At 67.6% G+C, this 57,671-nt stretch carries 46 protein-coding genes and 1 riboswitch (1 of these 47 running past the window's edge); of the genes, 21 read left to right on the top strand and 25 right to left on the bottom strand.

Annotation, left to right across the window (positions count from 1 at the left end; translation table 11 throughout):
* On the top strand, positions 1 to 1,145 hold the 3' portion of the coding sequence (locus C9412_RS10765) for a sodium-translocating pyrophosphatase (RefSeq protein ID WP_107231616.1). 898 nt of this gene lie to the left of the window's left edge; the window shows 1,145 of its 2,043 coding nt (coding positions 899-2,043); its start codon lies beyond the left edge, outside the window; its stop codon occupies positions 1,143 to 1,145.
* Positions 1,146 to 1,222: 77 nt separating this feature from the next.
* Here C9412_RS10765 and C9412_RS10760 read toward each other — a convergent pair whose 3' ends face one another.
* From C9412_RS10760 to C9412_RS10740, 5 genes are read right to left on the bottom strand one after another with little or no spacing between them, the layout of a single operon-like run.
* Positions 1,223 to 1,942 carry an energy transducer TonB gene (locus tag C9412_RS10760; protein WP_107231615.1) on the bottom strand — a complete coding sequence of 240 codons (720 nt, stop codon included), beginning with the start codon at positions 1,940 to 1,942 and terminating at the stop codon, positions 1,223 to 1,225.
* Positions 1,939 to 2,364 carry a TonB system transport protein ExbD gene (gene exbD, locus C9412_RS10755; protein ID WP_107231614.1) on the bottom strand — a complete coding sequence of 142 codons (426 nt, stop codon included), beginning with the start codon at positions 2,362 to 2,364 and terminating at the stop codon, positions 1,939 to 1,941. The genes C9412_RS10760 and exbD overlap by 4 nt, the downstream gene beginning before the upstream one ends.
* 9 nt (positions 2,365 to 2,373) lie before the next feature.
* Positions 2,374 to 3,102, bottom strand: a complete 729-nt coding sequence (gene exbB, locus C9412_RS10750) for a tonB-system energizer ExbB (RefSeq protein ID WP_107231823.1) — start codon at positions 3,100 to 3,102, stop codon at positions 2,374 to 2,376.
* Complete coding sequence (locus tag C9412_RS10745) at positions 3,089 to 3,556, bottom strand: YbaN family protein (RefSeq protein ID WP_107231613.1); 468 nt, start codon at positions 3,554 to 3,556, stop codon at positions 3,089 to 3,091. Before C9412_RS10745 ends, exbB begins: the two co-directional genes overlap by 14 nt.
* Before the next feature lie 31 nt (positions 3,557 to 3,587).
* On the bottom strand, positions 3,588 to 4,175 hold the full coding sequence (locus C9412_RS10740; RefSeq protein ID WP_107231612.1) for a biliverdin-producing heme oxygenase: 588 nt from the start codon (positions 4,173 to 4,175) through the stop codon (positions 3,588 to 3,590).
* A gap of 108 nt (positions 4,176 to 4,283) precedes the next feature.
* On the opposite strand from C9412_RS10740, the gene C9412_RS10735 reads away from it, so the two are divergent.
* Positions 4,284 to 4,541 (top strand): DUF2789 domain-containing protein, encoded by a 258-nt coding sequence (locus C9412_RS10735; RefSeq protein WP_107231611.1) that lies wholly within the window; start codon positions 4,284 to 4,286, stop codon positions 4,539 to 4,541.
* A 116-nt stretch (positions 4,542 to 4,657) separates the two neighbouring features.
* Here the strand turns inward: C9412_RS10735 and C9412_RS10730 are convergent, their stop codons facing one another.
* The 5 genes from C9412_RS10730 to C9412_RS10710 all read right to left on the bottom strand — a co-directional run bounded on the left by C9412_RS10730 (position 4,658) and on the right by C9412_RS10710 (position 10,415).
* The gene (locus C9412_RS10730) at positions 4,658 to 7,576 is read right to left on the bottom strand and encodes a TonB-dependent receptor (RefSeq protein WP_107231610.1); all 2,919 of its coding nucleotides are present in this window, start codon (positions 7,574 to 7,576) and stop codon (positions 4,658 to 4,660) included.
* 245 nt (positions 7,577 to 7,821) lie between these two features.
* Positions 7,822 to 8,751 (bottom strand): FecR domain-containing protein, encoded by a 930-nt coding sequence (locus C9412_RS10725; protein ID WP_107231609.1) that lies wholly within the window; start codon positions 8,749 to 8,751, stop codon positions 7,822 to 7,824.
* 104 nt (positions 8,752 to 8,855) lie between these two features.
* Positions 8,856 to 9,356 (bottom strand): RNA polymerase sigma factor, encoded by a 501-nt coding sequence (locus C9412_RS10720; RefSeq protein WP_107231608.1) that lies wholly within the window; start codon positions 9,354 to 9,356, stop codon positions 8,856 to 8,858.
* Positions 9,357 to 9,441: 85 nt separating this feature from the next.
* Positions 9,442 to 9,924 carry a hypothetical protein gene (locus C9412_RS10715; protein WP_107231607.1) on the bottom strand — a complete coding sequence of 161 codons (483 nt, stop codon included), beginning with the start codon at positions 9,922 to 9,924 and terminating at the stop codon, positions 9,442 to 9,444.
* Positions 9,924 to 10,415 (bottom strand): hypothetical protein, encoded by a 492-nt coding sequence (locus C9412_RS10710; RefSeq protein ID WP_107231606.1) that lies wholly within the window; start codon positions 10,413 to 10,415, stop codon positions 9,924 to 9,926. Before C9412_RS10710 ends, C9412_RS10715 begins: the two co-directional genes overlap by 1 nt.
* A gap of 183 nt (positions 10,416 to 10,598) precedes the next feature.
* Here C9412_RS10710 and ppa point away from each other — a divergent pair, with 183 nt between their 5' ends.
* Both ppa and C9412_RS10700 read left to right on the top strand, forming a co-directional pair.
* The gene (ppa, locus tag C9412_RS10705) at positions 10,599 to 11,135 is read left to right on the top strand and encodes an inorganic diphosphatase (protein ID WP_057497596.1); all 537 of its coding nucleotides are present in this window, start codon (positions 10,599 to 10,601) and stop codon (positions 11,133 to 11,135) included.
* A gap of 151 nt (positions 11,136 to 11,286) precedes the next feature.
* A complete protein-coding gene (locus tag C9412_RS10700) occupies positions 11,287 to 12,408 on the top strand; it encodes an HDOD domain-containing protein (protein WP_107231605.1) in 1,122 nt (373 codons plus the stop codon).
* Positions 12,409 to 12,553: 145 nt separating this feature from the next.
* Here the strand turns inward: C9412_RS10700 and C9412_RS10695 are convergent, their stop codons facing one another.
* The 5 genes from C9412_RS10695 to thiC form a co-directional block, all read right to left on the bottom strand.
* Positions 12,554 to 15,400, bottom strand: coding sequence for a TonB-dependent receptor (locus C9412_RS10695; RefSeq protein ID WP_107231604.1), 2,847 nt, complete (start codon positions 15,398 to 15,400; stop codon positions 12,554 to 12,556).
* 49 nt (positions 15,401 to 15,449) lie between these two features.
* Positions 15,450 to 16,349 (bottom strand): helix-turn-helix transcriptional regulator, encoded by a 900-nt coding sequence (locus C9412_RS10690; RefSeq protein WP_107231603.1) that lies wholly within the window; start codon positions 16,347 to 16,349, stop codon positions 15,450 to 15,452.
* Between the two features lie 115 nt (positions 16,350 to 16,464).
* Positions 16,465 to 18,780, bottom strand: coding sequence for a winged helix-turn-helix domain-containing protein (locus tag C9412_RS10685; RefSeq protein ID WP_107231602.1), 2,316 nt, complete (start codon positions 18,778 to 18,780; stop codon positions 16,465 to 16,467).
* A 259-nt stretch (positions 18,781 to 19,039) separates the two neighbouring features.
* Positions 19,040 to 19,711 (bottom strand): ion channel, encoded by a 672-nt coding sequence (locus tag C9412_RS10680; RefSeq protein WP_107231601.1) that lies wholly within the window; start codon positions 19,709 to 19,711, stop codon positions 19,040 to 19,042.
* A gap of 95 nt (positions 19,712 to 19,806) precedes the next feature.
* Positions 19,807 to 21,651: a phosphomethylpyrimidine synthase ThiC gene (thiC, locus tag C9412_RS10675; protein ID WP_107231600.1), complete on the bottom strand. Its 1,845-nt coding sequence runs from the start codon at positions 21,649 to 21,651 to the stop codon at positions 19,807 to 19,809.
* 82 nt (positions 21,652 to 21,733) lie between these two features.
* A riboswitch (TPP riboswitch) is annotated at positions 21,734 to 21,834 on the bottom strand.
* Positions 21,835 to 22,087: 253 nt separating this feature from the next.
* Here thiC and C9412_RS10670 point away from each other — a divergent pair.
* Positions 22,088 to 23,665 carry a BCCT family transporter gene (locus tag C9412_RS10670; RefSeq protein ID WP_107231599.1) on the top strand — a complete coding sequence of 526 codons (1,578 nt, stop codon included), beginning with the start codon at positions 22,088 to 22,090 and terminating at the stop codon, positions 23,663 to 23,665.
* A gap of 558 nt (positions 23,666 to 24,223) precedes the next feature.
* Here C9412_RS10670 and ggt read toward each other — a convergent pair.
* Positions 24,224 to 25,942: a gamma-glutamyltransferase gene (gene ggt / locus C9412_RS10665; RefSeq protein ID WP_107231598.1), complete on the bottom strand. Its 1,719-nt coding sequence runs from the start codon at positions 25,940 to 25,942 to the stop codon at positions 24,224 to 24,226.
* 688 nt (positions 25,943 to 26,630) lie between these two features.
* On the opposite strand from ggt, the gene ilvC reads away from it, so the two are divergent.
* The 9 genes from ilvC to leuB all read left to right on the top strand — a co-directional run bounded on the left by ilvC (position 26,631) and on the right by leuB (position 36,284).
* Entirely contained in the window at positions 26,631 to 27,605 is a 975-nt protein-coding gene (ilvC, locus tag C9412_RS10660) for a ketol-acid reductoisomerase (RefSeq protein ID WP_107231597.1), read from the top strand.
* Positions 27,606 to 27,643: 38 nt separating this feature from the next.
* Entirely contained in the window at positions 27,644 to 29,380 is a 1,737-nt protein-coding gene (gene ilvG, locus C9412_RS10655; RefSeq protein WP_107231596.1) for an acetolactate synthase 2 catalytic subunit, read from the top strand.
* Positions 29,364 to 29,615, top strand: coding sequence for an ACT domain-containing protein (locus C9412_RS10650; protein WP_005410947.1), 252 nt, complete (start codon positions 29,364 to 29,366; stop codon positions 29,613 to 29,615). The genes ilvG and C9412_RS10650 overlap by 17 nt, the downstream gene beginning before the upstream one ends.
* 96 nt (positions 29,616 to 29,711) lie before the next feature.
* Complete coding sequence (locus C9412_RS10645; RefSeq protein WP_107231595.1) at positions 29,712 to 30,803, top strand: threonine dehydratase; 1,092 nt, start codon at positions 29,712 to 29,714, stop codon at positions 30,801 to 30,803.
* The gene (locus C9412_RS10640; protein WP_107231594.1) at positions 30,800 to 32,386 is read left to right on the top strand and encodes a 2-isopropylmalate synthase; all 1,587 of its coding nucleotides are present in this window, start codon (positions 30,800 to 30,802) and stop codon (positions 32,384 to 32,386) included. Before C9412_RS10645 ends, C9412_RS10640 begins: the two co-directional genes overlap by 4 nt.
* 10 nt (positions 32,387 to 32,396) lie before the next feature.
* Complete coding sequence (locus tag C9412_RS10635) at positions 32,397 to 33,176, top strand: class I SAM-dependent methyltransferase (protein WP_107231593.1); 780 nt, start codon at positions 32,397 to 32,399, stop codon at positions 33,174 to 33,176.
* Positions 33,177 to 33,236: 60 nt separating this feature from the next.
* Positions 33,237 to 34,655 (top strand): 3-isopropylmalate dehydratase large subunit, encoded by a 1,419-nt coding sequence (leuC, locus tag C9412_RS10630; protein WP_107231592.1) that lies wholly within the window; start codon positions 33,237 to 33,239, stop codon positions 34,653 to 34,655.
* Complete coding sequence (gene leuD / locus C9412_RS10625; RefSeq protein WP_107231591.1) at positions 34,655 to 35,233, top strand: 3-isopropylmalate dehydratase small subunit; 579 nt, start codon at positions 34,655 to 34,657, stop codon at positions 35,231 to 35,233. Before leuC ends, leuD begins: the two co-directional genes overlap by 1 nt.
* Complete coding sequence (leuB, locus tag C9412_RS10620) at positions 35,223 to 36,284, top strand: 3-isopropylmalate dehydrogenase (protein WP_107231590.1); 1,062 nt, start codon at positions 35,223 to 35,225, stop codon at positions 36,282 to 36,284. The genes leuD and leuB overlap by 11 nt, the downstream gene beginning before the upstream one ends.
* Before the next feature lie 159 nt (positions 36,285 to 36,443).
* Here the strand turns inward: leuB and C9412_RS10615 are convergent, their stop codons facing one another.
* Positions 36,444 to 37,217 (bottom strand): SDR family oxidoreductase, encoded by a 774-nt coding sequence (locus tag C9412_RS10615; RefSeq protein ID WP_107231589.1) that lies wholly within the window; start codon positions 37,215 to 37,217, stop codon positions 36,444 to 36,446.
* 118 nt (positions 37,218 to 37,335) lie between these two features.
* Between C9412_RS10615 and C9412_RS10610 the strand changes: the two genes are divergently transcribed.
* On the top strand, positions 37,336 to 38,241 hold the full coding sequence (locus C9412_RS10610) for a LysR family transcriptional regulator (protein ID WP_107231588.1): 906 nt from the start codon (positions 37,336 to 37,338) through the stop codon (positions 38,239 to 38,241).
* 70 nt (positions 38,242 to 38,311) lie between these two features.
* Positions 38,312 to 38,644, top strand: coding sequence for a hypothetical protein (locus C9412_RS20545; RefSeq protein WP_146160139.1), 333 nt, complete (start codon positions 38,312 to 38,314; stop codon positions 38,642 to 38,644).
* Between the two features lie 304 nt (positions 38,645 to 38,948).
* Here the strand turns inward: C9412_RS20545 and C9412_RS10600 are convergent, their stop codons facing one another.
* Both C9412_RS10600 and C9412_RS10595 read right to left on the bottom strand, forming a co-directional pair.
* Positions 38,949 to 42,110 (bottom strand): efflux RND transporter permease subunit, encoded by a 3,162-nt coding sequence (locus tag C9412_RS10600; protein ID WP_107231586.1) that lies wholly within the window; start codon positions 42,108 to 42,110, stop codon positions 38,949 to 38,951.
* A 4-nt stretch (positions 42,111 to 42,114) separates the two neighbouring features.
* On the bottom strand, positions 42,115 to 43,245 hold the full coding sequence (locus tag C9412_RS10595; RefSeq protein ID WP_107231585.1) for an efflux RND transporter periplasmic adaptor subunit: 1,131 nt from the start codon (positions 43,243 to 43,245) through the stop codon (positions 42,115 to 42,117).
* A 115-nt stretch (positions 43,246 to 43,360) separates the two neighbouring features.
* On the opposite strand from C9412_RS10595, the gene C9412_RS10590 reads away from it, so the two are divergent.
* From C9412_RS10590 to C9412_RS10580, 3 genes are all read left to right on the top strand, one after another.
* Positions 43,361 to 44,038: a TetR/AcrR family transcriptional regulator gene (locus C9412_RS10590; protein ID WP_107231584.1), complete on the top strand. Its 678-nt coding sequence runs from the start codon at positions 43,361 to 43,363 to the stop codon at positions 44,036 to 44,038.
* A 140-nt stretch (positions 44,039 to 44,178) separates the two neighbouring features.
* Positions 44,179 to 44,826, top strand: a complete 648-nt coding sequence (locus C9412_RS10585; RefSeq protein WP_107231583.1) for a protein-L-isoaspartate O-methyltransferase — start codon at positions 44,179 to 44,181, stop codon at positions 44,824 to 44,826.
* Between the two features lie 16 nt (positions 44,827 to 44,842).
* Positions 44,843 to 46,201 carry a TolC family outer membrane protein gene (locus C9412_RS10580; protein ID WP_107231582.1) on the top strand — a complete coding sequence of 453 codons (1,359 nt, stop codon included), beginning with the start codon at positions 44,843 to 44,845 and terminating at the stop codon, positions 46,199 to 46,201.
* Positions 46,202 to 46,297: 96 nt separating this feature from the next.
* Here C9412_RS10580 and C9412_RS10575 read toward each other — a convergent pair whose 3' ends face one another.
* Entirely contained in the window at positions 46,298 to 47,539 is a 1,242-nt protein-coding gene (locus C9412_RS10575) for an amino acid transporter (protein WP_107231581.1), read from the bottom strand.
* Between the two features lie 218 nt (positions 47,540 to 47,757).
* The gene (gene waaA, locus C9412_RS10570) at positions 47,758 to 49,056 is read right to left on the bottom strand and encodes a lipid IV(A) 3-deoxy-D-manno-octulosonic acid transferase (protein ID WP_107231580.1); all 1,299 of its coding nucleotides are present in this window, start codon (positions 49,054 to 49,056) and stop codon (positions 47,758 to 47,760) included.
* A gap of 60 nt (positions 49,057 to 49,116) precedes the next feature.
* Between waaA and C9412_RS10565 the strand changes: the two genes are divergently transcribed.
* Positions 49,117 to 50,034 (top strand): LpxL/LpxP family Kdo(2)-lipid IV(A) lauroyl/palmitoleoyl acyltransferase, encoded by a 918-nt coding sequence (locus tag C9412_RS10565; RefSeq protein WP_107231579.1) that lies wholly within the window; start codon positions 49,117 to 49,119, stop codon positions 50,032 to 50,034.
* Positions 50,035 to 50,171: 137 nt separating this feature from the next.
* Here the strand turns inward: C9412_RS10565 and C9412_RS10560 are convergent, their stop codons facing one another.
* From C9412_RS10560 to C9412_RS10545, 4 genes are all read right to left on the bottom strand, one after another.
* The gene (locus C9412_RS10560) at positions 50,172 to 50,621 is read right to left on the bottom strand and encodes a transposase (protein WP_107231578.1); all 450 of its coding nucleotides are present in this window, start codon (positions 50,619 to 50,621) and stop codon (positions 50,172 to 50,174) included.
* A gap of 175 nt (positions 50,622 to 50,796) precedes the next feature.
* A complete protein-coding gene (locus tag C9412_RS10555) occupies positions 50,797 to 52,128 on the bottom strand; it encodes an O-antigen ligase family protein (RefSeq protein ID WP_107231577.1) in 1,332 nt (443 codons plus the stop codon).
* Positions 52,109 to 53,224: a glycosyltransferase gene (locus C9412_RS10550; RefSeq protein ID WP_107231576.1), complete on the bottom strand. Its 1,116-nt coding sequence runs from the start codon at positions 53,222 to 53,224 to the stop codon at positions 52,109 to 52,111. The genes C9412_RS10555 and C9412_RS10550 overlap by 20 nt, the downstream gene beginning before the upstream one ends.
* Before the next feature lie 15 nt (positions 53,225 to 53,239).
* Entirely contained in the window at positions 53,240 to 53,437 is a 198-nt protein-coding gene (locus tag C9412_RS10545; RefSeq protein WP_057497568.1) for a zinc-finger domain-containing protein, read from the bottom strand.
* A 388-nt stretch (positions 53,438 to 53,825) separates the two neighbouring features.
* On the opposite strand from C9412_RS10545, the gene C9412_RS10540 reads away from it, so the two are divergent.
* Positions 53,826 to 57,170: a GH92 family glycosyl hydrolase gene (locus C9412_RS10540; protein WP_107231575.1), complete on the top strand. Its 3,345-nt coding sequence runs from the start codon at positions 53,826 to 53,828 to the stop codon at positions 57,168 to 57,170.
* Positions 57,171 to 57,671 lie beyond the last annotated feature (501 nt).

Raw genomic sequence — 57,671 nt, 5'->3', positions numbered from 1 at the left:
TGATCGTCTCCGGCGTGCTGGCCGCGATCGCGTTCTACCCGATCACCACCGGACTGATGAGCGACAACGTGCACGGGCCGATGGCGCTGTACGGCTGCGCGCTGATCGGCCTGGTGCTGACCGGCCTGATCGTGTGGATCACCGAGTACTACACCGGCACCCAGTACAAGCCGGTGCAGCACGTGGCGCAGGCCTCGACCACCGGCCACGGCACCAACATCATCGCCGGCCTCGGCATCTCGATGAAGTCCACCGCGCTGCCGGTGGTGGCGGTGTGCGCGGCGATCTGGGGTGCATTCGCGCTGGGTGGCCTGTACGGCATCGCCATCGCCGCCACCGCGATGCTGTCGATGGCCGGCATGATCGTCGCCCTGGATGCGTATGGGCCGATCACCGACAACGCCGGTGGCATCGCCGAGATGGCCGAGCTGCCCTCGGAGATCCGCGATATCACCGACCCGCTCGATGCGGTGGGCAACACCACCAAGGCGGTCACCAAGGGCTATGCCATCGGCTCGGCGGCGCTGGCCGCGCTGGTGCTGTTCGCCGACTACACCCACAACCTGCAGGCCGCGCACCCGGGCCAGGAGTTCCGCTTCGACCTCAGCGACCATACGGTGATCATCGGCCTGCTGATCGGCGGCCTGATTCCCTACCTGTTCGGTGCGATGGCGATGGAAGCGGTCGGCCGCGCCGCCGGTGCGGTGGTGGAGGAAGTGCGCCGCCAGTTCCGCGAGATCCCCGGCATCATGCAGGGCACAGGCAAGCCGCAGTACGACAAGGCGGTGGACATGCTGACGCGCTCGGCGATCCGCGAAATGATCGTGCCCTCGCTGCTGCCGGTGGCGGTGCCGGTGGTGGTCGGCCTGCTGCTGGGGCCACGCGCACTCGGCGGCCTGCTGATCGGCACCATCGTCACCGGCTTGTTCGTGGCCATTTCGATGACCACCGGCGGCGGTGCCTGGGACAACGCCAAGAAGTACATCGAAGATGGCCACTTCGGCGGCAAGGGCAGCGAGGCGCACAAGGCCGCGGTGACCGGCGATACCGTGGGTGATCCGTACAAGGACACCGCCGGCCCGGCGATCAACCCGCTGATCAAGATCATCAACATCGTGGCGCTGCTGCTGGTGCCGCTGCTGTAATCCACGCCACGCGTGGATGGCGGCTCCGATGGGGTCTGATCCCTTTCCTGCGGAAAGGGATCAGACCCCTCCGTCAATCACCGGCCGCGCAGGAAAAACGACACCGGCACCATCACTTCCACCGGGTCGCCGGCCACTTCGGCCGGCGGCGCCGGCACCGGGTTGGCGCGCTGCACGGTGTCCAGCGTCTCCTGGTCAAGCAGCGCGAAGCCGCTGCTGCGGCCCAGCGTCAAAGCGGAGACCGCGCCATCCCGCGCCACCGCGAAGCGCACGTAGACCACACCCTGCTGGCGCAGTCGCTCGGCCTGGCGCGGATAGCGCCGGTGCTTCTGCAGATGCCCCAGCAGGCGGCCTTCCCAGGTCGCCTCGGCGCGGCTGCGCTCGCCGGCGGTGGTCTGCGGCGCGGTATAGCGCGTAGCCGCATCGGCGGCGACCTGCGGCGGTGCGCTGGTCTGCGCGACATTGGCCTCGGCGGTGTCCGGCGAAGGCGCCGGCTCAGGCGTACGCGGCGGCGCCAGCTCACCCTGTGGCTGCACCGGCACCCTGGGTTGTTCGCGTGGTGCCGGCGTGGGTGCCTGCCGCTGCTGTTGCTGCTGCAGCGGCCCGGTCGCCACCTCGCGCGGCGGTACCGGCGGCGCCTGTGCCATCGGTGCCAACTCCAGCATCAATGCAGCGGGCGGCGCGGCCGCAGCCGGCGCAGGCGCGCGTGCCGCCCACCAGCATGCCGCACCAATCAACAGCGCATGCACCAGCAGCACGATCGCCAGGCTGGTCGCCCAGCGCCGCAGTCCGCTCATCGTGTGCCCTGCTCCAGGCCGACCAGCGCCACCTTCAGGTAGCCGGCAGCGCGCAGCGCATCCAACGTGGCCATCAGCTCACCGTAAGGCACGCGGGTATCGGCGCGCAGGAACAGGCGCTGTGCGGTGTCGCCATGGGTAGCGGCCTGCAACGCCGCCGCCAGCCCGTCGCCCGCTACCGCCTGCTCGCCCACGCGCAGCGACAGATCGGCCTGCACGGTCACATACACCGGCGCCTGCTCCGGCGGCGAGGCGCTGGCACTGCTGGCCGGCAGCTGCACCGGCACCGACACGGTGGCCAGCGGCGCGGCCACCATGAAGATGATCAACAGCACCAGCATCACGTCGATGAAGGGCGTGACATTGATCTCGTGCGCTTCTTCGGGAGCATCGTCGCGGTCGGAGGCGGTCCTGATCGCCATCGTCGCGCCTCAGTGCACCGCGCGCAGCGGTGCCGCTGCGTTACGCGGAACGGCACGATCAAGATCGCGCGAGACCAGCTGCTGTACCGCGGCCGACAGGTCGCCGAGCAGGCCACGCAGACCGGCCAGCACGCGGCTGAAGTGGTTGTAGACCAGCACCGCCGGAATCGCTGCGACCAGGCCCAGCGCGGTCGCCAGCAGGGCTTCGGCAATGCCCGGCGCGACCACCGCAAGGTTGGTGGTGTTGCTGTGGGCAATGCCGATGAAGCTGTTCATGATGCCCCACACCGTGCCGAACAGGCCGACGAACGGGGCCACCGCACCGATGCTGGCGAGCACGCCGATGCCGCGCCGCTGTATGCGTGCGGTTTCCAGTTCGATGCGATCCAGCCGCGACGCCACGCGTTCCTTGATGCCCTCGCAACTGTCCAGCCCCTGCGACAGTCGCAGTTCGCTACGCGCAGCCTCCAGCATCGCCAGCGCGCTGCCCTGCTGCAGGCTTTCCGCTTCGCTCTGTACCGGCAACTGTGCGGACTGCAGCAACAGCGCGCGCGCCGCACGCAACTGCCGCGCCTGCCGGGCCAGTTCCCAGCCCTTGGCCAGCAGCACGGTCCAGGTGGCCAGCGATGCCAGCGCGAGGGCGATCATCACCGCCTTCACCACCACGTCGGCGGCCAGGTACATGCCCCACGGGGTCAGTGCGGGGGCGGCCACGGGGGCCAGGTCAGCAGGCAGCATCATCTCGGGTTCCATCAGCATCAGGGGATGCGCCACGGCGACGGGCCGCGCGCGCATCGTTGAGATCGTCCACTTCCACCAGCGGCGTGGCTTCAACGCGCGGTGCAGGGCGACTGAGCACATAGCCGGCGCTGACCGCGAAGAACAGGCCCACGCCCAGCAGCAGGCGCCACGACGGATGCGCGCCCCAGCAGAACAAAGCGAAGCCCACCGCCATGCCGGCGCTGGCGAACGCCTTGCCCTTGCGCGACACCGCGCCCTGTTCGCGCCACAGCCGCAGCGACGGGCCGTAGCGCGGATGCGCGAGCAGGCGCTGCTCGAACTTCGGCGAACTGCGCGCGAAGCAGCCCACGGCCAGGATCAGGAAGATCGTGGTGGGCATCACCGGCAGCAGTGCGCCGATCACGCCGAGGCCGACCATCACCCAGCCCAGTGCGAACCAGAGCCAGCGCATCAGCGGCACGCCTGCACGCGACGGGCGTGCATCAGTCGAACTCGACTTCAACGTGACCGTGCACACTGCGGAAGGCGGCATCGGCGGCCTCGATCACCTGCTGCTCCTGCCCGGCGTCCAGCGGCACGGCATCCAGCGCGGCGGTGAACTCACGCCAGTGGCGTGCGGCCCCATCCGGATGGGCAGCCAGGTGGCGGGCACCGAAATCGCGATCCAGGCCGAGCTTGTTGGCCATCTTGTACAGCACGGTGCCGCCAAGATTGGAGCCTTCGGCCACGTACAACCAACCCAGGGCGGCCGGCAACGGCAGGTCGGTGGGCAGGGCGGTGATATCCGCGCCCGGCACGGTCTGCTCCAGGTCCTGCAGGTCGCGCGCGACCTGGGTCAGGCGACGGCGCTCGGCCAGGTCCGGCAGCAGGGCATCCAGTGCCGGGTTGGCATACAGCGCGTCGATGCTGCGGTGGAAGCGGTACTGCACGCGCAGGAAACGGGCGAAGTTGCTGCGGTCGGCGAAGATATCGCCGGCCATGATGCGCTTGTCCAGCGCACCGTGGCTGTCGCGGGTGGCGGCCTTGAGCCGCAGGCTGCGGCTGTCTTCGGGAGCGATATGTGCGTTCATGGGGGAATGCCAGGAGGGTCGTCCTGCTGTAGACGTTCCGCGTGGGGCTTTCCCCAAGGCCGTGTGCGCCGATAATGGGCACACCCCTTCTTCCGCCAGGAACCGATGATGATCACCACCGAACCGCGCATGACCAACCTGTTCCTGCAGCTGGGCCTGGATGCCAGTGCCGAGGGCATCGCCCGTTTCATCGGCGAACACCAGCTGGCCACCGATGTGGAGGTGGTCGAGGCCCCCTACTGGAACGATGCCCAGCGCCAGTTCCTGTCTGAATCGCTGCAGGCCGATGCGGCGTGGAGCACCGTGGTCGATGAACTGAACGAGGCGCTGCACGAGGCTGCGGTGAAGGCCGCGACCGGGTTGTGACCTGATGGGGTCAGAGCCCTTTCCGGTGGAAAGGGATCCGACCCCGCAGGCATATCGCCCGTCAGACCCGATGGGGTCAGAGCCCTTTCCTGAGGAAAGGGATCCGACCCCGTTGGTCAGTACTTCCAGGTCAACGCCAGGCGCGCGGTGCGGCCCGGTGCCGGCATCACGCCCAGGGCGAGCGGGTCCAGGTAGTAGCGGTCGGTCAGGTTGTCCACGCCCGCTTCCACCGACCACTGGTCGTTGAAGTTCCAGCTGGCGAACAGGTCAACCAGCGTGTTCGGACGGTACAGCTGCTGGATCGCCGACAGGCCGACGTTCCACTCCTTGTCCAGCTTGCTGATCGGGCCGGCGTTGTGGATCACCCGGGTCCCGAAGGTCAGGCGCTCGTCGAACAGACGCGAGCCCAGGGTCAGGTTGACCATGTAACGCGGCGGGTTCTGCGTGTTGGTGTACGAGCCCTCGAAGCCACCATCCACGCAGTCCGGCGTGCCGGCCAGCTCCGCGTTCTTGCGCTGCACGCCATAGGCGCGACGCTCGGCGGCGATGTCCGGCGCGCAGGTCTTGGCCTTGAAGTAGTAGTGCGCGGACAGATCGGCGAACACCTTGCCGCTGTCATAGCTGGACTGGAACTCCATGCCCGAGACCTTGAACTGGTCGACGTTGCGGATCAGGCCGGCCGACAGCGTGCGGTAGTCGCGGGTGATCAGGTCGTCGATGCGGGTATCGAAATACGCCAGCTTCAACGCCAGGCGATCGCCGGCAGTGAACAGGTCATAACGGATGGTGCTGGCACCGATTTCCCAGCTGCGCGCACGCTCCGGCTTCAGCTCGCCGACCGGCTTGGCGGCGGTGAACAGGCCCAGCGTGGTCTCGAACAGGCTCGGCAGCTTGGTGCCTTCGGCGTACTTCACGTAGACCATGGTGTCTTCGCTGAAGCGGTAGGCGACGCTCGCGGTCGGCGAGAAGGCGTTGTCGCGGCGCCGGATCGGCTGCGACCAGGTCCAGCTGACCGGCACTTCCAGGTCCTGCGGTTTGCCGGCGTCGTAGAAGTTCCAACCGGTGATGTCACCGACCGTGCCCTTCTTGTACGGCGACGCCAGCAGCGATTCCTGGGTGAAGTTGCCGTTGGCGTCCGGGTACCAGTTCAGCAGCGCGATGCGCTTGGCACGCCACGACGGCAGCGCCGGGTTGCCGTTGAGCAGTTCGGTGTAGCGGTACTGGCCCTGCACCTCGTAGGCATCCGGCGTCGCCAGGCGGTTGCGGTCATGCACATCCACCCGGTTCCAGCGGCCACCGGCCAGCAGCTCCCAGTGCTCGTCGGGCTGCCACTTCAACGACGCCACCGCGCTGTATTCCTTGCGCTCGGCGTTGCGCAGGAAACGGTTGTTGACCAGATCATCGTGCATGATCGGGCCGGAACTGCCGGGTGCGATGTCCTCGTCGCTGTAGGACAGGCCGTAGTCCAGCGTGAACGCACCGGCACGGGTATCGAACCGCGAGGTGTTGCTGGCATCCACGCCGAAGCGCTTCTGCCGCAGCGGGTTGCGGTAGGCGTCCTTGTAGCCGGGGTCGCCACTGAAGGCGGGGGCGTCGTACCACTCGGTGCGGCGGTCGAAGTACCACGGGGTGATGCCGGTGAGGCTGTTGTACATCACGCTGTCGGCATCGGTGTACCAGGCATTGACGCGCAGATCGACCCACTCACTGTCCGGATTGAAGCGGTAGCGCAGGCTGTAGCTGTCCATGTCGACATGGCCGGGATCCCACTGCGGGATGCGGTCGCGGTCGACGCGGATGATCTGCGAGGCCATGATCTCGCCGGCCGTGCCTTCATAGCGGCGATAGCCCGCTTCCAGGGTCTGCGCGTCATCGATGCGCCAGGTGCCCTTGAGCAGCGTCGACTTCGAGCGCGAGGAGGTGTTGAACACTTCGGTGCGCGGCGGATTCAGTGGCGCCAGCGTGCGCCGCGTCTGCGGGAAGTCGTCGTAGCCGTGCTTGCCCGAGAAATAGTTGCCGTTATCGCGGTAGGCGTAGGCAGCCACCAGATCGAAACGGTCCCAATGCCCGGCGCCGGCCACGTTGAAGAACTGGCTGCCGGTGGCGCTGCGATCGCTGCGCGGCGCGGCACTGTAGGCCGGCAGGTTGTTGGCACTGGCGTTGGCCAGGCCACCGCGCACGCGCACGCCGAAATCGCGGCCTTCGCGCAGCACGTCACCCACCTTGAGCGTTTCCATCTCCACGACACCCCCGATGCCGCCGGAGGCGTTGGCCTGCAGGCTCGGGCCCTTGGTGATGGTCAGGCTGGAGATCAGGTCCGGATCGAGGTAGCTGCGCTGGGATTGGCCGGCATAGCCGCGATAGGTATCCATGCTGGACTGGCCGCCGTCGATGATCACCGGTACGCGGCTTTGGCCCTGGATGCCACGGATGTTGACGTCGAAGCCGTTGCCCACGCGCGGATCGCCGGCGGTGACACCGGCCACGCCCTTGATGATGTCGCCGTTGGAGGTGCCGCGGAAACGCTCCAGCTGCGTGCGGTTGAGCGTGGTGGTGGAACCGACGCTGCGGTAGCTGTCGAGCAGGCGTGCCTCGTCGCTGCCACCCTCGCTGTCGACGCGGTCGCCGGCCACGCTCAGCGTGTCGGTGACGATCACGCCACTGTCGGCCTGCGCCGGGGCGGCCGCTTCCAGGGTGACCGCGTCTGCGCTGACCCGGCGCACCGCCAGGCCACTCCCCTGCAGCAGCTGCTGCAGCGCCGCGCTGGCCGACAGGCTGCCACTGACTGCCCGCGAGGTCACGCCTGCGGCCAGGGTGGCCGGATATACGACCTGCACGCCGGACTGGCGCATGTAGCTGCGCAGCGCCTCATCCAGCGGCTGCGCCGGAATCTCGAAACGCTGCACGGCAGCGTGCTCGCCGGTAGCGCTCTGCGCCCACACCAACGGCGCGGCGCTGGCGAGGCCGGCGGCCAGCAGGGCAATGCACAGGCGGGACGGGCGCAGCGCGCGGCCCGGACGGGAAGAATCGAACATGGGGGAACCTGTCAGGTAATCGGTGCCGCGGGCGCGGCGTCATCCGCAACACAGGCGGACACGGCGACGTACGTGGCGGCGGCGGGTACGTTCGCGGGGTAAGACGGGTGGACCGGCCAGAACCCCAAGAGGAATTTCCGATCGCGGTGGGTGCCGACCGTTGGTCGGCCGCATGTAGCGGTGGGTGCCGACCGTTGGTCGGCACAATGGGATCACCGCGATGATCATCCACGCATGGCGTGGATCTAGCGGACGATGGCGACACCGAACGGCAAGCGGGTGACCTGCAACCCTGCGGTTGCCGCCAGCGCATCCAGCGCCTGCTCCGGCCGATCGATGCGCAGCGCGGCACTCACCGCCGGCAGCCGCGACAGATCGCCGCGCACGAAGGTCGGGCCGGCACGGTAGCGGCCGACCTGTTGCACAGCGTCGGCGACACTGGCCTGCTCCAGCAGCAGCTCGCCCTGCCGCCACGCACCCACGCTGTCAGCCGCCACGTCGGCCAGGCGCGTCACTGCGCTGTGCTCGCCATAGGCCGCACGCTGGCCCGCCTTCAGATAGGTCCAGCCGCCATCGGCCGGGCTGGCCACGCGCACCCTGCCCTGCCCGACCTGGGTTTCCACCCGATCATCGCCACGGGCCACGCTGAAGGCGGTGGAAATGTCTTCAACCACGCCGTTGCCGGCCTGCACGCTGAATCGCCGCTGCGCATCCGGACTGACCTCGAACCAGACACGACCGCGCAGCAGCTCCACCTGCCGCGCACCTGCATCGAAGCGCACGGCGATCGCGCTGTCGGCATCGAGTACCGCGCGGCTGCCGTCGGGCAGCTGCACGCTCTGTACGACGTGCGTGCTGCGATGGTCGGCCTGCAGGCGCAACCAGGCTTCCGGCCAGGCCACCAGCATCGCCAGCGCGGCCGCCGCCGCCATCGCCCAGCGCAGGCGTTGCGGCCGACGCCGCACGGGGGCCGCCCGCGGGCGCGGGCCGACACTGCGCCACAGCGCGCGTTCGTGCTCGAACGCATGGCGATGGCCCGGCTGCGCCAGCCACAGCTCGAACGCCTGCATGCGCGCATCGGACAGGTCACCCGAGGCCAGCCACGCAATCCACTCCCGGGCCTGTTCGGCCAGGACATCATCATTGGCGGCGGGCAGCGTGTTCGGCGGGCTCATCGGCTGGCGGACAGGCGCATTCAAGCGCGGGCGGGAGAACTAGACCGCATCCACGGTCCAGTGATCAAGACGTTTCAGCGAGGCCCAGCCCCAAGCCGGGGCGATCATCGACCGCTGCGTGCCCACGCCAGTCGTTGCAGCGCGGTGCGTACATGGTTTTCGATCGTGGTCACCGACACACCCAGGCGGCGTGCGATCTCGGCCTGGGTCAGGCCCTGCAGGCGGTTGAGCCGGAAGATCGTGCGGGTGGGTTCGGGCAGATGGCTGGCGGCATCCAGCACACGCTGCAGCTCGTCCTGGGCCATGGCCTGCTCCTCGGTCGAGATCACCTCGTCCGGCCCCCACAGGTAGTGGTCGGCCAGCAGGCGATTGCGCCGGGTCGATTCGCGGCCGTGGTCGGTGGCCAGGTTGGCGGCCAGCCGGTACAGATAGGCGCGGGGGTTGTCGATGGCCTGGCTGTCGTCGACCCCGCGGGCCTTGAACCAGACCGCCTGGATCACGTCTTCGGCGCCGTTGTCGCCACCGAGGATACGCTGCACGCGGCGCAGCAGCGCCGGCCGCTCGCGGATCAGCAGTTCGGTGAGGGTGACGGCATTGGAGGACATGCGCGGAGCCGGGGACGGACGGGAGGCGCCGCGCATGCTACTCCGTTAATGCGAATCAGTCACGTTTGCATTGACGCCACGGGCACTACAGGCAATCGACCAGCGCGTCGTATGTGTTCTGCCCGGTGCCCGGCAACGGCGCATGCAGGGCGTCGTCCGCCGAACCCGCTTCCCACACCTCCAGCAGCTGGCTCAGCGCGGTTCCGGGCGCCACCGGCAGCACGCAGGCATAGCTGCCCAGATCGACGTCGATCCGGCCGATGTTGCGCACCCAGGTATCGCTGCCGGCGAAGGTCCAGACGCAGCTCCCGACCACGCCGGTATCGCGCTGCACCGAGCAGCGCAGGCGCATCGCCCACAGGTTGTAGTACTGCCCTTCGCAGAAGGTGTCGCCGCACACATTGTCGAAGCCGCGCACCAGGCGCCGCTCGGCGGCCAGGAAGCGCTCATGGCCCATGGCGGAGGTGGGGTAATCACGCGCGTCCACGAACGCAGGACCCGCCTGCGCGGCACCGGCGATCAGAAGCAGCATCGCGACCCGCAGGATTGATTCGAGGATGATCCGCATCAGCCTGCCCTCCCCTGCGAACGCAGGCAGCCGGGCAGTACCTCGAACAGCCCGAGGTCGAGGCCGGGCAGCGGTTCGGTCAGGCCGCCAGGGGCCTCCAGCGCGGCATGGAACGCCTCGACGGGCACGCCGGGCTGCAATGCCAACTGGCAGGTCCAGCGCCCGTTGTCGACCTGCACCTGCCCGCTGTCGGCGTTCACCGAAAGCTCGCTGGCGGCGATCACCCAGACGCAGCGCTGCACGGTGCCCCGGTGGGCCAGCACGGCGCAGCGGAATTCCATTACCCGGTAGTTGCTGTAGTCGCCTTCGCACCAGGTATCGGCGCAGATCGCGTTGAACTCGCGTGTCAGGGCCGCTTCCAGACCGTAGGCCCGGTCCCAGTTGGCCTCCGGCTGCGGGTAGTCGATCAGGTCCACATGTGGCCCGCGTGCCAGGCCGGGCAACGGGACAAGCAGTGCGATGGCGGCACAGCACAAGGTCTTCCAGCGCATGACAGGACTCCTTGGGGATGAGTCATCAGCCTGCGCCGCGCTACCCGGCATCCCCATCGGGAAAGCCCCTGCCGACCGGTGGTCCAGCACCGCGACGGGCGGTGGGTACACTGCCCCTGCACGGCGCCCGGCAAAGGCATAAAATGGGGGGCTATCCGTCTATATCCCCACCTGGAGCACACCATGGGTCTGGAACTCGTCTCGCCCGGCAAGAACCCGCCGGAAGAAATCAACGTCATCATCGAGATCCCGAAGGACTCGGAGCCGGTGAAGTACGAAGTGGACAAGGAAACCGGCGCGATCTTCGTCGACCGCATCCTGTCCACCCCGATGCGCTACCCGTGCAACTACGGCTATGTGCCGAGCACCCTGTGCGGCGACGGTGATCCGGCCGACGTGCTGGTGGTGCTGCCGCTGCCGCTGGTGCCGGGTTCGGTGGTGCGCTGCCGTCCGGTCGGCGTGCTGAAGATGAGCGACGAGGCCGGCAGCGACGAGAAGATCCTGGCGGTGCCGGTGTCGAAGATCTTCAGTGGCTACGCCCACGTCGAAGACATCGCCCAGGTCTCGAGCCACTGGCTGGAGCGCATCGGCCACTTCTTCGAGCACTACAAGGACCTGGAAAAGGGCAAGTGGGTGAAGCTCGATGGTTGGGGCGGCGCCGCCGAGGCCAAGCAGATCCTGGTCGAGGCGCACCAGCGCCATCTGGACAGCAAGGCCTGAGCCTGAACCGGATCGCTCCGGCAGGCCCTGCCGGAGCGATGCGGGTCACGTTTCATGACGACGGCACATCACTCTTGCCGCCGTATTAGGTAAATTGCGTCACTTCACACGTCGTCGACATCCATCGTCGAGACAGCCAGGGGAATGTGTCGTGCGTATTCTGCTTGTAGGGGATGCAGCCAGCCTGCCGGCTGAGCTGACCGAATTCATTGCCGATCTTGGGGAAGACTGGCAACCGCTGACCGCCACCGATGGCCACAGCGCGATGAGCGTGGTGGCTGCGCAGGGCGTGGACGCGGTGATCGTCTGTCCGCAGCTGCCCGATCTCAATGCCACCACGCTGCTGGGCCAGATCCGGACCTTGCGCCCGGAAACCATCCGCATCGCGCTGATCGATGCCCAGCACGGCAACCGGCCACCGCCGGCACGCCTGATCGGCGTCGCCCACCGCTTCCTGCCGCTGCCACTGGCGCCGGAAGTACTGCTGGAAGCACTGACCAGCCTGGAAGAGCTGCGCGAAGTGCTGGACAGCCCGCGCCTGCGCGATGCCATCGGCCGCATCGAGAAGCTGCCCTCGCCGCCGCACCTGTACCTGAGCCTGACCCAGGCGCTGGAACATGACGACGATGCCGACAGCGCTGACGTGGCCAAGCTGGTCGCTGCCGATCCGGCGATCGCGGCCAAGGTGCTGCAGCTGTCCAATTCGGCGTTCTTCAGCCAGGGCCGCACCATCGCCGACCTGCGTACCGCAGTGACCCGCCTGGGCCTGTCCACCCTGCGCGACCTGGTCCTGGCCAGCGAAGTATTCTCGGCACCGACGCTGTCGGCGGCCGAGCGCAACTCGCTGCAGCAGCGTGCCCTGCTCGCCTCGCGGCTGGCGGCACGGTTGCTGCCCGAATCCAGCGCCGAGCTGGGCGCGACCGCCGCGCTGCTGGCCGACATCGGCCTGCTGCTGCCGGGCGTGCGCAACGAGCGCAGCGAACCCTCGCTGGCCGGCGATACCCGCCCCGGACACGCCGAGGCTGGCGCCTACCTGCTGGGCCTGTGGGGCCTGCCGATGCCGATCATCGAAGCGGTGGCATTCCATCTGCAGCCGCAGCGCGCCAACACGCGCAGCTTCTGGGTGACCGGCGCGGTGCACGTGGCGCTGGCGCTGGTCAACGGCGATCCGGTGGATGAGGACTACCTGCAGCGCGCAGGTGTACTGAACCGGCTGCCACAGTGGCGCGAGCATGCCAACGCGCTGATGGGCCTGGTGCCCAGCGACGCCTGAGCGGCGGCCCAACCGGCACGGACAATCGCAGGGCGCATCCATCGGGTGCGCCCTTTTTTGTGGCCCGAGCACGCGCATTCCTGCAAAAGAAAGAGGGCGGACCTTGCGGCCCGCCCTCCTCGTGTTGCTACCGCACTTCGATGGATCAGAAGCGCTGGGTGTACTTCATGTACAGGAAGCGACCCACATCGAAGCCGCCGTAGTAGGCGAAGCTCGAGTTCGGGGCCGAGTACTGCAGCGGACCCTTGTGGTCGAACAGGTTGTTCGCACCGACTGCGATGGTCGCATCCCACGGCGCCTTCCAGCTGACCTGCAGGTCGTGGAAGGTGTTGGAGCCGGTGTGACGCAGCGGATCGCTTTCGCCGTTGGCCATGTGGTTCGGCGCATCGCACCAGCCATCAGCCAGCGAGATGCAGCTTTCCTTCATGCCGGAGTAGTAGCGCGCGGTGTAGTTCACACCGAAGTCGCCGTACTGCCAGTTGACACCCAGGTTCGAACGGACGCGGAACAGGCCCGGCTCGCCAACGCGGCCGATCATGATGTTCTGGCCGGCGCTGTTCTGGCCTGCTTCGTCGTACTTGGAGGTGTAGCTGGTGGTCCAGTCGATGCTGAACTGACCGATGGCCAGTTCCGGCAGACGGTACTTGACGCCCAGGTCGTAACCTTCGGTCTTCATCTTGCCGAGGTTGGCGGTACCGTAGGTGATCGCACTGACGTGGCCGTCAGCCGCACGGGTCACGCTCGAGCAGCGCTCGGAGTTGCCCAGCACGTAGCAGTCACGCAGGATGCGGTCGACGCTGTCAGCGATGATCATGTCGCTGATTTCGTACTTGTACCAATCCAGCGACAGGTCCAGGCCCTGCACCCAACGCGGGCTCCACACCAGACCGAAGGTGGTGCTCTTGGAGGTTTCCGGCTTCAGGTTCGGGTTGGCACCGGAGACGAACTGGTCACCGGACTGGCACGGCAGGGTCGAGCACGGCAGGTTGCCCTGGCCCAGCTGCACGTAGTTGGCCGGAGCGCCAGCGGCGGTGCACGCGGCATTGCCGGCAACGCTGCCCGGAGCCTTCACGCCGCACGGATCGATGTACGACTCGAAGCTCGAGCTCAGGCCACCGTACAGGTCGCTGATGGTCGGAGCACGGAAGCCCTCGGCGTAGGTACCGCGGACCAGCAGTTCATCCAGCGGACGCCAGGTCAGGCCGAACTTGCTGTTGGTGGTGCCACCGAAGTTGCTGTAGTCCGAATAACGGCTGGCAACGTTCAGGGTCAGTTCCTTGGCGAAGGCCATGTCGGCCAGCAGCGGCACGTTCAGTTCGAGGTAGACCTCGTTCAGATCGTACTCACCACGGGTCGGCTTCTGGCCCAGGCCGGTGGACTGACCCGACTGCGCGAAGGCGTCCGGCACGTAGCTGCCTTCTTCCTTGCGGTGCTCGACACCCAGGGCGAAGCCCAGGTCGCCGGCCGGCAGGGTGACGATGGCGCCCGACAGGTTGGCGGTGAAGCTGGTGGTCTTGGTCAGGCCACGGGTGGTGAAGGTCGGGAACAGGAAGTCCTGCAGTTCCTTGTTCGCCAGCGAACCGGCGCCATCCACGCCGTACGGCAGCAGCGGGTTCCACGGACGGCAATCGCCCAGGATCGGCTTGGCGGCGGTGCCGCAACGGGCAACGCCGCTGGCATCGATGAACGACGGACCCATCGCCTGGTTGGCGCTGATCAGGCTCATGTCACCGCGGTTGGTCTTGATCGACTCGTTGCGGTTCCACAGCGCGCCGACATCCCAATCAAAGGTCTTGCCGCCCAGCTCGAAGAAGCCGGTGATGGTCGGAGCGAAGCGCAGGGTCTTCAGCTGGCTGTCGGTGGTGCGCGGCACTTCCCACAGGCGGCGACGGACGTTGACGTCCTGGCCGACCGGGTTGAAGGCGCTGTCAGCCGAGAGCGGCGCGTCCCATGCGGTGGACTGGAACGGATAGCCGGCGATCTGCTGGAACGTCTGACGCTCGTTGTAGAGCAGGTCGGTGTTCAGGCTGATCGAATCGGTGAAGTCGTAGGTACCGTTGATGTAGACCGACTTGCGCTTCACACCGGTCAGCAGGGTCATCTGCTCGTTCGAGTTGGCGAACTCGTCCGAGGTGATGGTGTGGTAGTCGTTCGGGTTCTTCGGGTTGCCGCCGGCGTTCAGGGTCTTCCAGACCGCCTTCTTGGAGTCGCTGCAATCGACCTGGGTCGGGTTGCACCAGCTGCCGTTCTGGCTGATCGGGCTCCAGGTGGCCGAGGTCGAGTTCGGACCCAGCGAGCCGTCACGGCTGTACCAGCGGTCCTTGGCCCACACCGGGTCCTGCTTGGAGTACTCGGCCGACAGAGTCAGGCTGCCGCGCTCGCCGCGGGCACCGAGGGTCATCGAGTAGGTTTCGGTGTCGCCGTCGCCCTTGCCGTACTGGCCGACGTAGACATTGGCTTCGCCGCCGTCGAAGTTCTTGCGGGTGATCACGTTGACCACGCCGGCAATGGCGTCGGAACCGTAGATCGACGAAGCGCCGTCCTTCAGGATCTCGATGCGCTCAACGGCCGACATCGGGATCTGGCTCAGGTCCTGCAGGCCCGAGGTCGAAGCGCCCAGGCGCTTGCCGTTCATCAGCACCAGGGTGCGCTCGGCGCCCAGGTTGCGGATGTCGACGTAGTAGCCGCCCACGTTCTCGCCCGAAGCCAGCGATTCCGAACGCGAGATGGCCGGGGAGCCGGCCGAGGTCAGGTTGTTCAGCACGTCGGCGACGCTCGAGAAGCCCTGCTTTTCCAGGGATTCACGGGTCATCGTCAGGATCGGCTGCTGGGTTTCCACCGAGGCGCCGCGGATGCGCGAGCCGGTGACCGAAATGCGGTCCAGATCGGTGGTGCCCTTTGCTTCCTGGGCGGAAGCAAAGGCCGGCGCCAGCGCCAGCGCAATGCCGGCCGGCAGCAAGCCGAACCGCACTGCGGGATTACGAACGTTCATCAATCTCTCCAAGGTACGTGTTAGCAGCGTGTTAAAACACCCCAGCACGTTACGATTGCGTTGCAGCGCTGTATTTGCGCGAACCAACCAGAGACTTTGCAGATTGTGGCGGGAGCAAGCCGCCGTTCTCCCTGAAGCGCGATGCAGACTGGCCGTAGCGGGCGCGGAACGCACGCGCGAAGCTGCAGCAGTTGTCGAAACCGCTGGCGGCAGCGACCTCGCCGACCATCATGTCGGTGTCACGCAGCAGATCGGCGGCGCGCTCAAGGCGCAACCGTGCCGAAAGCGACTGCGGGCTTTCCTCGTACAGGCTCTGGAACGTCTTGGAGAGATACCAGCTGGAGAAGTTGGTCAGCTCGGCCAGTTCGCCGATGCGTACCACGCGGTGGCTGTTGCCCTCCAGGTACAGGCGGGCGCGCTGCATGCGGCCGAACACCTGCCGCTTGCGGCTGCGCGAGCGCCCCGGGCAACGCTGCACGTTGTCGGCCAGGCCACGCTGCAGGCCAGCCAGATGCAGCAGCAACGGGCGCAGTGCCTGTGCCGGCATGCCGCTGGCCAGCGCATCGCGCCACAGCCGCAGCGCCACGCGGGCATCACTGCGGTTCATGCGACCGCGACCGGCATACAGGCCGCAGTCGGCCATCTCGGCCAGCACCCGAAGCGCCTCGACGTTCAGGTTCAGGCCGATGCACAGCCCATTGCGACCAGCCTGCACCAACGGACGTGATTCCTTCTCGAAGGCGATCCACTCGCCCTGGCGCAGGCGGAAGCGTCCCTCCTTGGCCTCCACCCACGAACTGCCCCGCACCTGCATCCAGACAGTGAAGCTGGTGCCGGCGGTCTGCAGGCTGCCCAGCCGGGCCACGCCCAGGCAGGTCGGCGCAGCATCGTCGAGCGCGCGGTCCAGGGAGACGGTTTGGCCACGATCGGCCAGCGAGAGTTGACGCATGGGGGCACCACGGATTTGCCTAGCACAGGCCTCCGTTTTGCCAAATCAGGCGGGTCCGCGTCAGGAAAGTCGGACGAGATCGCCACGAATTCGCGACGAGATCGCGACGAAGAAATTACGAAGGCCCATTTCCCTTGAACAACAACAACTTGGAGAACGCAGGAAACAGCGCCGGAGCACGTTCGGGCAAACGCATCACGCCGATGTCGGCGCCGTCACTGACCGCCATTGCCACGAACAGGTCATGTCCGTCAGCGCTGGCGCTGAGCCCATTGCCTGCGCTGAGCCGCTGCGTGTCCAGGCAGTGCTCGGGCTGCTCGTGACCGGCCTGGATCCGTATCAACGTGGTGCCACAGGCAGTGGACGTGCCGAGATAGCCGATCGCATTGCTGCCGGCCACCGTCCAGGCCCGGTAGCGCCAGCGGCTGGGCCGGTCATCACTGATCTGCTGCACGCTGGCGGGCGACAACGCCGCATCGGCCGACCACAGGCCACTGGCGGCCAGGCGGGTGAACAGCACCCGTCCGGTGCTGCGGTCGAAGCGCGCCTGCGAAACGCCATCGACACTGCCCAGGCGGCGCCATGGCTGCACGCTGCGGTCGTACAGGCTCAGCCGTATGCGCTGGTCGGCATCGCGTTCGACCACCAGCAGCTGCTCCGGCGTCGCGCCATACAGGGCCTGCAGCGGCTGCTCGCCGGGCACCGGCAACGGCTGCAGGCGTTCATCGCGCGGAGCAATCTCGTAGACCACGGTCCTGCCGTGCTCATCGCGGCCCACCACCAGCAACTGGCGGCTGTCGGCCGACCAGTCCGGCGCCTGCCGCGCTTCCGGACGCAGCCCTTCGATCGGTCGCAGCGAGTCGGGGCGCTGCATGTCGGCCCACCACAGGGCGAAGCTGCCGGAACGATCGGAGGTGAACACCAGCTGGCGCCCATCCGGTGCCGCCATCGGCTGGCCATCGCGGCCGCTGGAGGCGAACAGGCGTTCGGGTTCGCCATTGCCCTGCATCGGCACCTTGAACACGCCGAACTGCGCGCGGCGGTGAACGAAGGCGAGCATGCCGCCACGGCGCGACACGGCCGGCCACTGCGCGTCGTCCAGGCCCGCATCGCGCAGCGTGCGGCGCTCCACATCCAGGTAATAGAGCCGGGCTTCGCTGTCGACGCGGCGGCCAAACACGATGGTGCGGCCATCGTCCAGCCAGGCCCACCCGCGCAGCTCGGCCGCTTCGTTGGTGAGGCGCTCGGGTGTTCCGCCATTGGCCGGCACGCGCCACAGATCGCCCAGCTGCGGGTTGCGCACGAACACCAGCCACTGCCCGTCCGGCGAATAGCGTGGCGCGTAGTCGAAATCATCCTGGTCCACGCCGTAGTCCAGCGCGCGCCACTGCCCGCTGCCGAGGTCCAGCACGCGGATGCCGCGATGCGCATAGCGCCCGACCATGCTGCCGAACACCAGGCCGCGGCCATCGGGCGTCCAGTCGAAGCTGAGCAGTTCGGTGCCATCGCAGCGCGTGGCCTGGCGCAGTGCGCCACCGGTGGCGCTGGCGACCAGCACCTGGCAGCCGCCATCGGCGGAGAACCGCGCAAAGGCGATCTCACGCCCGTCCGGCGACCAGTTCGGGAAACGATCGACCGCGCCGGCCGGCGGCACCAGCAGCTGGCGTGCGGGCGCATTGCCCGAGGTCTGCACCTTGATCGCACCGCCGCCGTTGCCGTCTTCGTTGGCGCCTTCGTAGGCCACCAGCGAGCCGTCGGGCGACAGCGTGGGATAGGTTTCAAAGCCACTTGTCGCGGTGATCAGCCGATAGGGACGCTGCGGGCTGCCGATCACCCGCGTGCCGTTCTCCACGGCGGCATCCACCGGCGAACTGCTGGCCGGCGTGCGCCGCAACAGCAGCGCGGTCATTACCACCAGCGCCACCAGCATCACCACGCCCAGCGCCAGCAGCACACGACGACGCACATGGCGCCAGCGGCGGCGCGACACCTCTGCCGGCATGGCAGCGGCGGCGATCACCGGCGGCGCGTCCTCCGCCTCGTCGTCAGCCAGCGCAGGCGCCGGCGTCTGGACGTCGTCCAGCACCTGCACCGGCATCAGCAGGCGATAGCCGGTCTTGGCGATGGTCTCGATGTAGGCCTGGCCGTTGTCTTCGTCGTGGCTGAACGCCTTGCGCAGCTGGGTAACGGCCTGGGTCAGCACGTCGTTGGTCGGCAGCGTGTCCGGCCACACCTCGGCGAACAGTTCATCGCGGGTGACCACACGGCCCGGTTGCCGCAGCAGCACGCGCAGTACGCCCAGCGCCTTCGGCGTGAGCCGACGCGGCCGGCGTGCGCCGACCACCTCAACCTCACGCGAGGACAAGGTGACGATGCACTCGCCTATCCGGATCCGATCGAATCCGGGGGGCTGGATTTCGCTGCTGTTCATTTTCTGCTACACAGTAGAGACAGGTTCCGGGCAGCGTTTGCCTTTGAAACCGCCCCGTTCCGGGAACAGCGAAAAGCCAGACTCCGCACAAAGCATCGGCGCATACCGCAAAAACAATTGAGCGCGCGAATACTAGCCTATGCCGGTTACCTCGCCTATCGCGTGGTCGACATCAGGCTCTCTCTCGCCGACGCATTCACATAATTTGCAGCACCATTCGCGCCCTTTTGGGCGCGAAATTTTTATCTGGCGTTCATTTTCAGACACGCCTCAGCATGGTCAGTCCGACCAGTCGCGAAACCACCAAAGCTACGTACATCACGCCTGAAAACTGCTCCAGCATGACCAGCGCGCGGGCCTGTGGATGCAGCGGCACGACATCGCTCAACCCCACTCCAGACAACAAGCTGAAGCTCAGATAAAGCAACTCCATCCAGCTGCGCTGCGGACCCTCGCTGGCGCCGTGGAAGCTGCCCGGGTACCACTGCTGGCAGACCGAAAACGCAAACGCAAAGGCCCAGGCCAACAGGGTGAAGGTGGCCCCGGCGGCGAACAGTTCATCGCGGGTGACCTTGTGGTCCTGCAGCATGTAGGCAATCAGCGCACCTGCCGTATAGAAATACAGCAGGCTTTCCAGCAGCTGTGCGGTGGTCACCAGCGCGCTGCGCTCCAGCAGCGCCCCCGCCAACGAAAACACCACGGCGGGGATCGCCAGCAGCAGGGCCAGCCAGCTTCCCAACGGGCTGCGCTGCACCACCCACAGCGCCAGGCCCAGCACCGCCATGCCGAACATGCCCAGCGCGGCACGTCCGCCGGCGGTGTCGTCCAGCGCCGGATACAACACCACCGCCAGCAGCTGCGCCGCCAGCAGCCATGCCGAGGGGTGGCGGCGGGCAATGGCCAGCCAACGCGTGGTCACGGCAACAGGCATGGCGTCCTTTCCTCTGGCAACGATGGGCCGAGCATAGCGGTGACCGGCGTGAGGAACGGTCATGCCGGCCCGCGGCCGGCACGACCGGCCACGCGTCAGCCCTGGTGGTAGACCTCGGCGCCCGAAGCGCGGAACTCGGCGGACTTTTCCTTCATGCCGGCCTCGGCGTAGTCGCGCACATCCTGGGTGATCTTCATCGAGCAGAAGTGCGGTCCGCACATCGAACAGAAGTGGGCCAGCTTGTGCGCATCCTTGGGCAGGGTCTCGTCATGGAACTCCTTGGCCTTTTCCGGATCCAGGCCGAGGTGGAACTGATCCTCCCAACGGAACTCGAAACGTGCCTTGCTCAGGGCGTTGTCGCGCACCTGTGCGCCCGGGTGGCCCTTGGCCAGATCCGCCGCGTGCGCGGCAATGCGGTAGGCCATGATGCCGTCGCGCACGTCCTGGCGGTTGGGCAGGCCCAGGTGCTCCTTCGGCGTGACGTAGCAGAGCATGGCGGTGCCGAACCAGCCGATCATCGCTGCACCGATCGCACTGGTGATGTGGTCATAGCCGGGCGCGATATCGGTGGTCAGTGGACCGAGCGTGTAGAACGGCGCCTCGCCGCACTCGCGCAGCTGCTTGTCCATGTTCTCCTTGATCAGCTGCATCGGCACGTGGCCAGGGCCTTCGATCATGGTCTGCACATCGTGCTTCCAGGCGATCTTCGTCAGCTCGCCCAGTGTTTCCAGTTCACCGAACTGCGCTGCATCGTTGGCATCGGCGATACACCCCGGACGCAGGCCATCGCCCAGCGAGAAGGTCACGTCGTAAGCCTTCATGATTTCGCAGATCTCTTCGAAGTGCGTGTAGAGGAAATTCTCCTTGTGGTGCGCCAGGCACCACTTGGCCATGATCGAACCGCCGCGGCTGACGATGCCGGTTACCCGCTTGGCGGTGAGCGGCACATAGCGCAGCAGCACGCCGGCGTGGATGGTGAAGTAGTCCACGCCCTGCTCGGCCTGCTCGATCAGGGTGTCGCGGAAGATTTCCCAGGTCAGCGCTTCGGCGCGGCCATCGACCTTCTCCAGCGCCTGGTAGATCGGCACGGTGCCGATCGCCACCGGCGAGTTGCGGATGATCCATTCGCGCGTTTCGTGGATGTGCTTGCCGGTGGACAGGTCCATCACCGTGTCGCCGCCCCAGCGGATCGCCCACACCAGCTTCTCAACTTCCTCGGCGATGCCGGAAGACACCGCGCTGTTGCCGATGTTGGCGTTGATCTTGGTGAGGAAGTTGCGGCCGATGATCATCGGCTCGCTTTCCGGATGGTTGATGTTGTTGGGCAGTACCGCGCGGCCGCGTGCGATCTCGTCACGCACGAATTCGGGGGTGATGATTGTCTGGATCGACGCCCCGAAGGCCTCGCCCGGGTGCTGCTGCAGCAGGCCGGCATCACGGATCGCGTCCAGGCGCTGGTTCTCGCGGATGGCGACGAACTCCATTTCCGGCGTGATGATGCCGCGCCGCGCGTAGTGCATCTGGGTGACGTTGGCGCCGGCACGCGCACGGCGCGGCAGGCTGCGCGCGGGGAAACGCACCGCGTCGAGCTTCGGGTCATGCTCGCGGTCGCGGCCGAACGAAGAGCTCAGGCCATCGAGCTGTTCGGTATCACCGCGCTCCTCCACCCAGCCACGGCGCAACGCAGGCAGGCCGGTCGACAGGTCGATGGGCACCTCCGGATCGGTGTACGGGCCCGAGGTGTCGTAGACAGTGACCGGTGCATTCTCTTCGCCGCCGAACAGCGTCGGCGTGCGGGTCAACGCAATCTCGCGCATCGGCACCTGCAGGTCCGGGCGCGAGCCGGGCACGTGGATCTTGCGCGAACCGGGGATGGGCCGGGTCACCGATTCGGAGAGTTGCTGGGCCTGTTGCTGCAGGGCGGAGAGCTGTGCGTTCATCGGGCATCGTCCAGGAAGGTCAGGGACGAAGCGGCGGCGCACTGCGCCCGCGCGCGGGCGGTCCTTGGGCGGAGTCCGGGCACGGCTGCACTGCAAAGCTTCCCTACGCCGGTATGAGCCGGATCAGGTTCCAAGGGACTGTCTCAACCGTGGCCACAAGGCCCGGTACCCCCGCTTCTTGGTGCGCATTAGAGCATAGACCGCCCGACTCCGGGGTCAGATCCGCTTTCCTGCAGAAAGCGGATCTGACCCCAATCGCCATTCGTTAACAGAACCATGACGTCGCGTTCAGTAACGTGCACGCCCATCGCGTCGCTGCGACCGATGTATCCCCGCCGCCTTCGCGGCCCCTGCCCGGCTCGTGCTGCATGCCGCCGGCCCTTCGCTGCAAGCTCTGCTCGCTCCCCTCAATCCCCTTGATCGGAGAAGCTCCTTCATGGTGTTTCGCGTTTCCATCGCACTGGTACTTCTGCTGGTGCTGCTGGCCGGCATCGCGCCCGGCCCCTTCAATACCGTTGTGCAATCCATGCTGGCGGAGGTCATCCGCAGTGTCGGCTGGCTGTACCTGCTGGTGGTGTTCCTGGCACTGGTGTTCCTGATGTACCTGGCCTTCGGCCGCTTCGGCAACCTGCGCATCGGCGGCGAAGACGCCGAACCCGAATTCTCGCGTGCCAGCTGGATGTCGATGCTGTTCGCCGCCGGCATGGGCATCGGCCTGGTGTTCTGGGGTGCGGCCGAACCGATCTCGCATTTCAGCAAGCCGCCCGAAGGCATCGCTCCGCAAAGCCTGGATGCGGCGCGGGCATCGATGCGCTATGCGTTCTTCCACTGGGGCCTGCACCCCTGGGCGATCTACGCGCTGATCGGCCTGGCGATGGCGTGGTTCCAGTTCAACCGCAACGGGCGCGGCCTGGTCAGTGACATGCTGCAGCCGATCATCGGCCGCCACCATCGCGGCTGGATCGGTCGCGTGGTCAACATCGCCGCGGTGGTCGCCACTGCGATCGGTGTCGCCACCACGCTGGGCTTCGGCACCATCCAGATCGCCGCCGGCATCGAGCGGGTGTTCGGCGTGCACGCTACCGTGGCGGTGCAGATGACCATCATCGCCATCGCGTTCGTGCTGTACATGGCCTCCACCGCCAGCGGCGTGGAGCGCGGGGTGAAATGGCTGTCCAACTTCAACCTGGCATTGGCTGCGCTGCTGGCGGCGACCCTGCTGGTGCTGGGGCCGACCGGCTTCATCTTCGATACGTTCACCACCACGCTGGGGTCCTACCTCAACCAGCTGGTGACGATGAGCCTGCGCATGTCGCCGTTCTCGGGCAGCACCTGGGTGGCCGACTGGACGATCTTCTACTGGGCCTGGTGGATTTCGTGGGCGCCGTTCGTGGGCTCGTTCATCGCGCGCATCTCGCGCGGCCGCAGCGTGCGCGAGTTCGTGATCGGGGTGGTGCTGGCGCCAACGCTGCTGGGCTTCTTCTGGTTCGCGGTGTTCGGCGGCACTGCGCTGTGGGCACAGATCTTCGGCCACGCCGACCTGGTGCAGGCACTGGACAATGGCTACGAGACGGTGCTGTTCACCTTGTTCGACAGCATGCCGTTGCCGCTGCTGCTGTCGTGCATCGCGCTGGTGCTGCTGATGATCTTCTTTGTGACTTCGGCTGATTCGGCGGTGCTGGTGCTGGCCAGCATGTCCACCGACGAGGCCGGCGATCCGCCGCTGAAGCGCAAGCTGGCCTGGGGCATCGCGGTGGCCCTGATTGCAGCGGCGCTGTTGCTGGCCGGTGGCCTGGACGCGCTGCAGGGCATGATCACGATCGCGGCGTTGCCGTTTGCGCTGCTGATGGTGCTGGTGATGGTGTCGCTGTACCGGGTGCTGGACCAGGAGTACACGCGCGAGCGGCGACAGGCGCAGCGCCAGCGGCACATGATCGATGCGTGGATCGCACGCGAGATGGCGGCGCAGGAAGAAACGCAGGCGGAGGCCGCTCGCGCGCAGGATCAGGATTGAGGGGGTTTTGCAGCCTGCGGCTGCACCGCTTTTTTCAGGCAAGTGCAAGTGCAGGAGCCAAAGCCGCTCTGGGTTTCTGCTGGTTGGGCGGGGCGGTGTGGGTTGGCAGGACACGCCGTAAACCCGTCCATGGGGGCTCGATGGCGCCATCCATGGCGCCAACGGTCCTGCCAACCCACACCGCCCCACCCCCGACAGATTCCCGGTGACGGTGGGTCCATCCACGCCATGCGTGGATGAGGTGTATCGGAAAACACGAAGGGGTCGGATCCGTTTTCCTTCGGAAAACGGATCCGACCCCAACCCACAGCGCGCGGCTGTTGCTGTTGCCTTTGCTTTTGATCTTCTTCTTTCTCTTCCTGCGGTGGCGGCCGCAGGAAACTGTCAGGGGCCGGGCGGGTGGGCTGGGCGGGGGTGTCAGCCGCATGGATGCGGCTGCCAAGCCTCCATGGACGGATTCACGGCGTCCCCCGACCAGCCCACCCGCCCGGCCCAATCACATGATCCCGCTTTCCGGAACCCACCGCAGAGGGGGCTCAGCCCGGTGGCCCGGAAACCTCAGTAGCCCGCCGCCTGACCATCCTTGCGGCTCTCCGACGCGCCGTAATACACGCCCGTCTCCGGATCGCGCATGATCGCCTGATACCCACCATACGGACCGTCGGCGAACACAATGCGATGCCCCTTGCGCATCAGCGCACGCACCGTCTCATAGGGGAAGCCGGTCTCCAGGTTCACTTCGCCACCATCGGTCATCGCCGTGGCCTGCCCGGTCGGCTCGGTGGAACCTTCATGCTGGATGCGCGGTGCATCGCCGGCTTCCTGCAGGTTCATGCCGAAATCCACCAGGTTCATCACGATCTGCGCATGACCCTGCGGCTGCATCGCGCCGCCCATCACGCCGAAGCTGGCATACGGCTTGCCGCCCTTGGTGATGAACGCCGGGATGATGGTCTGGAACGGGCGCTTGCCCGGTGCGTAGCCGTTGGGATGGTTCTTCTGCAGCACGAACATCTCGCCACGATCCTGCAGGATGAAGCCCAGCCCGGGCGGTGCCATGCCGCTGCCCATGCCGCGGTAGTTGGACTGGATCAGCGAGACCATCATGCCGTCGGCGTCGGCCACGGTCATGTAGATGGTGTCGCCCTCCTCCAGCTGCTTCGGCGTGCCCGGCTGCACTTCCTTCAGGGCCTTGTCCATCGAGATCAGCGCGCGGCGCTGCGCGGCGTATTCCTTGGAAATCAGTTTCTGCACCGGCGCCGGCTGGAACGCCATGTCGGCGTAGAAGCGCGCTCGATCGGCGAAGGCCAGCTTCTTCGCTTCCACGAACAGGTGCACATGCTCGGGTGAGCCGAATGGAATCTTCGAGAAGTCGTAGCCTTCCAGCACATTGAGGATCTGCAGCGCGGCGATGCCCTGGCTGTTCGGTGGCAGTTCCCACACATCGTAGCCACGGTAGTTGCTGCTGACCGGCTCCACCCACTCACCGTGGTGGTCGGCCATGTCCTGGTAACTCAGATAGCCACCATTGGCCTTGAAATAGTCGCCGATGGTGTGGGCGATGTCGCCCTTGTAGAAGGCGTCGCGGCCGCCGTCGGCGATCTTCTGCAGGGTGCTGGCCAGGTTCGGGTTCTTCCACATCTCGCCCTTGCGCGGGGCGTGGCCGTTGAGGGTGAACTGCTCCTTGAAACCCGGGTACTGCGAGAGCTTGGGCACCGAGCGGTCCCAGTAGTAGGCGATCACTTCGGCGACCGGGTGGCCTTCGCGGGCGTAACGGATGGCAGGGGCCAGGTTGTCGGCCATCGGCTTGCGGCCGAAGCGGTCGTGCAGGGCGAACCAGCCATCGACCGCGCCGGGCACCGACACCGGCAGCGGGCCGGTGGCCGGGATCTCCTTCAGGCCACGGCGCTGGAACTCGGCCAGGGTCAGCGACTTCGGCGAGCGGCCCGAGCCGTTGTAGCCGTAGAGCTTCTGCGTTTTCGGGTCCCACACGATGGCGAACAGGTCGCCGCCGATGCCATTGCCGGTCGGCTCCATCAGGCCCAGCGCGGCGTTGGCGGCGATCGCTGCGTCGACCGCCGAGCCACCGCCCTTCATCACGTCCAGTGCGATCTGGGTGGCCAGCGGCTGCGAGGTGGCGGCCATCGCATGCGGGGCGATCACCTCCGAGCGGGTGGCGAAGGTGTGGCCGGTGATGCGGTCTGCGGCCAAGGACAGCGCCGGCAGGGCAACGAGCACGGCAGCGGCGAGCAGGGAACGGGCAAGGCGACGGGACACGGCGGGTTCCGATGGAAGGGTGGTCCCCGATCTTCGCCGCTGCGGCCGCCACGCGGTATCGGGCAGAGGTCATGGGCGAGGGTCTTTCGCTGGATACGGATCAAGGTCCGCACCCACCCAGGCGAAAACCACCCGGAATCCGCGCAAAAAGTACCCGGGAAAGACTGAATTCGGGTTCACCGAAACAATTTCAGCGGCAACCATCCTTGTGCCGCAAGCGATTGCGCTGGATGCACGCGAAACCGTAAAAATTTCTTCGACAAGGGTTGACACCGCCGAAATGGCTGTGTTTCTCTCGATCACATGTTGCATCACAACACGCCACCGCGAATCCACACCGAAGCCGCCGACACCGGCGCCGCCTCGCTGCGTTCGATTCTTGTGCTCGTACTTATTACCCAACCTACAGGTGCGGGACGAGCCAGCGTGTAAGCAACAAACACACCGGAACTCATCAAAAACCCGCACCCGCCCCGGTGCGGGTTTTTTCATTTCAGGACCTGGTTTCAGACGCAACCACCATGCACACCGCCCCTCGCAAAACCCGGACCCACACCGCCACGATGCCTCGTGGTGCCTGTGCCTGTGCGATGCGCGGCGCCTCCTCCACCGCTTTCCCCTGACCGGCCGGCACGTCACCTCGACGACCGGCCGTTCTTTTTTCTTCCCACCGCAAGGAACCTCCCCCATGAGCACCAACGACCTGCCCCAGACCAAGATCGCCGTCATCGGCTACGGCAGCCAGGGCCGCGCCCACGCGCTGAACCTGCGCGAATCCGGCTTCGACGTGGTGGTAGGCCTGCGTCCGGGTGGCCCCACCGAGGTCAAGGCGCAGGCCGATGGCTTCACCGTCAAGGCACCGGCCGAAGCCGTGAAGGATGCCGACCTGGTCGCCGTGCTGACCCCGGACATGGTGCAGAAGAAGCTGTACGACGACGTGCTGGCGCCAAACATGAAGCAGGGCGCGGTGCTGCTGTTCGCGCACGGACTGAACGTGCACTTCGACATGATCAAGCCGCGCGAAGATCTCGACGTGGTACTGGTCGCACCGAAGGGTCCGGGCGCGCTGGTGCGCCGCGAGTATGAAATCGGCCGCGGCGTGCCGTGCATCTGGGCGGTCTACCAGGACAAGAGTGGCAAGGCGGCCGACTACGCCCTGGCCTATGCCGGTGGCCTCGGCGGCGCGCGCGCCAACCTGATCCAGACCACCTTCAAGGAAGAAACTGAAACCGATCTGTTCGGCGAGCAGGCGGTGCTGTGCGGCGGCGCTTCGGCGCTGGTGCAGGCCGGTTTCGAGACCCTGGTCGAAGCCGGTTACCAGCCGGAGATCGCCTACTACGAAGTGCTGCACGAACTGAAGCTGATCGTGGACCTGTTCTACGAAGGCGGCATCTCGCGGATGCTGGAATTCATCTCCGAAACCGCGCAGTACGGCGACTACGTCAGCGGCCCGCGGGTGATCGACGCAGGCACCAAGGCGCGCATGAAGGAAGTGCTGAAGGATATCCAGGACGGCACTTTCACCAAGAACTGGGTGGCCGAGTACGAAGCGGGCCTGCCGAACTACAACAGGTTCAAGCAGGCCGACCTGGAGCACCCGATCGAGAAGGTAGGCAAGGAACTGCGCGCCAAGATGGTCTGGTTGCAAGGACAGGCCGCGTAACCACGCGGCCTCCCCCACCCGCTCTGCAAGGTTCCCCCATGAACTCTTCCACACACCGCAGCGCGCCGCCCAACGGCGCGCGCTGGCTGACCCAGGCGCTGGAGGCCGAAGGCGTCCGCACGCTGTTCGGCTATCCCGGCGGCACCATCATGCCGTTCTACGACGCGCTGGTGGATTCGTCGCTGAAGCACATCCTGGTGCGCCATGAGCAGGGCGCGGCGCTGGCCGCCAACGGCTTCGCCCGCGCCAGCAACCAGGTGGGTGTCTGCGTGGCCACCTCCGGCCCGGGCGCCTCCAATCTGGTGACCGGCATTGCCGATGCGATGCTGGATTCGGTGCCGATGGTCTGCATCACCGGCCAGGTCGGCACCCCGCTGCTGGGCACCGATGCCTTCCAGGAGCTGGATGTGTTCGGCCTGACCCTGCCGATCGTCAAGCACAGCTGGCTGGTGCGCAGCGTCGATGACCTGCCGCGCGTGGTCGCCGACGCCTTCCGCATCGCCCGCGAAGGCCGCCCCGGCCCGGTGCTGATCGACCTGCCCAAGGACGTGCAGCTGGCCGATGCCAGCCATCTGCCAGCGCACGTGCCGAGCAGCGTCGAACCGCCGCCGGCGCCGGCCGACGACGCCATCGCCGAGGCCATCGCCGCGCTGGCCGCAGCCGAAAAGCCGGTGGTCTACGCCGGCGGTGGCATCGCGCTGGGTGATGCGGTGCAGGACCTGCGTGACTTCGTTGAAGCCAGCGCCATTCCCACCGTGATGACCCTGCGTGGCCTGGGTGCACTGCCCCCGCAGCACCCGCAGTCGCTGGGCATGCTGGGCATGCACGGCACCCGCGCGGCCAACATGGCGGTGCAGGAAAGTGACCTGCTGCTGGTGCTGGGCGCGCGCTTCGATGACCGTGCCACCGGCAAGCTGGCCGAGTTCGCACCGTTCGCCCGTGTCGTCCACATCGATGCTGACGCGTACGAGATCTCCAAGCTGCGCAGTGCCGATGTCGCCGTGCCCGGCAATGTCGGCCATGCCATCCGCGCCCTGCGTGCGGCCTTCCCCTCCCCCAAGGCCCACCAGGACGCATGGCGCAGGCGCTGTGCGCAGCATCGCGATCGCTTCGCCGCACGCTACGACGCACCGGGCCAGCACATCTACGCGCCGGCCCTGCTGAAGCGCCTGAGCGAGCTGGCCCCGGCCGATGCGGTGATCGCCTGCGATGTCGGCCAGCACCAGATGTGGGTGGCCCAGCATTGCCGCTTCAACCACCCGCGCAACCACCTGACCAGTGGTGCGCTGGGCACCATGGGCTTCGGCCTGCCGGCGGCGATGGGCGCGCAGTTCGCCTGCCCCGACCGCACCGTGGTGCTGGTGTCCGGCGATGGCAGCTTCATGATGAACGTGCAGGAGCTGGCGACCATCGCCCGCTGCCACCTGCCGGTGAAGATCGTGCTGCTGGACAACAGTTCGCTGGGCATGGTGCGGCAGTGGCAGGAACTGTTCTTTGCCGAGCGCTACAGCGAGATCGACCTGTCCGACAACCCGGACTTCGTGGCATTGGCGCAGGTGTTCGGCATTGCCGCCACCCGCATCGAGGCACGCGATGACGTGGAGGGTGGACTGGCCGCCCTGCTGGCCGAGCCGGGCCCGGCGCTGCTGCACGTGGCCATCGATGCCCGCGCCAACGTGTGGCCGCTGGTGCCACCCAACACCGCCAACAGCACCATGCTGGAAAGCAACCCTGCCCATGCCCGCCAGGAGACCCCCAATGCAATACCGGCTTGACCTGGTGCTGCACCCGGCCGAAGGCGCGCTGCTGCGCGTGATCGGCATGGCCGAGCGTCGCGGCTTCGCGCCGCGCGCAATCAGCGGCGCGCCGGTGGCCGCCGACGATGGCCGCTGGCACCTGCAGCTGGTGGTAGATGGCCAGCGCCCGGCCGAAACGCTGTGCCGGCAGATCGAGAAGATCTACGACTGCGTGTCCGTGCAGGTCACCGCCGTGGAAGGAGTATCGCCATGAACACCCGTACCGTAATGACCACGGTGCCGGTACGGAGGCGTCTTCTTCGCCGCCCGTGCCCGCATGCGGTGGTCGCCTGCACCCCGTCGGTGGCCCATGCCGGCCGCTGATGCCAGCCAGGAAAGCGATGTCGGCGACGTAAGCGTCGCCGACGTCCTGGCCGCGCAGGCCCGCCTGCGCCGCTTCCTGCCGCCCACCCCGCTGCACCATGCCGAGCGTTTCGGCACCTGGCTGAAGCTGGAGAACCTGCAGCGCACCGGTTCGTACAAGGTGCGCGGCGCGCTGAACGCACTGCTGGCCGGCCGCGAGCGCGGCGATACCCGGCCGGTGATCTGCGCCTCGGCCGGCAACCACGCCCAGGGCGTGGCCTGGTCCGCCTACCGCCTGGATGTGCCGGCCATCACCGTGATGCCGCATGGTGCGCCGGCCACCAAGATCGCCGGCGTTGCCCACTGGGGCGCCACCGTGCGCCAGCACGGCAACAGCTATGACGAGGCCTATGCCTTCGCCGTGGAACTGGCACAGCGCCATGGCTACCGTTTCCTGTCCGCGTTCGACGATGCCGATGTGATCGCCGGCCAGGGCACGGTCGGCATCGAGCTGGCCGCGCACGCCCCAGACGTGGTGATCGTGCCGATCGGCGGCGGCGGACTGGCCTCCGGCGTCGCGCTGGCACTGAAATCGCAGGGTGTGCGCGTGATCGGTGCACAGGTGGAAGGCGTCGACTCGATGGCGCGCGCGATCCGCGGTGATCTGCGCGACATCGCCCCGGCAGCCTCGCTGGCCGATGGCGTGCGGGTAAAGATTCCCGGCTTCCTGACCCGCCGTCTGTGCAGCTCGCTGCTGGATGATGTGGTGATCGTGCGCGAGGCCGAACTGCGCGAAACCCTGGTCCGGCTGGCGCTGGAAGAACACATCATCGCCGAGGGCGCCGGTGCGCTGGCGCTGGCGGCCGGCCGTCGCGTTGCCGGCCGGCGCAAATGCGCGGTGGTGTCCGGCGGCAACATCGATGCCGGCGTACTGGCCGGCCTGCTCACCGATATCCGTCCACGCCCGCCGCGCAAGCCGCGGCGACGGCGCAGTGAAACTCCGCGCTCGCCCGGCAAGGCCAGCGCCGCTGCTTCCCCCACGTCTTCCCCTTCCCCCCTGCAAGCCGCAACGCCCGCTGTCGAGGAGATTTCCCTGTGACCACCATCGAACGAATTACCACCCCGCGCATTCGCATCTTCGACACCACCCTGCGTGACGGCGAGCAGTCCCCCGGCTGCAGCATGAGCCCGCCGCAGAAGCTGGTGATGGCGCGTGCGCTGGACGAACTGGGCGTGGACATCATCGAGACCGGCTTCCCGGCCAGCTCGCAGTCCGACCGCGAAGCGATGGCCCTGATCGGCCGTGAGCTGCGCCGCCCCAGCCTGAGCCTGGCGGTGCTGTCGCGCTGCCTGCAGGCCGACATCGAAACCTCCGCACGTGCCCTGGAAGCGGCGGTCAATCCGCGCCTGCATGTGTTCCTGTCCACCAGCCCGCTGCACCGCGAGCACAAGCTGCGCATGACCCGCGAGCAGGTACTGGAATCGGTACGCAAGCACGTCACCCTGGCGCGCTCGTACATCGATGACGTGGAGTTCTCGGCCGAGGACGCCACCCGCACCGAGCTGGACTACCTGATCGAAGTTTCGCGCGTGGCGATCGCCGCCGGCGCCACCACCATCAACCTGCCCGACACCGTCGGCTTCACCACCCCGGAAGAGATCCGCGCGATGTTCCAGCAGGTCATCGCTGGCGTGGCCGATGTGCCCAACGCGGCCAACGTGATCTTCAGCGCGCACTGCCACAACGACCTGGGCCTGGCCGTGGCCAACTCGCTGGCCGCCATCGAGGGCGGTGCACGCCAGGTCGAGTGCACCGTCAACGGCATCGGTGAGCGCGCCGGCAACTGCTCGCTGGAAGAAATCGCGATGGTGCTGAAGGTGCGCCAGGCCTTCTACGAGCAGGACAGCGCGATCAACACCCCGCGCATCGTCGGCACCTCGCAGCTGCTGCAGCGCCTGGTCGGCATGCCGGTGCAGCGCAACAAGGCCATCGTCGGCGCCAATGCGTTCGCCCATGAATCGGGCATCCACCAGCACGGCATGCTGCGTCACCGCGGCACCTACGAAATCATGCGCCCGGAAGATGTGGGCTGGGAGGACTCGCAGATGGTGCTGGGCCGCCACAGCGGTCGCGCCGCCGTCGAAGCCCGCCTGCGCGCGCTGGGCTTCTGGCTGGAAGAAGACGAACTGAAGCTGGTGTTCGAGCAGTTCAAGAGCCTGTGCGAACAGCAGCGCGTGGTCACCGATGCCGACCTGCAGACGCTGATGCAGGGCGGCTCCAATGCGCAGGGCTACCGCCTGGCCTCGATGACCATCAGTGACGTCGGCAGCCGCGCCAACGCCCTGGTGGAGCTGTCCGATCCGGAAGGCAACCGCGTGGCCGAAACCGCGCAGGGCGACGGCCCGGTCGATGCGCTGTTCGGCGCGCTGTCGGCCGCCACCGGCGTGCAGCTGATGCTGGACAGCTACCACGTGCACAGCGTCGGCATCGGTGCCGATGCGCGCGGCGAAGCCAATCTGAGCGTGCGCCACGAAGGCGTGGAGTACGACGGCACCGGCACCAGCAAGGACATCATCGAAGCCTCCGCGCTGGCTTGGCTGGACGTAGCCAACCGCCTGCTGCGCCAGCGCCAGGCCACCGCTCACAGCAGCACCGACGTTGCCACCCCCGCCACCGCTTGAGGAAGCCGAGATGAGCGCCTTCGACACCCCCACCCCGACCAGCGCCGCTGGCCAGCAGTGGAACGCCCAGGACTATGCGATCGACGCCGGCTTCGTGCCGCTGCTCGGCGGCGCGGTCGCGCGCCTGCTCGACCCGCGCGCCGGTGAACGCATCCTCGACCTGGGCTGTGGCGATGGCGTGCTCAGCACCGAGCTCGCGCTGAGTGGTGCACGCATCCACGGCGTGGATGCGTCGCCGGAACTGGTGGTCGCCGCCCGCGCGCGTGGCGTCGATGCGCAGGTGATGGATGGCCACGCACTGACCTTCGACAGCGAGTTCGATGCGGTGTTCAGCAATGCCGCGCTGCACTGGATGGGCAATCCCGACCAGGTGCTGGAAGGCGTGCGCCGGGCACTGCGTCCGGGCGGGCGCTTTGTCGCCGAGTTCGGCGGCCACGGCAACGTCGCTGCGATCATTGCCGCGGTGCAGGCTGCGCGCGTGGCCCATGGCCACGGCGCCAGCGCGTTCCAGTGGTACTTCCCCACTGCTGATGCCTACGCAGACCGACTGCGCCAGCATGGTTTCCAGGTGCAGCTGATCGAGTGCACGCCGCGCCCGACCGCGCTGCCGACCGGCGTGGCCGGCTGGCTGCGCGTATTCGCCGCGCCGCTGCTGGATGACCTGCCCGCCGATGCCCGTGCCACCGTGCGCGAGGCTGCGGCCACGTTGCTGGCCGAGCTGCCGCGCAATGCCACCGGCCAGCCACTGGCCGACTACGTGCGGCTGCGCGTGCTCGCCCGTCGCCGCTGATTCAACCTTTTCGCTATCTTTCCTGATGTCCGCACTTTCGTACTTCTGCCAGGCACACGCATGACTTCCGCACCCCGCACCCTGTACGACAAACTGTGGGACGCCCACGTGGTGGTTCCCGAATCCGACAGCGCGCCCGCTGTGCTGTACATCGACCTGCACCTGATCCACGAGGTCACCTCGCCGCAGGCGTTCACCGAGCTGCGCGCGCGCGGCCTGGCGCCGCGCCGCCCGGACCGCACCAAGGCGACGATGGACCATTCCACCCCGACCCTGCCGGCCGGTGCCGACGGCAAGCTGCCCTATGCCAGCGCCGCCTCCGAAGCGCAGGTGGCCACGCTGGCGCGCAACTGCGCCGAGCACGGCATCGAACTGTTCGACATGGCCTCGGACAACCGCGGCATCGTCCACGTCATCGCGCCGGAACAGGGCTTCACCCAGCCGGGCATGACCATCGTCTGCGGTGACAGCCACACCTCCACCCACGGTGCGTTCGGCTCGCTGGCCTTCGGCATCGGCACCAGCGAAGTAGGCCACGTGCTGGCCACCCAGTGCCTGCTGCAGCGCAAGGCCAAGACCTTGGCGATCACCGTCGACGGGCCGCTGGCGCCGGGCGTGGGCGCCAAGGACGTGGTCCTGCACATCATCGGCGTGATCGGCGTGAACGGTGGCACCGGCCATGTGATCGAGTTCCGTGGCAGCACCATCGAAGCGATGGACATGGAACAGCGCATGACCCTGTGCAACATGTCCATCGAAGCCGGTGCGCGCGCCGGCATGGTGGCCCCGGACCAGGTCACCTTCGACTTCGTGGCCAACACCCCGCGCGGCCCCAAGGGCGCCGACTTCGATGCTGCCGTGGCGCGCTGGCAGCAGCTGCGCAGCGATGACGGTGCGCGCTTCGACAGCGAAGTGCACATCGACGCCGCCGACATCCGCCCGACCCTGACCTGGGGCACGCATCCGGGCACCGCCATCGCAGTGGATGCACCGATTCCCGCCGCCAACGATGCCGCCGCGCAGAAGGGCCTGGACTACATGCACTTCCAGGCCGGCAAGGCGCTGGCCGGCACACCGGTGGACGTGGTGTTCGTCGGCTCCTGCACCAATGGCCGCCTGAGTGACATGCGCGAGGTGGCACAGGTGCTGCGCGGCCGCCGCGTCGCCGACCGGGTGCGCATGCTGGTGGTGCCGGGCTCGGAGATCGTCAAGCGCGAGGCCGAGGCCGAAGGCATCCACGAAATCGTGCGCGCGGCCGGTGCCGAGTGGCGCGAGCCTGGCTGCTCGATGTGCATCGCCATGAACGGTGATCTGGTCGCGCCGGGGCAGCTGGCCGTCAGCACCAGCAACCGCAATTTCGAAGGCCGCCAGGGCCCCGGTTCGCGCACGCTGCTGGCCTCGCCGATGAGCGCGGCGTGGGCCGCAGTGAACGGGCACGTTGCCGATACCCGCGAACTGTTCGCACAGGAGGTGGCGTGATGGCCGGTTTCCGTACCCTGACTTCGTCCAGCGTGGTGCTGGCGCAGACCAACATCGACACCGACCAGATCATTCCGGCACGGTTCCTGTCCACCACCGAGCGCGCCGGCCTGGGCCGCCATGCGTTCAATGACTGGCGCTGGCAGGCCGACGGTGCGCCGGTGGCCGAGTTCGCCTTCAACCAGCCGCACAACGCCGGCCGCAGCATCCTGCTGGCCGGCCGCAACTTCGGCTGCGGCTCCTCGCGCGAGCATGCGCCGTGGGCGCTGACCGACCTGGGCCTGCGCGCCATTGTCAGCAGCGAGATCGCCGACATCTTCCGCGGCAATTCGCTGAAGAACGGCCTGCTGCCGATCGTGCTGGACGAAGCCGATGTGCAGGCGCTGATGCAGCGCCCGGACGATGAGCTGACCATCGATTTGGCCGCACGCGAGCTGCGCACCCCCGATGGCCGCGTGTATTCCTTCCCGCTGGATGGCTTCTCGCAGACCTGCCTGCTGGAAGGCGTGGATCAGTTGGGGTATCTGTTGGGCCGTGTCCCTGAAATCGAACGTTACGAGAGTGAGCATGCACGCTGAGATTGTTGTCCTGCCCGGTGATGGCATCGGCCCGGAAGTAGCCGCCGCCGCGGTTGCCGTCCTGAAGGCCGTCGCCGACCGCTTCAACCATACCTTCACCTTCAGCGAGCACGATATCGGTGGCATCGCCATCGACCGCCACGGTGAACCGCTGCCGGCCGCGACGCTGGCCGCCTGCCAGGCCGCCAATGCGGTGCTGCTGGGTGCCGTGGGTGGCCCGAAGTGGTCCGACCCGAATGCCAAGGTGCGCCCGGAGCAGGGCCTGCTGGCGATCCGCAAGGCGCTGGGCCTGTATGCCAACCTGCGCCCGGTGCGCACCCACGAGGCCGCACTGCACGCCTCGCCGATCAAGGCCGAACTACTGCAGGGCGTGGACTTCGTGGTGGTGCGCGAGCTGACCGGTGGCATCTACTTCGGCGACAAGACCCGCGATGCCGACAGCGCCAGCGACCTGTGCCGCTACACCGTGGCCGAGATCGAGCGCGTGCTGCGCAGCGCCTTCCGCCTGGCACAGCAGCGTCGCGGCAAGGTCACTTCGGTGGACAAGGCCAATGTGCTGGAAACCTCGCGCCTGTGGCGCGACGTGGCCGCACGCATCGGCCGCGAGGAATTCCCGGACGTTGCCCTGGAGCACCAACTGGTCGACTCGATGGCCATGCACCTGCTGGCCAAGCCGCGCGAGTACGACGTGATCGTGACCGAGAACATGTTCGGCGACATCCTCACCGATGAAGCCTCGATGCTGGCCGGTTCGCTGGGCCTGCTGCCGTCGGCCTCGCTGGGTGAGCCGGGCGCGGTGGGCATCTACGAGCCTATCCATGGATCGGCGCCGGACATTGCCGGCAAGGGCATCGCCAATCCGTACGCGACGATCTTCAGCGCGGCGATGCTGCTGCGCCATTCGTTGGGCTTGGAAGCCGAAGCGGCCGCGGTGGAAGCGGCCGTGCATGCGGTGTTGGATGACGGCGTGTTCACCACCGACCTCGCGGCGAAGGGCCAGGCCGTGAGTACGGCGGCCGCCACCGACGCGGTACTGGCCAAGCTGGCCTGATCCGGTAGCGCCACGCCATGCGTGGCGGCTTTTGTCCGTGCCAACCAAGGTTGGCACCTACCAAGACGATAAGTCCACGCCATGCGTGGCGGCCTTTGCCCGTGCCAACCAAGGTTGGCACCTACCAAGACGGTGGAGCCACGCCATGCGGGGCTTTGCTTACTTGGTGGTATACCCACCATTGACCAGGATCGTCTGCCCGGTCATCCACCAGCCATCGGTCACCAGGAAGCGGATCCACGGCACGATGTCGGCGATGTCGGTCAGGCCGGTACGGGTGAACGCCGACAGCGCCGCAGCAGTCTTGTGATACGCCTGCGCATCAGCACTCTCGGCCGGGTAGAAGAACGGCGTATCCATCGGACCGGGGCCGATCGCGGTCACCGAGATGCCGCGCTCACCAAACTCCTTCGACGCCGCACGGGTGAAATGCTCGACCGGCGCCTTGGTGCCGGCGTAGCTGGAATAGAACGGCGTGTAGGCACCCAGCAGCGAGGTGACCAGGGTGCAGATGCGGCCACCGTCGTTGACGTGGCGCCCCGCCTCCTTGAGGAAGAAGAACGCCACCTTGGCGTTGACCGCGCTCATCTCGTCGTACTCGGCTTCACTGATCTCCAGCAGCGGCTTCTTCAGCACCTTGCCCACGGTGTTGATGGCAATGTCGGGACGGCCAACCGCGGCCACGGCGTCGGCGAACAAGCGCTCCATCGCTGCCGCCGAGGTCAGTTCGCCCTGCAGGGCCACCGCCTTGCTGCCGGCCGCCTGCACCGCAGCGACGGTGGCTTCGGCGTCGGCCTGGGTGGCGGCACTGTTGTAGTGGATGACGATGGCCTTGGCGCCCTGTGCGGCGAAGTCGCGGGCGATCAGGCCGCCCAGGTTCTTGGCGCCACCAGCGATCAGCACGGTCTTGCCCTTGAGGGAATGGTCGGTCATGGCTTCGGTCTCGGGGAGGAGGCTGCCCGGGGTGGCAACCCTGTCCTGACGACGATATCGTGCGGAAAAAGCGGATAAAGCCCGCCACATTGACTTAACTTTCCAGAGCCAGCGAACAATGGACCGGATCGACCGCTTCCGCATCTTCGCCCGGGTCGTGGAGTGCGCCAGCTTCACCCGCGCCGCCGATCAACTCGGCCTGCCGCGCTCCACCGTGTCGGCGGCGGTGGCGGAGCTGGAGCAGCGGCTGGGTACCCGCCTGCTGCAGCGCTCGACCCGCCGCGTCTCCACCACCCACGATGGCGACGTGTTCCATGCGCGCTGCCTGCGCCTGATCGCCGAGGTCGAAGACGCCGAATCGCTGTTCCGCCAGGACGACGCGCAGCCGGTGGGCCTGCTGAAGATCGACGTGCCCAGCCGCATCGGCCGCCGCATCATCGCCCCCGCCCTGCCCGACTTCTTCGCCCGCCATCCGCAGGTGGAGGTGGATCTGGGCATGACCGACCGCGCGGTGAACCTGATCGAGGACGGTTGCGATGCGGTGCTGCGGGTCGGTCATCTGGGCGATTCCAGCCTGGTGGCGCGTACGCTGGGCGAGCTGGATTTCGTCAACGTCGCCGCGCCCGCATATCTGCGCGAGCACGGCGAGCCGCAGCATCCTGCAGATCTGCAGCAGCATCGCGCGGTGAACTACGCCTCACCGACCACGGCACGGGTGGAACCTTGGGAATGGCAGGACGGTGCGCAGCTGCGTACGTTGCCGATAGCCGGCTGGGTGCGGGTGAACAGCGCAGAGGCATCGATCGCATGCTGCGTGGCCGGGCTGGGGCTGTTGCAGATTCCGCGCTATGACGTGCAGGCGGAGCTGCAATCCGGCGAACTGGTGGAGGTGATGCCGCAGTACGTGGCACAACCGCTGCCGGTGACCCTGCTGCTGCCGCATCGGCAGCACCGCGCACCACGCGTACAGGTGTTCATCGAATGGCTGTTGCCGGTGCTTCGAACCGGCCTGCAATTGCGGTAGATCCACGCCGCGCGTGGATGGTGCAAGATGGAGATAGCGAACCAGAGCGCTACAGCCAGGGAGCCCGGCCGTGTTTCACTCCGATCTGATCAACGCTATCGCGGCAGGCATGGCCCTGCTGCTTTCTGTCATCGCCGCCTGGACGATGCACCGACGGCTGCGCACGCGCAGGAGTGCCGGGTTCGCGTGGTCGACCACGGCCATGTGCCTGTGGCCCTTCCTGTCGTCCCCTGCCATGGCCCTGGTGATCTACTATTCCGGCAACCCGTTGCCCGAACCCTGGGCCAACGCTCTGGGCCTGGCCATCGATTCGTTCATCCCGATGCTGCTGACCCTGGCATCCGCCGCGCTCTTCCTGCTGGCGGTGCGCGGCATCGAGCGCCACAAGACACCTTCGGTCTGAACGAGAGAGGCATCGAACCATCTCCTGCAGCCACCCATGGGGTGGCTCTACTGATTACGTGGGGGATTGGGGGCATCCGTGCCAACCAAGGTTGACACCTACCACATCGGTAGATCCACGCCATGCGTGAATGCATGCATCCGTGCCAACCAAGGTTGGCACCTGCCACATCAGTAGATCCACGCCATGCGTGGATGGTGCATCCGTGCCAACCAAGGTTGGCACCTACCTGGAGGGGACCAACCGGCATGGGTGGGGTCAGAGCCCTTTCCCGGAGGGAAAGGGATCCGACCCCGGCCGGGTATTACGCCCCGGATTCGTCCGGCTTGACCCGGAACCACGCCGCGTACAGCGCCGGCAGGAACACCAGGGTCAGTACCGTACCCACGATCAGGCCGCCCATGATCGAGATCGCCATCGAGCCGTAGAACGCGCTGCGCGACAGCGGAATCATCGCCAGCACCGCTGCCAGCGCGGTCAGCACGATCGGGCGGAAGCGGCGCACGGTGGCATCGATGATTGAATGCCAACGGTCATGCCCGGCATCGATGTCCTGCTGGATCTGGTCGATCAGGATCACCGAGTTGCGCATGATCATGCCGGCCAGCGCGATCGTGCCCAGCAAGGCCACGAACCCGAACGGCGCGCGGAACAGCAGCAGGAACAAGGTCGCGCCGATGATGCCCAGCGGTGCGGTCACCAGCACCATCGCCGCACGCGAGAAGCTGCGCAGCTGCAGCATCAGCAGGGTGGCCACCACCACCAGGAACAGCGGCATGCCGGCCTTGATCGAGTTCTGGCCACGTGCCGAATCCTCCACGGTGCCGCCGGTCTCCAGCAGATAGCCATTGGGCAGCTCGGCACGGATGCCGTCCAGCGCCGGCAGGATCTGGTGCACCACGTCCAGCGGTTGCATGCCGTCGCCGATGTCGGCACGTACGGTCACCGTCGGCAGGCGGTTGCGATGCCAGATGATGCCGTCCTCGAAGCCGTACTCCATCGTCGCCACCTGCGACAGCGTGATGCTGCCGCCGTTGGTGGTCGGCATCGACAGGCTCGACAGCAGCTCCAGCTGGTTGCGCTCGTCGGCCGGGCCACGCAGCAGCATCTCGATCTGGCGGTTGCCTTCGCGGTACACGCTCACCGACTGCCCGGCCAGCGAGCTGGACAGGAACTGGCTGACCTGCGCGCTGCTCACGCCCAGCGCGCGGGCGCGTTCCTGATCGATCACCAGGCGCACCACCTTGCTCGGCTCGCTCCAGTCCAGGTTGACGTTGATCACGTGCGGGTTCTGGCGCACCTTGGCCTCGACCTGGCGGGCGATCGCCTGCACCCGCTCGATGTGCTCGCCGGAGATGCGCATCTGCACCGGGTAACCAACCGGCGGGCCGTTCTCCAGGCGGGTCACGCGCATCTGCACGTCCGGGAACTGCGGGATGACCTCCTTCAACAGCCAGCTGCGGGCGGTTTCACGCGCCTTGGTGTCCTTGGCCAGGATCACGAACTGGGCAAAGTTGGTGGCTGGCAGCTGCTGGTCCAGCGGCAGGTAGAAGCGCGGCGAGCCGGTGCCCACATAGGACACGTAGTTGGCGATGTCCTGGCGGCCCTGCAGCAGCTTCTCCAGCTTCTCGGCCTGGGCCTGGGTCGAGCGCAGCGACGCGCCCTCGGCCAGCTCGATGTCCACCATCAGTTCCGGCCGGGTCGAATCCGGGAAGAACTGCTGTGGCACGAAGCGGAACATCATCAGCGAGAACACGAACAGCGCGATGGTCGCGGCGATCACCCACCAGCGACGGCGCAGGCAGGCGTCGAGGAAGCGGCGGAAGCTGCGGTAGAACGGGCGCTGGTACGGGTCATGGTCGTGCCCGTGCTGCGGCGGCGCGATCAGGTTGGCCAGTGCCGGGTAGCGATCGGCCCACTGCTGGCGCTTGGCATGCCAGCGCGCGGACAGGCTGCCCGGCTTCGGCGGCTGCGGATTGAACAGGTCCGGCAGCATCTTGTCGCCCAGATACGGGATGAACAGCACTGCGGCAATCCACGACACCACCAGCGCGATGGTCACCACCTGGAACAGCGAGCGGGTGTATTCACCGGTGCTCGATGCCGCCGTTGCAATGGGCAGGAAGCCGGCCGCAGTGATCAGCGTACCGGTCAGCATCGGGAACGCGGTCGACTCCCAGGCGAAACTGGCCGCGCGCAGGCGGTCGTAGCCCTGCTCCATCTTGGTGGCCATCATCTCCACTGCGATGATCGCATCGTCCACCAACAGGCCCAGTGCCAGCACCAGCGCACCGAGCGAGATCTTGTGCAGGCCGATGTCGAAGTAATGCATGACGAAGAACGTCATCGCCAGCACCAGCGGGATGGTCACGCCTACCACCAGGCCGGTGCGCAGGCCCAGCGAGAAGAAGCTGACCAGCAGCACGATCACCACCGCTTCGGTCAGCACCTGCACGAACTCGCCGACCGACTCCTCCACCGACTGCGGCTGGTCGGAGACCTTGCGCAGCTGCATGCCCGCCGGCAGGGTCTTCTGCAGGCGCTGGAACTCGGCATCGAGGTTGGCACCGAGCTTGAGGATGTCACCGCCATCCTTCATCGCCACCGCCAGGCCGATCGCCTCTTCGCCCATGAAGCGCATCTTCGGCGACGCCGGATCGGCGAAGCCACGCTTGACCTCGGCGATGTCGCCCAGATGCACGGTGCGCTCACCGGCGCGGATCGGGAACTGGCGGATCGCTTCGATATCGTTGAACTGGCCGGTCACGCGCAGCTGCACGCGGTCGGTGGCGGTCTCGAAGAAGCTGGTGCCACTCACCGCATTCTGGTCGGCCAGCGCCTGCTGCACCTGCTGCATCGACACGCCCAGCGTGGCCAGGCGGGTGTTGGACAACTCGATCCACACCTTCTCGTCCTGCAACCCAACCAGGTCGATCTTGCCGACGTCGGGCACGCGCTGCAGCTCCAGCTGGATGCGGTCGGCGTAGTCGCGCATCACCGCATAGTCGAAGCCCTTGCCGGTCAACGCATAGATGTTGCCGTAGGTGTCGCCGAATTCATCGTTGAAGAACGGGCCGACGATCTCGCGCGGCAACGTCGCGCGGATATCACCCACGCGCTTGCGCACCTGGTACCACAGGTCCGGAATCTGCTTGGAACGCAGGCTGTCGCGGGCCATGAAGATGACCTGCGATTCGCCCGGGCGCGAGTACGAGCGGATGAACTCGTACTCGCCGGTGTTCATCAGCGCCTTTTCGATCGGCTCGGTCACCTGCCGCGAGACCTGCTCGGCGGTGGCGCCCGGCCACAACGTGCGCACCACCATCGCCTTGAAGGTGAACGGCGGATCTTCGGATTGGCCCAGATGCTTGTACGACCACGCACCGATCAGGGCGAAGGCAAGCATCGCAAACAGCACCAGTGGTCGATTGGCCAGCGCCCACTCGGAAAGATTGAAGCGGCGCACCGGCTTACTCCTTGGCCTTGGCGGCAGCAGGCGGTACGGCCGGTTTCAGCACCGGGCGGTTCTGCCGGTCCACCGCGATCACCGGCTGGCCGGCGCGCAGCAGATGGCCACCGGCGGCGACCACCCAGTCAGCGGCGCCAACGCCGGACAGCACCGGTACCGTCTCGCTGCCATAGGCACCGGTGGTGACGGTGGCAGTCTTCAGCGTGCTGTTGGCCGGATCGACCACCCACACGCTGGCCGCACCGTTGGCGCCGCGCTGCAGCGCGCCCAGCGGCAACTGCAGCGTGCCGTGGCGGCCGGCGCTGCTGTAGACGCGCGCGCTCTGCCCCAGTTCGACATCGGCCAGCGCATCGGCGGCCAGGCTGACGCGGGTGGCATAGGTACGCGCCTGCGGATCGGCGGCGGCGGCGATCTCGCGGATCGTGCCCGGCAGGCGCTGGCCCGGGCGGTTCCACAGTTCCACCTCGACCGGCTGGCCGACTGCATAGTCGCGGATGGTGGCTTCGGGCAGGTCGATCAGCACTTCGCGGCCACCGTCGGCGGCCAGGTTGAAGATGGTCTGACCGGCGGATACCACCTGCCCGGCTTCGGCCTCGCGGCTGGCGATCACACCATCAGCCGGCGCGCGCAGCTGCGCGTAGTCAGCCTGGTTGCGCAGCACATCGAGGTTGGCGCGGGCGGCGTTGGCCTGGCCCTGCGCAGCCTTGAACGCGGCCGATTGCTGGTCCAGCTGCGAGCGGCTGACCAGCTGCTGGTCGGCCAGCACCTGGTAGCGCTTGAGGTCGTCGCGGGCGCGTACCAGATCGGCTTCGGCCGCGGCCAGCTGGGCCTGCGAGGCACGCGCCTGCAGCGCGAAGTCGGCCACGTCCAGTTCGGCCAGCACGTCGCCCTTCTTCACCCGCTGGCCGGCATCGACATGACGCTTGACCAGGTTGCCGCCGACGCGGAACGACAGTGGGCTTTCCTGGCGGGCACGCACCGTGCCCGGGAACGCCGCCGGCGCCTGCCCGGCCTGTTCGCCGGGATGCACCACCAGCACCGGCACGGCCGCCTGCGGCGCCTGCTCCTGCCCCGAACAGGCTGCCAGCGCAGCCACCCACACCATACCGCCCATCCAGCGCACGATCTTCATCGGTCAACGTCCTGAAAACGCAGGGTTGCAACAAGGGGGCCACGACTGCCGGCCCAATTTAATAAACCGGCCGGTATAGTATAAATATCGAACCGCTTGGTCTAGTATTGTTGCGATGAGTTCTTCCACTTCCCGCAAGCCGTCGGCCAAGCCCGCTGTCAAGGCCGCCGGACCCGGGCGCCCCAAGGATCTGGGCAAGCGCGCGGCGATCCTTGAAGCAGCCAAGGCACTGTTCATCGAACAGGGCTATACCGGCGTGAGCATGGACGCCATCGCCGCCCAGGCCGGCGTCTCGAAGCTGACCGTGTACAGCCATTTCGGCGACAAGGAGACCCTGTTCTCCGAGGCGGTGCAGTCCAAGTGCATTGAAATGCTGCCCGATGCGCTGTTCGTGGCCGATGCGGAGGGTCCTCTGCGCGACCAGCTGATCGGCATCGGCCTGGCCTTCTTCGAGCTGATCACCTCCGACGCGGCGATCTCGATCCAGCGCATGATGATGGCACCGGAGACCGACGAGCGCCTGCGCGAGCTGTTCTGGCAGGCCGGCCCGGAGCGCACCTGCGAGGCCCTGGCCGACTTCCTGCGTGCCCGCGGCGAACGCGGCGAGCTGGACATCCCCGACTACTACCTGGCCGGCCAGCAGTTCCTGACCCTGGTGAAGGGCGAAGTGCACATGCATATGATGTGCGGCATGCCACTGTCACCGGTGGAGTGCGACCCTCTTGCCCACGTGACCGCCAGCATCGACTTTTTCCTGCGCGCCTATGCGCCGCGAAGGGCCGGAACCGGCTGAAACGGCAAACCTGAATGAACCGGAGGTCGCGATGACTTCCGGCACTGCGACCCCGGCCCCCCGGCAGCTGATGCTCTGGGCGCGCCGCCGGCCTCCGGCACCGGTAAAATGGCCGGCCCACTGCGCTGGATTTGAACCTCATGACGATTGATTACGCCCACGCCCGCGAACTGATGGTGGAACAGCAGATCCGTCCCTGGGACGTGCTGGACATCAAGGTGCTCGACGTCCTGGCCCGCCTGCCGCGCGAGGCCTTTGTCGCCGATGCACACCGGGCGCTGGCCTACGCCGATGTTGAACTGCCGATCGGCAACGGCCAGAAGATGATGAAGCCGGTCATCGAGGGCCGTACCCTGCAGGCGCTGGACCTGCAGCCGGGTGACGAAGTGCTGGAGATCGGCACCGGCAGCGGTTTCCTGGCCGCCTGCATCGGCGCGCTGGCGCGCGACGTGCTGAGCCTGGAGATCGATGCCGAACTGGCCGCTGCCGCGCGCGCGCGCCTGGACGCTTCCGGCCTGGGCAGCAATGTCCGCGTGGAAGTGGCCGATGCCCTGTCGTGGCAGACCGAACGCCGTTTTGACGTGATCTGTGTCACTGGTGCGGTCGACGTGGTGCCGTCACAGTTTGCTTCGTGGCTGCGTCCGGGTGGCCGCCTGTTCGTGATCCACGGCCGCTCGCCGGCGATGGAGGCCCTGCTGGTCAAGGCCGACGGCAGCACCGAGTCCCTGTTCGAGACCGATATCGATTACCTGCGCGGTGCCGCCCCGGCACCCCAGTTCCACCTCTGAGTCCAAGGAAGCCGCAATGATCCGCCGATCCCTCGCTGTTGCGCTGGCCACTGCCCTGCTGCCGTTGTCCGCCCATGCCGCCGACCTGCTGCAGGTCTACGAAATGGCCCGCAACGGCGATCCGCAGCTGTCTGCCGCCGAATCGACCCGGCTGTACGACAAGGAAGGCGCCGTGCAGGCGCGCGCCGCCCTGCTGCCGCAGATCAACGGCCAGGCCACGCTGAACCGTTCGCGCAGCGAAGCCAATGCCGATGCCAACTCCGGCACGGTCACCAGCAAGCGCCGCAACTACACGATCGAGGGCAGCCAGACGCTGTTCAACTGGACCCAGATCAACAACCTGCGCTCGCAGCGCGAGCTGAGCAAGGCGGCGGACTTCACCCTCGATTCGGCCAACGACAGCCTGATCGTGCGCACCTCGGCGGCCTACTTCAATGTGCTGGTGGCGATCGAATCGCTGAACGCCGCACAGACCAACGAAGCGGCCGCGAAGAAGCAGTTCGACTTCGCCGACAAGCGCCTGGAAGTGGGCCTGGCGCCGATCACCGACGTGCACGAAGCCCGCGCCCAGTACGACCAGGCGCGCGCCAACACCATCGTTGCGCAGAACACCCTGGCCGATAACTACCAGGCGCTGACCGAACTGACCGGCCAGCCGGTGGTCAACCTGCGCGGCCTGCCGGCCGACTTCCGCCCGGAAGTGCCGGCCAACCGCGGCAACATCGACGAGCTGGTACAGCAGGCCAGCACCCAGAACCCGGCGCTGAAGGCGCAGGAACTGAAGGTCAGCGCCGCCGAGGCCGGCGTGCAGGCGGCCCGTGGTGGCCACTACCCGACCCTGTCGCTGGGCGGCAGCTGGGGCAAGTCCGCCACCTGGGGGGACAGCACCGGTGCCGGCTCGCTGTCGCCGGACGCGCGGACCAACAGCATCGGCCTGACCCTGAGCGTGCCGATCTTCTCCGGCGGCGCCACCCAGTCCGGCGTGCGCCAGGCGCTGGCCCAGCGCGACATCGCCCAGGACGGCTACGAGCAGCAGAAGCGTGCCCTGGACCGCAACACGCGCAATGCCTACCAGACCCTGGTGCAGGGCATCAGCGAAGTGGAAGCGCGCCGCCTGGCGGTGGTCTCGGCGCAGAGCGCCTACGACGCGTCGCAGGTCGGCCTGGAAGTCGGTACCCGCACCGTGCTGGACGTGATCCAGAACCAGCGCATCCTGTTCTCGGCGCAGCTGGACTATGCCAACGCGCGTTACACCTTCCTGCAGAACCGTCTGCTGCTGAGCCAGTCGCTGGGCGCACTGGACGTGGCTGAACTGCAGGACGTCAACCGCCTGCTGACCCAGGATGCCGGCAGTCCGGCCACGACCACGCGCTGAGTCCAGGCCCCCGCCCGCAACGAAGAAGCCACCCGCAAGGGTGGCTTTTTTCGTGGGCGATGGCGCGGGCGCCTGCGCGCAAGGCGCGGCCTCTGCTCAGCCCGGCCACGCCTGCAGCCGTGCCAGTGCCGCCAGCAGGCACAGGAGCGCCGCCATCGGCGCCAGCAACGGCATCATCCGGGCCGGCCAGCGCAACGGACCCTGCCCGGCGGCATGCGGGCGCGGGCGCAGCACCGCCAGGCACAGCATGCCCATCACCAGCAGCGCGGCTGCGCCCGGCAGCGCCGGCAACGCCCCCGCCGGTACCCACAACGCCAGCAACGTCGCCAACACCAGCACCGCCACCAGCCGTGGCCGCCACGCAGCGGCATGCGGCGCAGGCCGCAGTGCCATCGCCAGCTGCACCGCCAGCGTCAGCAGCACTACCTGCAATGCGGCAAGGCCGGCGGCGCCGGCCAACGGCAGCAGCGGCAACATCCACTGCAACGGCGGATGGCTCTGCAGGGCCACCGACAGCGGCCGCGTGCTGGCCAGCGCCGGAAACTCGATCAGGCCGGCCTGCAGCGCCGCCAGCAGGATCAGCCACAGCATCGCCAGCAACGACGCCAGCGCCAGTACGCTGGGTTGCCGGCGCCGGTGCTGCCGCCGCAGCGCGGGAAAGCCCAGCGCCAGCCCGACACTGGCAAACACACCCAGCAGCGGCACCGCAGCGGCCAGCACGCCGCCCAGACCGAAGCGATACGGCGCGGTGGCGTCCGGCAGCCACGGAACCCAGTGCGCGTAGTGCACATACCGCGCCGCCAGCGTGAGCAGCAGCAGCCCGGTGCCGATCTTCACCGTCAGCAGGGCACAGGCCACCAGCGCCACCACCCGCGCGGGCAGCAGCGCGGTCGCGCCCAGCATCAGCAATCCCAACGCGGCGGTCAGCTGCACCGGTACCGTGTGCTCGGCCTGGACCCCGTACAGGGCCAGCACCGCGTGCAGGTGGCTGGCGGAGGACTGCGCCGCACCCGCCGCGGTCACCACCAGCTCCAGCAGCAGCACAGCGCCCAGCACGCCGGCCACCCGCGGCCCCCACCCGGTCACCAGCAACCCGTGCAGGCCCGGCGCGTCGGATTGCCGCGCCACCAGATCACGCAGGCAACACAGCACCAGACCCGCCCCGAGCGCGGCCAGCAGCAGGCTCAGCACGATCGCCGGGCCGGCCTGTGCGGCCGTGTGCTGCCCGACCAGCGCGATCACGCTGCCACCGACCAGCAGCGTCAATGCCACCACTGCCAGATGGTCCAGTCCCGGCCGATCGTCATTGATGCCGTCCCTGCCGCCGTTGCCGTCCATCCCAAGTTCCCTTGATATCCGCCCAAGCGCGGTGGACATCAGGCTGGCAGGCTGCAGCACCGGCGCGATATCGGAATTTGTAGCGCGTGCGCCATGTTGTGATCACAGGCACGCTGCAAGCGGCGGAGTCGGTCCAGCCGCGACAGGCTACGCATCGCTAAGTGGATTTGATGAAGTCGATCACGACAGTGCGCCGCCAGATCACGGCGGCGCAGAGGTCACTCGCGTGGTGGCGGCAGATGCGGCGCCACCAGCGCCAGGGTCCGCTGCAGCGCGCCGCGGCCATTGCTGACCAGCGTGCACCCGGCGCGGGCCATGTCCTGGCGGGCCTGGGCGTTGTCGAGCAGATGCTGCAGCAGGTCGCCAACGGCCTGTGCGTCCTCGCCGATCAGCAGCGCGCCGGCCTCGCGCATGCGCCGGGAGATCTCGGCGAAGTTGTGCAGGTGCGGGCCGGTCACCGAGGCGGTGCCCATGGCCGCAGGCTCCAGCAGGTTGTGGCCACCGATGGCCTGCAGGCTGCCACCGACGAAAGCAACCTGGGCGCAGGCGTAGAACGGCATCAGTTCGCCCAGGGTATCGATGACGAACACATCGGTGCCGCCCTGCGGCCACTGCTCCACCCGGCGGGTGGCCACATTCCAGCCTTGTTCGCGCGCCAGCGCTTCCACCTTCGGGAACCGTTCGGGGTGGCGCGGTGCCCACAGCAGCAGCAGGTCCGGATGCTGCTGGCGCAGGCGCCGGTGCAGCTCGACCACCGCCTGCTCTTCGCCCTCGTGGGTGCTGGCGGCGATCCACACCGGCCGCCCGGCCGGGACGCGGGCATGGAACTGCCCGACAAAGCCCTGCACATCCGGCGTGGTGATGTCGAATTTCAGATTGCCCAGCGCCTGCACCTGCTCCGGCGCCGCCCCCAGCTGCACGAACCGCTCGGCGTCGTCCTGCGACTGCGCAGCCACGCAGGTGACGGTACGCAGTGCGCGCCGGATCAGCGCCGCCAGCAGCCGGTAGCCGCGCAACGAGCGCGCCGACAGGCGTGCGTTGAGGATGTAGACCGGAATGCCACGGTCACGGCAGCCGAACAGCATGTTCGGCCACAGCTCGGTTTCCAGGATCAGCGCCAGGCTCGGCTGGAAATGGCCCAGAAAGCGATTGACGCTGCCCGGCACGTCGTAGGGCAGATAGACGTGGTCCAGGGCATCGCCCCACAGCGCGCGCACGCGCTCGGAGCCGGTCGGGGTGATGGTGGTGATGACCCAGCGGATGTCGGGGCGCTGCTCGCGCAACGCGTTGACCAGCGGCGCGGCGGCATTGACCTCGCCCACCGAGACGGCATGCAGCCAGACCCGCGGCTGGCCGCTGGGCTGCGGATAGGAGGCATAGCGCTCGTCCCAGCGCCGGAAGTACTCGCGGACCCGGAAACCGCGCCAGACCAGGTGGTACACGGTGATCGGCAGCAGGATGTAGAGCACGACCGAGTACAGGCCACGCAGGATCCATTCGACAGGGTCTTTACGCATGCGGCAAGGATACGGGAGCCCCCCGGGAAAGACACGCGGCCGGGTTGGTAGAATGGGGCAATGTCCGATGCCACCACCGCCATCCGCCCGTCGCTGCGCGATCCCCGCAACTGGCCGATGTTTGCCGCCATGTTCGGCGCCTTCGCCCTCGCCCGCCTGCCGTGGTTGCTGCAGCGGGCGCTCGGCCGCGGCGTCGGCTGGATCAGCTGGCGCCTGCTCGGCAGCCGCCGCCGCGCCGCCGAGGTCAACCTGAAGCTGTGCTTCCCGGAAAAGGACGACGCCTGGCGCCAGCGCCTGGTGCGTGACAGTTTCGATGCGCTGGGCGTGGGCGTGTTCGAGTGCATCCGCGCCTGGTGGGGCAGCATCGACAGCCTGCGCCCGCAGGTACGGATCGAAGGGCTGGAACACCTGCGGCAGATGCAGGCCGAGGGCCGTGGTGTGCTGCTGGTGTCCGGCCACTTCATGACCCTGGAAATGTGTGGGCGCCTGCTGTGCGACTACGTTGATCTTTCGGGCATGTACCGCAGGCACAAGAACCCGGTGTACGAATGGGCGGTGAAGTTCGGTCGCCTGCGCTACGCCAAGGCGATGTTCGCCAACGAAGACATCCGCGCCACCGTGCGCCACCTGAAGAAGGGTGGCTTCCTCTGGTATGCGCCAGACCAGGACATGCGTGGCAAGGACACCGTGTTCGTGCCGTTCTTCGGCCACACCGCCTCGACCATCACCGCCACCCACCAGCTGGCGCGGATGACCGGGTGCGCGGTGATTCCGTATTTCCATCGCCGCGAAGGCGGGAAGTATTTCCTGAAGATCGGCGCACCGCTGGAGAACTTCCCCAGCGAAGATGTGGAAGCCGATACCACGCGGGTCAACCAGGCCATCGAAGAGATGGTGCGCGAGGCCCCCGACCAGTACCTGTGGATCCACCGCAGGTTCAAGCGCCAACCGGGTGGACGGAGCGACTTTTACAAGTAGCGGTGGGACCGGGGGCTCCATCCACGCATGGCGTGGATCTACTGCGGATGGATTCATCCACGCATGGCGTGGATCTACCGGACATCCTGAAGTAGATCCACGCCATGCGTGGATGCTCTTTGATCCCGTGCCAGAAATCACAACGGCCAGCGGCACCAGGCGTGCGGGTACTCTCCCACCACGCACGCCAAGCCAGCGCGGACCGGGTTGGCAATGATGTACATCGCCTTCTCGTGAAGTGATTCGTCAGTCCGCACCGCATGGTCGTGATAGCCGTGCTGCCAAAGCGTGCCATGGCGGCCAAGCTGCTGGTTCAACAACCGGCTGCTGCGTGATTTGAGCAGGGCCATACACTCGGCCAGGGTTCCTTCGCGCAGCTCCATCAGCCAGTGCAGATGGTCGGGCATCACCACCCACGCCAGGCTGTGACTGGAACCGCTGCGTTCGACGAAGCGCAGCGCATCTACCAGGATCGCCACACTGGCGGCATCGGCGAAGAACGGTTCCCGGCCAAGGGTTGTTGTGGTCAGGAGGTACACGTTCCCCGAGTGGGAGTAGCGACCGTAGCGGAGTCTTGGGCTGGCCATGGCCCCAGCGTGCGATACGCAGGGAAGCACCGGTAGTGGAGGTTGGAGCGTGTTTGCGTCGGGAAAGTGCCATCCACGCATGGCGTGGATCTACCAGGGTGACGTTTGTTCGGTGACCGCCCATCAATGTTCGTTCGGTGACCGCAGTAAATCCTCGCCATGCGGGGACACGCCGTTATTTCAGCGCCGCTGATTCATCTGCATCGCGCGCCAACAGGCTGCCGGCGAACAACGCCGCCAACAGCACGGTCAGCCCGCCCCAGAACGCAGAATAGAAGGCCAGGTGGGTGTTGAGCGGAAACACGGTGACCGCCAGGGCCAGCATCGCCGGTCGCGCCCGCTCACGTGCGGCAGCCGGGGCGTAGCGCCAGGCACGCCAGGCCTGGGCCACGGCCGCCAGCCACAGCAGCAGGCCCAGCACACCGGTTTCGGCCAGGATCTCCAGCACGATCTGATGGGCATGCAGCGCCGGCAGGTCCCCCCACACCGCGGGGCCCTCGTCGGCCACACAGGCCGGGTAGGCATCGCGGAAACCGCGTGCGCCGACGCCGTTGAACGGGTGCTCTTCAATCATGCAGGCGGCCGCTTCCCAGATCCGCGCACGCCCGGACAGCGCCTCGTCGACACCACGCTCGCCACCGTCCCAGGCCATGGCCGTGCGCGCAACGCGTTCGCGCAGCTGCGGCACGCTGGCGGTCAGCGCAGCGGCGCCGAGCAGGGCGATCAGTGCCAGCAGCGCCAATCGCTTCCAACCCAGCTGGCGCATGCCGCTGTAGGCCAGCACCAGCGCGAAGGTGATCCACGACGCCCGCGAACCGGCCAGCAGCAGTACGCAGCCCAGCGCAGCGGCCGCCAGCAGCCATCCCAGGTTGCCGAAGCGACGCGCCAACGGCAGCAGCAGGAACGGTGACAGGCTGGCCAGCACCTGGCCGAACTTCAGGTTGCACGGTCCCAGCGCACCACTGAGGCGGTCGACCAGGGCCGCTTCGCCGGCCGGGCACAAGGCGTGACCGCTCACCGCCAGCTTCAGCTGATCCAGCGACCAGAACCATGGGCTGGTGCCGGCCACCGCCTGCACCAGCGCATCCAGCGTCCAGGCGCCGGTGATCAGCGCCAGGCCCGCGAAGGTCAGCCGTCGCCGTTCCGACGTGGCCACCGCGATCGCCACCAGCCACATGAACGGCAGGTAGCGCAGGCCGGCGGCGGCCTTGGTCCACGAGGCCGCCGGGTCGATGGCATCGAACGCGGAGAACGCCTGCGGCAGCCAATAGCCCAGGAACAGGATCGAGGTCAGCGCCCAGGCGGCCGTGCTCAGCAGATGCGGCCGGCGCTGGAGGCGGCGCGTGACCATGCGCGCGGCGGCATACAGCGCACCGAGCCCAAGCACGGTTTCGGCGATGCCCGGCAACGGCCACAGTGCCACGTATGCCAGCACCCACCAGGGCGCCCAGCGCCCAGCACGGTCCTCGCGCACGATGGCAGTGGGATCAGCCGGCGAGGTCGGCATAGAGGCGGAGGGTGTCACGCTGCATGGCCTGCAGGGTAAACGGGATGCGGGTCGGTAAGGACGGCGGCTGCGCCAGCAGGGCCAGCGCACGTTCACCCAGCGCGCGCGCGTCGCCGAGCGGCACTGCGCCGCTGGGCTGCAGCTGCCGCAGCAGTTCGCCCACACCGCCATGGTCCCAGCCCAGCACCGGACGCCCCACCGACAGCGCTTCGACCACGGTGCGGCCGAACGCTTCGGGCTTGTCCGACAACTGCAGTACCAGATCGCTGGCTGCATAGGCCTGGGCGATGCGCGCGGTGGGCGTGCTGATCTGCACGGCCTCGGCCACGCCCAGCGCCGCGGCCTGCCGGCGCAGGTCGGCCACGTAGGCGTCCCGCCCGGGCTCATCGGTGCCCAGCATCCACAGCTGCGCCGGCACACCGGCGGCGCGCACATCGGCCAGCAGCTGCAGCGCGTGGATGTGGCCCTTCAGTCGGGTGCCGCGCCCCGGCAGCAGCAGCAGCGGGCCGTCGACCTGGGCCAGCCACGGATAATCGGCGGCCAGCGCCAGGCGCGGGCGACGGTCGGCACGTGCTACACGCGGGAACTGGCCGACATCGACGCCGCGCGGAATCACCTGCAGCCGGGCGTCGGGTACGGTCGGGTAATGCCGGTGCACGTAATCGCGCACAGTGTTGGACACGCAGATCACGCGTTCGCCGCTGGTCATCACCGCGCTGTAGCGACTGGGTGAGTTCAGGCCGTGCACGGTGGTCACCCAGTGCGGGCGCTGCGCGGCGGGCATGGCGCGGATCGCGTACAGGCCCAGCCAGGCCGGCAGCCGCGAGCGGGCATGCACGATGTCGGCCCCCACTTCGGCGAACAGCCGGCGCAGGGTCGGCAGATGCCGCAGCGTGAGCAGCGACTTGCGGCCGATATCGAGGGTGAGGTGCTCGGCCCCGCTATCGAGCAGCGGCTGCACCAGGCGGCCACCGGCGGACACCACCAGCGCGCGATGGCCGGCGGCGACCAGGGCCGCAGCGATTTCCAGGGTCGAGCGCTCGACACCGCCGGAGTGCAGCGCCGGCAGCAACTGCACCACGGTCAATCGGCGCATCGAAGGGGCGGCCGCTTAGTCGGCCAGCACGAACACGGAACCGCAGTACGGGCACTGCGCTTCGCCGTTGGGCTCGTCTTCGATCGGCAGGTACACGCGCGGATGCGAGTTCCACAGCGCCATTTCCGGGGTCGGGCAGCTCAGCGGCAGCTCGCTGCGGTGCACGGTGTAGCGCTTCTCGGCGTTGGCGGGCGCGGTGGCGGTATGGCTCATGGCGGATGTCGATGGACGGGTTGCGAGGGCTGTGATTCTAGCATCCGGGCCGCCCGGACATTGCGCCGCAGCAGGCGGTTGGACGTGCCGGCAGGCGTGCGCCGGAAAAATGCCTGCATCGATCCGGCAAGTTCCCGGCGCAAACCGGGGCTTGCGCAGATTTCCCGCATTTGGATCGAACTAAATGGCACTTGTCAGGCTGCGGCGGCTGTTGCAGGATCGGCCCAGGTCAGCACTCGACCTGCCCAATCCGACCCGATCGCATGGCCCGCCCCCACCGGACCGGCATCGCCTCTTCCGCCGCGAACGTGGCGGGTGGCGTGATGCTGTCCGTGGTGTCCGCCGATGCGGGTTCTGCCCGCCGCCAGCCCTTCCGGGAGACCCCTGCATGACCCTGTCCGATCCTCGCCGCGCCCTGCTTCCGCTCGCCCTGGCCCTGGCCTGCGCGACCACTGCGATGCCGGCACTGGCACAGGGGCTGCAGACCTCGTTCGAACCCGGAGAGCCGGCCCCGGCTGCGGCCGCCGGTGCCTTGCAGGTCAGCCTCGGCAACGGCCCGGCCGCGCCCTACACCGCCAAGCGCAACGCCGGCTACAGCGGCCTGCATGCGCTGCGCTACAGCAGCGAAGGCGGCAGCGCGCGGCGCGAACTGTTCAGGACCGACCTGCCGATCGAGGCCGACACCACGCTGTCGTGGCTGGTGCTGCCGGAAATCGTCGGCAAGGACACCGTGGCCTCGACCTATGTCTCGCTGGATCTGCGGCTGGACGATGGCAGCCGCGTTTCGGCCGGTGCCGCGCGCGACCAGCACGGCGCGGCGATCGGCGCACGCGCGCAGGGCGATTCGAAGACGTTGTATCCGCAGCAGTGGGCGCGCAAGGCAGTACGCCTGGGCGATGTGCCCGCACTGAAGGGCCGCCGCGTGGTCGCGATCGAACTGGAAGTCGCCAGTGCCGACGGTGCACCGGTATCCGGCTGGATCGACGATGTGCGCCTGGACGCCGCGCCGCGCCAGCAGCCGCAACGTGTCTCGGACTGGGTGCTGACCACGCGCGGTACCCAGGCCAACGGCACCTTCTCGCGCGGCAACAATTTCCCGGCCACGGCCGTGCCACACGGCTTCAATTTCTGGACCCCGGTGACCGATGCCGGTGCGCTCAACTGGCTGTACCGCTGGAACGAGCAGAACGATGCGCAGAACCGTCCGCAGCTGCAGGCGCTGGCCCTGAGCCACCAGCCCAGCCCGTGGATGGGCGACCGCCAGACCTTCCAGGTGATGCCCTCGGCCAGCCAGGGCGTGCCGGAGGCCGACCGCCGCAAGCGCGCCCTGTCGTTCGACCGCAGCCACGAAAGCGCCCGCCCCTATCGCTATGACGTGCGCTTCGACAACGGCATCGCCGCCGCGATCGCACCGACCGACCATGCCGCGCTGTTCCGTTTCGATTTCCCCGAACGCGGCGACGCCAACCTGCTGTTCGACAACGTCGACGCGCGCGGTGGACTGAGCCTGGATGCGGCCACGCAGACCCTGAGCGGCTACACCGATACGCGCAGCGGCCTGTCCAACGGCGCCAGCCGCATGTACGTGGTGGCCAGCTTCGACAAGCCCTGGCGCAGCAGCGGGCGTCTTGAGACCGGCCGCCCGACCGGCTACATCAAGTTCGATGCCGGCAGCGAGCGCCGGGTGACCATGCGCATCGCCACTTCGCTGATCTCGCTGGAGCAGGCGCGGCACAACCTGGCGCTGGAAATCGCCGCCGCCGACACGCTGGAGAGCGTGGCCGGCCGCGCACAGGACGCGTGGGACACGCGCCTGGCCCGCTTCGACATCGGCGATGCCAGCGACGACCAGAAGACCACGCTGTACTCCAGCCTGTACCGGCTGTACCTGTACCCGAACTCCGGCCACGAGAATGCCGGCACCGCGGCCGCCCCGGACTGGCGCTACGCCAACCAGGCCAGCGCCAGCGATGACAACACCGACGGCAGTGCCAGCCGCAGCTTCACCGGCGTGCGCGACGGCAAGGTGTTCGTCAACAACGGCTTCTGGGACACCTTCCGCACCACCTGGCCGGCCTATGCACTGTTCACCCCCGACGATGCCGGGCAACTGGTGCAGGGTTTCATCGAGCAGTACCGCGCCGGCGGCTGGATCGCGCGCTGGTCGTCGCCGGGTTACGCCGATCTGATGGTCGGCACCAGCTCGGATGTGGCCTTTGCCGATGCGTGGCTGAAGGGCATCGGTGGCTTCGATCCGGCCGAGGCCTACGCGGCCGCGCTGAAGAACGCGACCGTGGTACCGCCCGACCGCCATGTCGGCCGCAAGGGCATGGACCGTTCGACCTTCCGTGGCTACGCCAGTGCCGACGTGCACGAGGGCATGTCGTGGACGATGGAAGGCGCGCTCAACGACTTCGGCATCGCCAACATGGCCGACGCCCTGGCCAAACGTGCGAGCACACCGGCGCTGCGCGAGCGCTACCGCACCGAGGCCGACTACTTCCGCTATCGCGCCGCCAGCTACACGACGATGTTCGATCCGGCCGCCGGCTTCTTCCAGGGCCGCAGCGCCGATGGCCGCTGGCGCGTGGACAGCGCGCACTACGACCCGCGCGTGTGGGGCCACGACTACACCGAATCCAACGGCTGGACCTTCGCCTTCACCGCCGCGCATGACGGCGAAGGCCTGGCCGCGCTGTACGGAGGCCGCGACAAGCTGGCCGCCAAGCTGGATGCCTTCTTCGCCACCCCGGAAACCGCCGATCCCGCGCTGGCCGGCTCCTATGGCGGCACCATCCACGAGATGACCGAAGCACGCGATGTACGCATGGGCATGTACGCGCACAGCAACCAGCCGGCGCACCACATCCCGTGGATGTACCTGTACGCCGGGCAGCCGTGGAAGACCCAGCAGCACGTGCGCGAGATCCTGTCGCGGCTGTACGTGGGCAGCGAGATCGGCCAGGGTTACCCGGGCGATGAGGACAACGGCGAGACCTCGGCGTGGTACGTGCTGGCCTCGCTGGGCCTGTACCCGTTGCGCATGGGCGCGCCGGAGTACGTGATCGGTTCGCCGGCATTCCGCCACGCGCGGGTGGAACTGCAGGGCGGCGCGGTGTTGACCGTGAACGCGGAGAACAACTCACGCGAGAACGTCTACGTGCAATCGCTGAAGATCAACGGCACGCCGTGGACGAAAACCTGGGTTCCGCACGAGCTGATCGCCAAGGGCGCCACCCTGGACTTCGTGATGGGCCCGCAGCCCTCGCGCTGGGGCAGTGGCGTGGACGATGTGCCGCGCTCGCTGACCGCCCGTGGCCAGCGTCCGCAGCTGCTGCACGATCTGCTTGGCCACACCGCGAAGGCGACGCTGGCCGATGGCCGCGCGCTGCCAGCGCTGGTCGATGACGATGCCGGCACCACGGTGGGGCTGGGCGGTGGCGCGACCATCGCGTTGAGCGGTCTGAGCGAGGGCATGCCGACGATGTACACGCTGACCAGCGGTGACGGCAGCATCCGTGGCGGCGCGTGGACACTGGAGGCACGCACTGGCAGCGGCGCTTGGATCACGCTCGACCAGCGCAGCGCCGAGGACTTCGAATCAGCACGGCAGACCCGTCCGTTCCGCATCGCAAAGCCGGGCCGCTACAGCGAGTACCGCCTGCGCCTGACGGCGCCAGGACGACTGCCGCTGGCGGAGATTGAACTGCTGGCACCGACCCCGGTGCAATGAGCCGCCGTGGGGGCGCGGCTTCAGCGTGACTGCACGAAGCCGGCGTACAGCGCGAACAGCTGCTGGAAGTACCGCCGCGTCACTCGATTGCGCATGACACCCTCGCCGAAGAAAAGTGGGTCGGGCCCAGGGTGGGAAGGCCGGTCCGGTCCCTTCCCACGGCCGGGCCGCGTGGGCGTATTGGGCCGGAGCGGCGTTGCAGGGGGATGACCAGGTGGCGTCGCGCATGTGGCAGCCACCCCTACGGTAGTGCCGGCCGCTGGCCGGCTCTGAGACGGTAGTGCCGGCCGCTGGCCGGCTCTGGGACGGTAGTGCCGGCCGCTGGCCGGCTCTGGGACGGTAGTGCCGGCCGCTGGCCGGCTCTGAGACGGTAATGCCGGCCGCTGGCCGGCTCTGAGACGGTAATGCCGGCCGCTGGCCGGCTCTGAGACGGTAATGCCGGCCGCTGGCCGGCTCTGAGACGGTAATGCCGGCCGCTGGCCGGCTCTGAGACGGTAGTGC

This window comes from Stenotrophomonas sp. Nf1, from assembly GCF_003028475.1.
In the GTDB taxonomy this organism is placed as follows: domain Bacteria; phylum Pseudomonadota; class Gammaproteobacteria; order Xanthomonadales; family Xanthomonadaceae; genus Stenotrophomonas.
This window is presented reverse-complemented; position numbering and strand designations above follow the sequence as displayed.

Coding starts and splice junctions, on each gene's coding strand:
- C9412_RS10760 (WP_107231615.1), bottom strand. CDS start 1,942: ATGAGCGGACTGCGGCGCTGGGCGACCAGCCTGGCGATCGTGCTGCTG.
- exbD (WP_107231614.1), bottom strand. CDS start 2,364: ATGGCGATCAGGACCGCCTCCGACCGCGACGATGCTCCCGAAGAAGCG.
- exbB (WP_107231823.1), bottom strand. CDS start 3,102: ATGCTGCCTGCTGACCTGGCCCCCGTGGCCGCCCCCGCACTGACCCCG.
- C9412_RS10745 (WP_107231613.1), bottom strand. CDS start 3,556: ATGCGCTGGCTCTGGTTCGCACTGGGCTGGGTGATGGTCGGCCTCGGC.
- C9412_RS10740 (WP_107231612.1), bottom strand. CDS start 4,175: ATGAACGCACATATCGCTCCCGAAGACAGCCGCAGCCTGCGGCTCAAG.
- C9412_RS10735 (WP_107231611.1), top strand. CDS start 4,284: ATGATCACCACCGAACCGCGCATGACCAACCTGTTCCTGCAGCTGGGC.
- C9412_RS10730 (WP_107231610.1), bottom strand. CDS start 7,576: ATGTTCGATTCTTCCCGTCCGGGCCGCGCGCTGCGCCCGTCCCGCCTG.
- C9412_RS10725 (WP_107231609.1), bottom strand. CDS start 8,751: ATGAGCCCGCCGAACACGCTGCCCGCCGCCAATGATGATGTCCTGGCC.
- C9412_RS10720 (WP_107231608.1), bottom strand. CDS start 9,356: ATGTCCTCCAATGCCGTCACCCTCACCGAACTGCTGATCCGCGAGCGG.
- C9412_RS10715 (WP_107231607.1), bottom strand. CDS start 9,924: ATGCGGATCATCCTCGAATCAATCCTGCGGGTCGCGATGCTGCTTCTG.
- C9412_RS10710 (WP_107231606.1), bottom strand. CDS start 10,415: ATGCGCTGGAAGACCTTGTGCTGTGCCGCCATCGCACTGCTTGTCCCG.
- ppa (WP_057497596.1), top strand. CDS start 10,599: ATGGGTCTGGAACTCGTCTCGCCCGGCAAGAACCCGCCGGAAGAAATC.
- C9412_RS10695 (WP_107231604.1), bottom strand. CDS start 15,400: ATGAACGTTCGTAATCCCGCAGTGCGGTTCGGCTTGCTGCCGGCCGGC.
- C9412_RS10690 (WP_107231603.1), bottom strand. CDS start 16,349: ATGCGTCAACTCTCGCTGGCCGATCGTGGCCAAACCGTCTCCCTGGAC.
- C9412_RS10685 (WP_107231602.1), bottom strand. CDS start 18,780: ATGAACAGCAGCGAAATCCAGCCCCCCGGATTCGATCGGATCCGGATA.
- C9412_RS10680 (WP_107231601.1), bottom strand. CDS start 19,711: ATGCCTGTTGCCGTGACCACGCGTTGGCTGGCCATTGCCCGCCGCCAC.
- thiC (WP_107231600.1), bottom strand. CDS start 21,651: ATGAACGCACAGCTCTCCGCCCTGCAGCAACAGGCCCAGCAACTCTCC.
- C9412_RS10670 (WP_107231599.1), top strand. CDS start 22,088: ATGGTGTTTCGCGTTTCCATCGCACTGGTACTTCTGCTGGTGCTGCTG.
- ilvC (WP_107231597.1), top strand. CDS start 26,631: ATGAGCACCAACGACCTGCCCCAGACCAAGATCGCCGTCATCGGCTAC.
- ilvG (WP_107231596.1), top strand. CDS start 27,644: ATGAACTCTTCCACACACCGCAGCGCGCCGCCCAACGGCGCGCGCTGG.
- C9412_RS10650 (WP_005410947.1), top strand. CDS start 29,364: ATGCAATACCGGCTTGACCTGGTGCTGCACCCGGCCGAAGGCGCGCTG.
- C9412_RS10645 (WP_107231595.1), top strand. CDS start 29,712: ATGCCGGCCGCTGATGCCAGCCAGGAAAGCGATGTCGGCGACGTAAGC.
- C9412_RS10635 (WP_107231593.1), top strand. CDS start 32,397: ATGAGCGCCTTCGACACCCCCACCCCGACCAGCGCCGCTGGCCAGCAG.
- leuC (WP_107231592.1), top strand. CDS start 33,237: ATGACTTCCGCACCCCGCACCCTGTACGACAAACTGTGGGACGCCCAC.
- leuD (WP_107231591.1), top strand. CDS start 34,655: ATGGCCGGTTTCCGTACCCTGACTTCGTCCAGCGTGGTGCTGGCGCAG.
- leuB (WP_107231590.1), top strand. CDS start 35,223: ATGCACGCTGAGATTGTTGTCCTGCCCGGTGATGGCATCGGCCCGGAA.
- C9412_RS10615 (WP_107231589.1), bottom strand. CDS start 37,217: ATGACCGACCATTCCCTCAAGGGCAAGACCGTGCTGATCGCTGGTGGC.
- C9412_RS10610 (WP_107231588.1), top strand. CDS start 37,336: ATGGACCGGATCGACCGCTTCCGCATCTTCGCCCGGGTCGTGGAGTGC.
- C9412_RS10595 (WP_107231585.1), bottom strand. CDS start 43,245: ATGAAGATCGTGCGCTGGATGGGCGGTATGGTGTGGGTGGCTGCGCTG.
- C9412_RS10590 (WP_107231584.1), top strand. CDS start 43,361: ATGAGTTCTTCCACTTCCCGCAAGCCGTCGGCCAAGCCCGCTGTCAAG.
- C9412_RS10585 (WP_107231583.1), top strand. CDS start 44,179: ATGACGATTGATTACGCCCACGCCCGCGAACTGATGGTGGAACAGCAG.
- C9412_RS10580 (WP_107231582.1), top strand. CDS start 44,843: ATGATCCGCCGATCCCTCGCTGTTGCGCTGGCCACTGCCCTGCTGCCG.
- C9412_RS10575 (WP_107231581.1), bottom strand. CDS start 47,539: ATGGACGGCAACGGCGGCAGGGACGGCATCAATGACGATCGGCCGGGA.
- waaA (WP_107231580.1), bottom strand. CDS start 49,056: ATGCGTAAAGACCCTGTCGAATGGATCCTGCGTGGCCTGTACTCGGTC.
- C9412_RS10565 (WP_107231579.1), top strand. CDS start 49,117: ATGTCCGATGCCACCACCGCCATCCGCCCGTCGCTGCGCGATCCCCGC.
- C9412_RS10560 (WP_107231578.1), bottom strand. CDS start 50,621: ATGGCCAGCCCAAGACTCCGCTACGGTCGCTACTCCCACTCGGGGAAC.
- C9412_RS10555 (WP_107231577.1), bottom strand. CDS start 52,128: ATGCCGACCTCGCCGGCTGATCCCACTGCCATCGTGCGCGAGGACCGT.
- C9412_RS10550 (WP_107231576.1), bottom strand. CDS start 53,224: ATGCGCCGATTGACCGTGGTGCAGTTGCTGCCGGCGCTGCACTCCGGC.
- C9412_RS10545 (WP_057497568.1), bottom strand. CDS start 53,437: ATGAGCCATACCGCCACCGCGCCCGCCAACGCCGAGAAGCGCTACACC.
- C9412_RS10540 (WP_107231575.1), top strand. CDS start 53,826: ATGACCCTGTCCGATCCTCGCCGCGCCCTGCTTCCGCTCGCCCTGGCC.